This window comes from Pseudomonas sp. ANT_J12 (genome assembly GCF_008370045.1).
Lineage (GTDB): Bacteria > Pseudomonadota > Gammaproteobacteria > Pseudomonadales > Pseudomonadaceae > Aquipseudomonas.
This window is the reverse complement of sequence record NZ_VOBN01000012.1, coordinates 57,672-115,342: the sequence shown is the minus strand read 5'-3', so window position 1 is coordinate 115,342 and position 57,671 is coordinate 57,672. Positions and strand designations below refer to the sequence as shown.

The 57,671-nt window shown below is 56.8% G+C and carries 46 protein-coding genes and 4 pseudogenes (2 of these 50 cut by a window edge); 13 read left to right on the top strand and 37 right to left on the bottom strand.

Going from position 1 to position 57,671, the window contains the following annotated elements; translation table 11 throughout:
- From FQ192_RS22700 to ccoG, 3 genes are all read right to left on the bottom strand, one after another.
- A protein-coding gene (locus FQ192_RS22700; RefSeq protein ID WP_149660545.1) for a heavy metal translocating P-type ATPase crosses the window boundary here: on the bottom strand, window positions 1-1,247 show its 5' portion. Its footprint begins 1,204 nt before the window's first position; only the first 1,247 of its 2,451 coding nucleotides appear in the window; its start codon is at window positions 1,245-1,247; its stop codon lies beyond the left edge, outside the window.
- Between the two features lie 190 nt (window positions 1,248-1,437).
- Window positions 1,438-1,977, bottom strand: a complete 540-nt coding sequence (locus FQ192_RS22695; protein ID WP_123403332.1) for a FixH family protein — start codon at window positions 1,975-1,977, stop codon at window positions 1,438-1,440.
- Between the two features lie 11 nt (window positions 1,978-1,988).
- The gene (ccoG, locus tag FQ192_RS22690) at window positions 1,989-3,404 is read right to left on the bottom strand and encodes a cytochrome c oxidase accessory protein CcoG (RefSeq protein ID WP_149660544.1); all 1,416 of its coding nucleotides are present in this window, start codon (window positions 3,402-3,404) and stop codon (window positions 1,989-1,991) included.
- A 745-nt stretch (window positions 3,405-4,149) separates the two neighbouring features.
- Between ccoG and FQ192_RS22685 the strand changes: the two genes are divergently transcribed.
- Complete coding sequence (locus FQ192_RS22685; protein ID WP_149660543.1) at window positions 4,150-5,154, top strand: metallophosphoesterase; 1,005 nt, start codon at window positions 4,150-4,152, stop codon at window positions 5,152-5,154.
- A 58-nt stretch (window positions 5,155-5,212) separates the two neighbouring features.
- Here FQ192_RS22685 and ccoP (FQ192_RS22680) read toward each other — a convergent pair whose 3' ends face one another.
- From ccoP (FQ192_RS22680) to ccoN (FQ192_RS22645), 8 genes are all read right to left on the bottom strand, one after another.
- Window positions 5,213-6,196, bottom strand: coding sequence for a cytochrome-c oxidase, cbb3-type subunit III (gene ccoP / locus FQ192_RS22680; protein ID WP_149660542.1), 984 nt, complete (start codon window positions 6,194-6,196; stop codon window positions 5,213-5,215).
- Entirely contained in the window at window positions 6,193-6,378 is a 186-nt protein-coding gene (locus FQ192_RS22675; RefSeq protein WP_003175465.1) for a CcoQ/FixQ family Cbb3-type cytochrome c oxidase assembly chaperone, read from the bottom strand. Before FQ192_RS22675 ends, ccoP (FQ192_RS22680) begins: the two co-directional genes overlap by 4 nt.
- Window positions 6,379-6,383: 5 nt before the next feature.
- The gene (gene ccoO, locus FQ192_RS22670; protein WP_054054085.1) at window positions 6,384-6,992 is read right to left on the bottom strand and encodes a cytochrome-c oxidase, cbb3-type subunit II; all 609 of its coding nucleotides are present in this window, start codon (window positions 6,990-6,992) and stop codon (window positions 6,384-6,386) included.
- Window positions 6,992-8,434, bottom strand: coding sequence for a cytochrome-c oxidase, cbb3-type subunit I (ccoN, locus tag FQ192_RS22665; protein ID WP_149660541.1), 1,443 nt, complete (start codon window positions 8,432-8,434; stop codon window positions 6,992-6,994). Before ccoN (FQ192_RS22665) ends, ccoO (FQ192_RS22670) begins: the two co-directional genes overlap by 1 nt.
- Before the next feature lie 537 nt (window positions 8,435-8,971).
- Window positions 8,972-9,928, bottom strand: coding sequence for a cytochrome-c oxidase, cbb3-type subunit III (gene ccoP / locus FQ192_RS22660; protein ID WP_149660540.1), 957 nt, complete (start codon window positions 9,926-9,928; stop codon window positions 8,972-8,974).
- On the bottom strand, window positions 9,925-10,143 hold the full coding sequence (locus FQ192_RS22655; protein WP_149660539.1) for a CcoQ/FixQ family Cbb3-type cytochrome c oxidase assembly chaperone: 219 nt from the start codon (window positions 10,141-10,143) through the stop codon (window positions 9,925-9,927). The genes ccoP (FQ192_RS22660) and FQ192_RS22655 overlap by 4 nt, the downstream gene beginning before the upstream one ends.
- 3 nt (window positions 10,144-10,146) lie before the next feature.
- Window positions 10,147-10,755: a cytochrome-c oxidase, cbb3-type subunit II gene (gene ccoO / locus FQ192_RS22650; protein ID WP_149660538.1), complete on the bottom strand. Its 609-nt coding sequence runs from the start codon at window positions 10,753-10,755 to the stop codon at window positions 10,147-10,149.
- 10 nt (window positions 10,756-10,765) lie between these two features.
- Window positions 10,766-12,190, bottom strand: a complete 1,425-nt coding sequence (gene ccoN, locus FQ192_RS22645) for a cytochrome-c oxidase, cbb3-type subunit I (protein ID WP_149660537.1) — start codon at window positions 12,188-12,190, stop codon at window positions 10,766-10,768.
- Between the two features lie 96 nt (window positions 12,191-12,286).
- Here ccoN (FQ192_RS22645) and FQ192_RS22640 point away from each other — a divergent pair, with 96 nt between their 5' ends.
- Window positions 12,287-12,964, top strand: coding sequence for an alpha/beta family hydrolase (locus FQ192_RS22640; RefSeq protein WP_149660536.1), 678 nt, complete (start codon window positions 12,287-12,289; stop codon window positions 12,962-12,964).
- A gap of 255 nt (window positions 12,965-13,219) precedes the next feature.
- Here the strand turns inward: FQ192_RS22640 and FQ192_RS22630 are convergent, their stop codons facing one another.
- The 17 genes from FQ192_RS22630 to FQ192_RS22550 form a co-directional block, all read right to left on the bottom strand.
- A complete protein-coding gene (locus FQ192_RS22630; RefSeq protein WP_149660534.1) occupies window positions 13,220-13,672 on the bottom strand; it encodes a hypothetical protein in 453 nt (150 codons plus the stop codon).
- Between the two features lie 59 nt (window positions 13,673-13,731).
- Entirely contained in the window at window positions 13,732-14,154 is a 423-nt protein-coding gene (locus FQ192_RS22625) for a hypothetical protein (RefSeq protein ID WP_149660533.1), read from the bottom strand.
- Window positions 14,155-14,334: 180 nt separating this feature from the next.
- Entirely contained in the window at window positions 14,335-15,900 is a 1,566-nt protein-coding gene (locus FQ192_RS22620; RefSeq protein WP_149660532.1) for a PAS domain-containing methyl-accepting chemotaxis protein, read from the bottom strand.
- Between the two features lie 348 nt (window positions 15,901-16,248).
- Complete coding sequence (locus FQ192_RS22615; RefSeq protein ID WP_149660531.1) at window positions 16,249-18,084, bottom strand: DUF4915 domain-containing protein; 1,836 nt, start codon at window positions 18,082-18,084, stop codon at window positions 16,249-16,251.
- 115 nt (window positions 18,085-18,199) lie between these two features.
- Entirely contained in the window at window positions 18,200-18,823 is a 624-nt protein-coding gene (gene cysC, locus FQ192_RS22610; RefSeq protein ID WP_149660530.1) for an adenylyl-sulfate kinase, read from the bottom strand.
- 66 nt (window positions 18,824-18,889) lie between these two features.
- The gene (locus tag FQ192_RS22605) at window positions 18,890-20,038 is read right to left on the bottom strand and encodes a glycosyl transferase (protein ID WP_256672344.1); all 1,149 of its coding nucleotides are present in this window, start codon (window positions 20,036-20,038) and stop codon (window positions 18,890-18,892) included.
- On the bottom strand, window positions 20,035-21,144 hold the full coding sequence (gene wecB, locus FQ192_RS22600; protein WP_149660528.1) for a non-hydrolyzing UDP-N-acetylglucosamine 2-epimerase: 1,110 nt from the start codon (window positions 21,142-21,144) through the stop codon (window positions 20,035-20,037). The genes FQ192_RS22605 and wecB overlap by 4 nt, the downstream gene beginning before the upstream one ends.
- A gap of 13 nt (window positions 21,145-21,157) precedes the next feature.
- Complete coding sequence (locus FQ192_RS22595) at window positions 21,158-22,729, bottom strand: FAD-dependent oxidoreductase (RefSeq protein ID WP_149660527.1); 1,572 nt, start codon at window positions 22,727-22,729, stop codon at window positions 21,158-21,160.
- Window positions 22,719-24,002 (bottom strand): NAD(P)-dependent oxidoreductase, encoded by a 1,284-nt coding sequence (locus FQ192_RS22590; RefSeq protein ID WP_149660526.1) that lies wholly within the window; start codon window positions 24,000-24,002, stop codon window positions 22,719-22,721. The genes FQ192_RS22595 and FQ192_RS22590 overlap by 11 nt, the downstream gene beginning before the upstream one ends.
- A gap of 2 nt (window positions 24,003-24,004) precedes the next feature.
- Window positions 24,005-24,412 (bottom strand): GtrA family protein, encoded by a 408-nt coding sequence (locus FQ192_RS22585; protein ID WP_149660525.1) that lies wholly within the window; start codon window positions 24,410-24,412, stop codon window positions 24,005-24,007.
- A complete protein-coding gene (locus FQ192_RS22580) occupies window positions 24,409-25,200 on the bottom strand; it encodes a class I SAM-dependent methyltransferase (RefSeq protein ID WP_256672343.1) in 792 nt (263 codons plus the stop codon). Before FQ192_RS22580 ends, FQ192_RS22585 begins: the two co-directional genes overlap by 4 nt.
- Complete coding sequence (locus FQ192_RS22575; protein ID WP_149660524.1) at window positions 25,197-26,210, bottom strand: glycosyltransferase family 2 protein; 1,014 nt, start codon at window positions 26,208-26,210, stop codon at window positions 25,197-25,199. The genes FQ192_RS22580 and FQ192_RS22575 overlap by 4 nt, the downstream gene beginning before the upstream one ends.
- Window positions 26,211-26,222: 12 nt before the next feature.
- On the bottom strand, window positions 26,223-28,532 hold the full coding sequence (locus tag FQ192_RS22570) for a glycosyl transferase (protein WP_256672342.1): 2,310 nt from the start codon (window positions 28,530-28,532) through the stop codon (window positions 26,223-26,225).
- Between the two features lie 158 nt (window positions 28,533-28,690).
- A complete protein-coding gene (locus tag FQ192_RS22565; RefSeq protein WP_149660522.1) occupies window positions 28,691-31,141 on the bottom strand; it encodes a glycosyltransferase in 2,451 nt (816 codons plus the stop codon).
- Window positions 31,142-31,251: 110 nt separating this feature from the next.
- Window positions 31,252-32,088: a sulfotransferase gene (locus FQ192_RS22560; protein WP_149660521.1), complete on the bottom strand. Its 837-nt coding sequence runs from the start codon at window positions 32,086-32,088 to the stop codon at window positions 31,252-31,254.
- On the bottom strand, window positions 32,079-33,371 hold the full coding sequence (locus tag FQ192_RS34085; RefSeq protein ID WP_178129198.1) for an ABC transporter ATP-binding protein: 1,293 nt from the start codon (window positions 33,369-33,371) through the stop codon (window positions 32,079-32,081). The genes FQ192_RS22560 and FQ192_RS34085 overlap by 10 nt, the downstream gene beginning before the upstream one ends.
- Complete coding sequence (locus tag FQ192_RS22550) at window positions 33,361-34,179, bottom strand: ABC transporter permease (protein ID WP_149660589.1); 819 nt, start codon at window positions 34,177-34,179, stop codon at window positions 33,361-33,363. Before FQ192_RS22550 ends, FQ192_RS34085 begins: the two co-directional genes overlap by 11 nt.
- A gap of 593 nt (window positions 34,180-34,772) precedes the next feature.
- Between FQ192_RS22550 and FQ192_RS34540 the strand changes: the two are divergent.
- The 4 genes and pseudogenes from FQ192_RS34540 to FQ192_RS22535 form a co-directional block, all read left to right on the top strand.
- Window positions 34,773-36,038, top strand: a pseudogene (locus FQ192_RS34540) (ABC transporter ATP-binding protein); the annotation flags it as partial.
- Between the two features lie 36 nt (window positions 36,039-36,074).
- Window positions 36,075-37,499: a polysaccharide pyruvyl transferase family protein gene (locus tag FQ192_RS34535; RefSeq protein WP_372242357.1), complete on the top strand. Its 1,425-nt coding sequence runs from the start codon at window positions 36,075-36,077 to the stop codon at window positions 37,497-37,499.
- Window positions 37,499-38,185: a 2OG-Fe(II) oxygenase gene (locus FQ192_RS22540; RefSeq protein WP_149660519.1), complete on the top strand. Its 687-nt coding sequence runs from the start codon at window positions 37,499-37,501 to the stop codon at window positions 38,183-38,185. The genes FQ192_RS34535 and FQ192_RS22540 overlap by 1 nt, the downstream gene beginning before the upstream one ends.
- Entirely contained in the window at window positions 38,178-40,343 is a 2,166-nt protein-coding gene (locus tag FQ192_RS22535; protein WP_149660518.1) for a glycosyltransferase, read from the top strand. Before FQ192_RS22540 ends, FQ192_RS22535 begins: the two co-directional genes overlap by 8 nt.
- Before the next feature lie 71 nt (window positions 40,344-40,414).
- Here FQ192_RS22535 and FQ192_RS22530 read toward each other — a convergent pair whose 3' ends face one another.
- From FQ192_RS22530 to FQ192_RS22520, 3 genes and pseudogenes are all read right to left on the bottom strand, one after another.
- Window positions 40,415-41,233, bottom strand: a complete 819-nt coding sequence (locus tag FQ192_RS22530; protein WP_218585793.1) for an NAD(P)-dependent oxidoreductase — start codon at window positions 41,231-41,233, stop codon at window positions 40,415-40,417.
- A 34-nt stretch (window positions 41,234-41,267) separates the two neighbouring features.
- The gene (locus tag FQ192_RS22525) at window positions 41,268-42,212 is read right to left on the bottom strand and encodes a glycosyltransferase family 2 protein (RefSeq protein ID WP_256672348.1); all 945 of its coding nucleotides are present in this window, start codon (window positions 42,210-42,212) and stop codon (window positions 41,268-41,270) included.
- A gap of 371 nt (window positions 42,213-42,583) precedes the next feature.
- A pseudogene (locus FQ192_RS22520) lies at window positions 42,584-42,868 on the bottom strand (plasmid pRiA4b ORF-3 family protein); the annotation flags it as partial.
- A 24-nt stretch (window positions 42,869-42,892) separates the two neighbouring features.
- On the opposite strand from FQ192_RS22520, the gene FQ192_RS35100 reads away from it, so the two are divergent.
- Window positions 42,893-43,006, top strand: a complete 114-nt coding sequence (locus tag FQ192_RS35100; protein WP_256672340.1) for a plasmid pRiA4b ORF-3 family protein — start codon at window positions 42,893-42,895, stop codon at window positions 43,004-43,006.
- On the opposite strand, the pseudogene FQ192_RS22510 reads toward FQ192_RS35100, so the two are convergent.
- Window positions 42,978-43,760 (bottom strand): annotated as a pseudogene (locus FQ192_RS22510) (IS66 family transposase); the annotation flags it as partial. The gene FQ192_RS35100 and the pseudogene FQ192_RS22510 overlap by 29 nt on opposite strands.
- A 497-nt stretch (window positions 43,761-44,257) precedes the next feature.
- On the opposite strand from FQ192_RS22510, the gene FQ192_RS22505 reads away from it, so the two are divergent.
- Entirely contained in the window at window positions 44,258-45,688 is a 1,431-nt protein-coding gene (locus tag FQ192_RS22505; protein ID WP_149660514.1) for an FAD/NAD(P)-binding protein, read from the top strand.
- Here FQ192_RS22505 and FQ192_RS22500 read toward each other — a convergent pair.
- Entirely contained in the window at window positions 45,663-46,454 is a 792-nt protein-coding gene (locus tag FQ192_RS22500) for a CPBP family intramembrane glutamic endopeptidase (protein WP_149660513.1), read from the bottom strand. The two genes, FQ192_RS22505 and FQ192_RS22500, sit on opposite strands and share 26 nt — an antisense overlap.
- 275 nt (window positions 46,455-46,729) lie before the next feature.
- The gene (acnA, locus tag FQ192_RS22495) at window positions 46,730-49,471 is read right to left on the bottom strand and encodes an aconitate hydratase AcnA (protein WP_149660512.1); all 2,742 of its coding nucleotides are present in this window, start codon (window positions 49,469-49,471) and stop codon (window positions 46,730-46,732) included.
- A 210-nt stretch (window positions 49,472-49,681) separates the two neighbouring features.
- Here acnA and rlmM point away from each other — a divergent pair, with 210 nt between their 5' ends.
- The gene (rlmM, locus tag FQ192_RS22490; RefSeq protein ID WP_133836750.1) at window positions 49,682-50,755 is read left to right on the top strand and encodes a 23S rRNA (cytidine(2498)-2'-O)-methyltransferase RlmM; all 1,074 of its coding nucleotides are present in this window, start codon (window positions 49,682-49,684) and stop codon (window positions 50,753-50,755) included.
- Between the two features lie 200 nt (window positions 50,756-50,955).
- A complete protein-coding gene (gene tusA / locus FQ192_RS22485) occupies window positions 50,956-51,207 on the top strand; it encodes a sulfurtransferase TusA (protein ID WP_123403368.1) in 252 nt (83 codons plus the stop codon).
- Here tusA and FQ192_RS22480 read toward each other — a convergent pair.
- The gene (locus FQ192_RS22480; RefSeq protein WP_149660511.1) at window positions 51,204-52,613 is read right to left on the bottom strand and encodes an MATE family efflux transporter; all 1,410 of its coding nucleotides are present in this window, start codon (window positions 52,611-52,613) and stop codon (window positions 51,204-51,206) included. The genes tusA and FQ192_RS22480 overlap by 4 nt on opposite strands.
- Before the next feature lie 208 nt (window positions 52,614-52,821).
- Here FQ192_RS22480 and pdxB point away from each other — a divergent pair, with 208 nt between their 5' ends.
- Entirely contained in the window at window positions 52,822-53,964 is a 1,143-nt protein-coding gene (gene pdxB / locus FQ192_RS22475) for a 4-phosphoerythronate dehydrogenase PdxB (protein ID WP_149660510.1), read from the top strand.
- 124 nt (window positions 53,965-54,088) lie between these two features.
- Here pdxB and FQ192_RS22470 read toward each other — a convergent pair whose 3' ends face one another.
- Window positions 54,089-54,268 (bottom strand): PA1571 family protein, encoded by a 180-nt coding sequence (locus FQ192_RS22470; RefSeq protein WP_149660509.1) that lies wholly within the window; start codon window positions 54,266-54,268, stop codon window positions 54,089-54,091.
- Window positions 54,269-54,523: 255 nt separating this feature from the next.
- Here FQ192_RS22470 and FQ192_RS22465 point away from each other — a divergent pair, with 255 nt between their 5' ends.
- Together FQ192_RS22465 and FQ192_RS22460 are read left to right on the top strand one after the other, a co-directional pair.
- Window positions 54,524-56,311 (top strand): ABC transporter transmembrane domain-containing protein, encoded by a 1,788-nt coding sequence (locus FQ192_RS22465; RefSeq protein WP_178129196.1) that lies wholly within the window; start codon window positions 54,524-54,526, stop codon window positions 56,309-56,311.
- An 18-nt stretch (window positions 56,312-56,329) separates the two neighbouring features.
- Window positions 56,330-56,896, top strand: a pseudogene (locus FQ192_RS22460) (Fic family protein); the annotation flags it as partial.
- 161 nt (window positions 56,897-57,057) lie between these two features.
- Here the strand turns inward: FQ192_RS22460 and FQ192_RS22455 are convergent.
- Window positions 57,058-57,671: the 3' portion of a transglycosylase SLT domain-containing protein gene (locus tag FQ192_RS22455; RefSeq protein ID WP_149660507.1), read on the bottom strand. The gene runs 1,315 nt beyond the window's last position; the window shows 614 of its 1,929 coding nt (coding positions 1,316-1,929); its start codon lies beyond the right edge, outside the window; the stop codon is at window positions 57,058-57,060.

Genomic DNA, 57,671 nt, shown 5'->3' with positions numbered 1-57,671 from the left:
TCGGCCTGGGCGCGGTCGAGCAGGCGGACGATGGCGGACAGCCGCGTGTCGTGCCCCAGCGCCAGCACTTCAACGGTCAATGCGCCTTCAACGTTCAACGTGCCGGCGGTGACCGCATCGCCGAGTGTGCGCGGTTGTGGCAGGTACTCGCCGGTGAGCAGGGATTCGTCGATGCTCGACTGGCCGTCGAGGATTTTGCCGTCAGCCGGCAGGATCGCGCCGGGGTGCACCAGCACCTGATCACCGACGCGCAATTCGCTGAGCAGGATGCGCTCGCTCTGGCCATCGGGACCCAGGCGCAAACATGAGGCGGGCAATAGATTCACCAGCTGTGCGGTGGCGGCGGCGGTGCGTTCCCGGGCGCGGCGTTCCAGGTAGCGCCCGGCCAGCAGGAACAGCGCGAACATGCCGACGGCATCGAAATACAGCTCGCCAACGCCGGTGATCGACGTCCAGATCCCGGCCAGATAAGCGCTGCCGATCGCCAGCGAAACCGACACATCCATGGTCAGGTGCCGGGTGCGCAAGTCGCGCATGGCGCCCTTGAAGAACGGCGCGCAGCTGTAGAACACAATCGGCGTGGTCAGGAACAGCGCGACCCAGCGCAGGATCGTGTGCAGCTCCGGGCTTAAGTCGATGTTGAATTCCGGCCAGGTGGCCATGGTCGCCATCATCGCCTGGAACCACAGCAATCCGGCGACGCCGAGTTGGCGCAGGGCCAGACGATTTTCGCTGGCCAGTTGTTCGCTGGCGCGGTCGGCTTGATAGGGGTGGGCGGCGTAACCGATGTGGCGCAGCTCACTGAGTACCTGACTCAGCGGCAGTTGCGCGTCGGCCCAGCGTACGTGCAGGCGATGGTTGGACAGGTTCAGCCGTGCCTCGGCTACCGCCGGCAAGCCGCGCAGGTGTTTCTCGATCAGCCAGCCGCAGGCGGCGCAACTGATGCCCTCCATCAGCAGGGTGGTTTCGGCGAGCTCGCCTTCGTGACGGACGAAGGGCTGCTGGACGTCGGCGCGGTCGTACAGCGCCAGTTCATCGACCAATTGCACGGGCAAGGTTTCGGGGTTGGCCGAGGATTCGCTGCGATGCTGGTAATAACTCTCCAGCCCGCCGGCCACGATGGCTTCGGCTACCGCCTGGCAACCCGGGCAGCAAAGCTCGCGGGTTTCACCGAGGACAACGGCGGTGAAGCGGCTGCCGGCCGGGACAGGCAGGGCGCAGTGGTAGCAGGGGGTTGGGGTGGTCATGTCTGTCGCCATGGAAACAATTGTGGCTGATTCAACTCAGACCCTGTGGCGAGGGGGCTTGCCCCCGTTGGACCGCGAAGCGGTCCCAAACCCTGAGACCGCGATCTTCCGGTCGATCGAGTGCACAGGTCTTATGGCTGCTGCGCAGCCAAACGCGGGCAAGCCCGCTCGCCACAAGGGATCGCAGTAATTACTTCTTCAGGTCTTCCGCACCTTGCAACGGCTCATCGCCCAGCAGCAGGTCCTTGTCGTGGCTGACCTGTTCTTCCTCGAACATGCGCCAGGTCTTGTCGTCCTGCACCCCCAGCAATTCGACAAAACGGCGGCCTTCGACCTTGTCGCTCATCTGGCCGATATAGCGGCCCTGTTCGGTTTCGCTGCGGGTCAGGGTGATTTTGCGATCCTTCTCCGGCTGGGTCGGCGAGATCAGGTTCAGCTCAACGGTCTTGGGCTGGCTGTTGCCGCTCAGGCGCAGGTCGACTTCACCGGTCAACTCGTCCAGATGAACGTTGGCGCGCAGTTGCAGGGTCTGGGCCAGCAGTTCACGGTCCAGGGAGCGGTTGATGCCTTTGCCGGCCTCGTAGTAGTTGTCGTTGACCAGGTTGTCCGGGTTGTTCACGGCGATGGTCACCATGGACAGGGTCAGGGTCACCGAGCAGGCGAGAATCCCTATGATGATCCACGGCCAAAGATGCTTGTACCAAGGGCTTGCGGCAGTTGCTGCGGGCATGATCACTTCTCTCAACGAATTTGTGGGCCGATGAATCGGCTCTTGGCTTCAACATGGACGCTGTCATCATCGGCATCCTTGAGGGTGAATTTCACCTCGTTGGTGCTCGATGGCAATTGCTCCGGCGCGCTGGACAGCTCCACCGGCTGGCTGAAAATTTCCCCGGCGGCGACTTTTATCTCGCGCTTGCCTTGCAGCTTGAGGTCCGGCAGGCCGCTGGCTTCCAGCAGGTAGGTGTGGTCGCGCTGGTCCTTGTTCATGATCTTCAGGCTGTAGACGTTTTCGATCCGGCCTTCGGCGTTCTCGCGGTAAAGCACGCGGTCCTTGCTGACATCAAAGCCCACCAGCGAACGCATGAAGAACGCGGTCACCAGCAAGCCGATCATGGTCAACAGCACCAGCGCGTAGCCGATCAGGCGCGGGCGCAGTTTATGGGTTTTCTGCCCGGACAGGTTGTGCTCGGTGGTGTAGCTGATCAGGCCCCGCGGGTAATCCATCTTGTCCATGATGCTGTCGCAGGCATCGATGCACGCGGCGCAACCGATGCACTCGATTTGCAGGCCGTCGCGGATGTCGATGCCGGTCGGGCAGACCTGCACGCACATGGTGCAGTCGATGCAGTCGCCCAGGCCCTGGGCCTTGTAATCCACGCCTTTCTTGCGCGGGCCACGGGACTCGCCACGACGCGGGTCGTAGGAAACGATCAGGGTGTCCTTGTCGAACATCACGCTCTGGAAGCGCGCATACGGGCACATGTAGATGCACACCTGCTCGCGCAACCAGCCGGCGTTGCCGTAAGTGGCGAGGGTGAAAAAGCCGACCCAGAAGTACGACCAGCCATCGGCCTCGCCGGTGAAGAAGTCGATGGTCAGCTCGCGGATAGGCGAGAAGTAACCGACAAAAGTCATGCCGGTGACGAAGCCGATCAACAGCCACAGGCTGTGTTTGCTGAACTTGCGCAGGAATTTGTGGGCGCTCATCGGCGTCTTGTCGAGTTTGATGCGCTGGTTACGGTCGCCTTCGGTGACCTTCTCGCACCACATGAAGATCCAGGTCCAGACGCTCTGCGGGCAGGTATAGCCGCACCAGACGCGCCCGGCGTACACGGTGATGAAGAACAGGCCGAAGGCGCTGATGATCAGCAGGCCCGAGAGCAGGATGAAATCCTGGGGCCAGAAGGTTGCGCCGAAGATGAAGAACTTGCGTTCCGGCAGGTTCCACCAGACCGCCTGGTGGCCGCCCCAGTTCAGCCACACCGTACCGAAATACAGCAGGAACAACGCAGCGCCGCCCATCATCCGCAGGTTGCGGAACAGGCCGGTGAAGGCGCGGGTGTAGATCTTTTCTCGAGAGGCGTAGAGGTCGACGCTGTTGTTCGCGTTCTTGGCAGGCGGGGTAACGTCGTGTACCGGAATCTGATTGCTCATCATTGCATCCCACGGCAGTGGAAAAATGCCTCGGTCAGTACATGCCGACCGCGGTCAAAGAGGTGTTGCAGTGGCGCAATGATACGCCTGTCGCTCTAGCTCAAGGGTGCGACCTTTGGTCGCGTTGGGAGAAAAGCGCAGATGGTGTAGCGGATGTAACAAAGCATGATCCAGATCAATTGACTATAGACGATCCGCGATTTGCCTTGAGAGCAGCGCGTTGGCGCTGCCCTGTGTCAGGTGGCGCCTTCAGGGTCTGGGAAGGCGACCGCCCCCCAGGCCGTCCAGCCCGCCCGAGCCGTTTCCAGGCTCCAGCGCCGAGATGATTTCAGCGGAATGAAGATTGTTTGCAGAATGGGACATGTCATTTCTTCCTTGGTGATGACCTGTGAATGCATCTTCTGTTCTTGAACGTTTCGCTTTGGAAGGTGGGCGTTCAAGTGGTGGAAAAGCTACAGGGTCGCAAGGCAGTCGGTCGATTAAAAGTCCGTCTCAAATTATGTCGGCCACGCTGATGTTCCGGCACGGCGAATTTCATTTATGCCATGGCTTGATCAAAGCGCTGCTGGGAGAGAGTGAAAAGTCTTAAATGTTTAGTTTTTTAAATAATTGAAAAGCGGATGAAATATATTTATTTAATTGCTTTGATTTTGTTGTTTGTCGTTGGTTTTTTCTTGCGGTAAGTTATGTCGAGTGCATTAAGAACAGCAGTGCACCTATTAACTAATAACGGAAACGGATTTCTATGAGTATCAAAAAAGGCGCAAGCGTATTAGCGTGCCTGTGGTTGTTGTCACTGGCGCCTGTTGTGCATTCGATTGAAAACATGCCTCGTCATATGGTGTTTGCGTCTGACCCGCAATACCCCTGGACTGACAAGACCGACAGTCGTGAACCAGAAACGGATGCAGAGTTTAAGGTGCGTGCAAAATGGCTGGTGGAAACCCAGTTCGCCAGTATTGCCGACTTTCGTCATCAATCCGGTGGTCAGGCGAATGTGCCGTTGATGATCAATGGTGATATGACGGCGTTTGGTCATGGTTGGCAACGTTCGTACATTAATTCGACGCTGGAAAAGTACTTCAAAAAAGATTTTCTGTACGGTTTGGGTAATCACGATTATGCGAACAACGTAGATGATTGCTTCAGTAATAGTTGCGCGGCGGGCAGTATCGTTGAATATAAGGAGCATCATGAGGGTCAAGTCGAAAACTTTGACTTGAAAGTGGATGGTGGATTTTTAAATAAGCGGTACTCCGGCAGTTTGGCATATTCGAAGAACATTGGAGAGGTTCATTTGGTTCAACTCAACTATGAGCCAACGTATGAAGTCAATATTTCGCACCCCCTGAATCCAACGACATTCAACATCACCCATGCGCTGGATTGGCTTGAGAATGATCTTAGAGTGGCCCGGACTCAGGGTTACGCCATCATCATCAACCTGCATGCGCATGATCAGTGGAAGGGCACTTGGGAGCAGCAACGGCGTTTCGCGGCGATGGTTGCAAAGTACGAAGTAACGGCCATTTTTGCCGGTCATTACCATGACGAGGGCGGCTCGACGCAGTACATAGGCGGCGTGCCAACGTTCCTCAGTGGCAGCGCTTCCCAAGAGACCTACCTGATTGCCAGTTTTTCCGAGGATCGCAAGCAGTTGCACGTCAATCTGGTGGAAAAAAACCAGTGGCAAACACGGAAGCTGGTGCGCACGGTGAAGGTGAAATCGATTTTCGCCAGTCGTCCATGAAAAAGGCCCCGCCAATTCACATTGGCGGGGCCGTTTTTTATTGCATCAAGCTTAAGCCTTACTGAGCGTCCGCCGCTGGAGCCTTCTCACCATGAGACAGGCTGTAGACGTAAGCGGCCAGCAGGTGAACCTTGTCGTTGCCTTGCAGCTGCTCTTGCGCAGGCATCTGGCCCTGACGGCCGTAACGGATGGTCTGCTGCAGTTGAGCGAAGCTCGAACCGTAGATGAATGCGGCAGGGTGGGTCAGGTTCGGTGCGCCCATGGCCGGGGTACCTTTGCCTTCCGGACCGTGGCACACCGCGCAGTTGGCCGCGAACAGTTTCTGCCCGGCAACCGGGTCGGACTTGGTGCCTTCCGGCAGCTTGCGACCGTCGAGGTTGGTCAGCACGAAGCCGGCAACATCGGCAACGCCTTGTTCGCCGATCACTTCAGCCCACGCAGGCATCACCGCGTGACGGCCGCCCATGATGGTGGTCTTGATGGTTTCCGGTTCGCCGCCCCAGCGCCAGTCGGCGTCGGTCAGGTTCGGGAAGCCATAGGCGCCCTTGGCGTCGGAACCGTGGCAGACCGAGCAGTTGGAGGCGAACAGGCGGCCACCCATCTTCAGGGCTTGCGGGTCCTTGGCCACTTCTTCGATCGGCATGGACGCGAACTTGGCGAAGATCGGACCGAACTTGGCGTCCGATTTGGCCATTTCCTTTTCCCACTCGTGAACGCCGGTCCAGCCGGTCTGGCCGTTGGCGAACGCAGTCTGCTTGTCGGTATCGAGGTAGTTGTAGCCTGGCAGCAGGCCTTTCCAGTTGCCCAGGCCCGGGTACAGCACCAGGTAGCCCAGGGCGAAGATGATGGTGCCCACGAACAGCATGAACCACCATTTCGGCAGTGGGTTGTCGTACTCCTCGATCCCGTCGAAGGAGTGGCCAACCGTTTCTTCGGTGGCTTCGCTGCGCTGGCCCTTGCGGGTGGACAGCAGCAGCCAGGTCAGGGCGAAGATGGTACCCAGGCTCAGGACTGTGACGTACAGACTCCAGAACGTAGTCATTCTTTGTTACTCCTAGAAGCTTGCTCGACGTGCTTGATGGCTTCGGGATCATCCGCGAAAGGCAGCAAGGTCGCGTCTTCAAACTCCGACTTGCGCTTGGGGCTGAACACCCACAACGCCAGACCGATAAAGGCCACCATCACGACAACGGTGCCCAGGCCACGAATCATCCCGATATCCATCTAGATCACCGTTTGCTTTTGATGATGGTGCCCAGGCCTTGCAGATAGGCCACCAGCGCGTCCATTTCGGTCTTGCCCTTCACCGCATCCTTGGCACCGGCGATGTCTTCGTCGGTGTAAGGGACGCCGAGCGTGCGCAGGACTTCCAGTTTCTTGGCGGTGTCCTTGCCGTCGAGCTTGTTTTCCACGAGGAACGGGTAGGCCGGCATTTTCGACTCAGGCACCACGTTGCGCGGGTTGTACAAGTGCGCACGCTGCCAGTCATCGGAGTAACGACCGCCGACACGGGCCAGGTCCGGACCGGTACGCTTGGAACCCCACAGGAACGGGTGGTCCCAGACGCTTTCACCGGCGACCGAGTAGTGGCCGTAACGTTCGGTTTCAGCACGGAACGGGCGGATCATCTGCGAGTGGCAGCCGACACAACCGTTGGCGATGAAGACGTCGCGTCCTTCGACTTCAAGCGCAGGGCGAGGCTTCATGCCTTCGACCGGCTTGTTGGTGACGTCCTGGAAAAACAGCGGAACGATCTGGGTCAGGCCGCCGATGCTGACGGCGATAACCATGAAGAAGGCCAGCAGGCCAATGTTCTTCTCGACTGCTTCATGCTTCATCAGTGAGCTCCAACTACAGCAATCTGAGCGGCGGCTTCGGCTTCAACCGGGTTCGAGGCGCGTACGGTACGGAATACGTTGTAGGCCATGAACAGCATGCCGCTGGCAAAGAACGCACCGCCCAGGGCGCGAACGATGTAGCCAGGGTGGCTGGCTTGCAGTGCTTCAACGAACGAGTAGGTGAGGGTGCCGTCGTCGTTGATTGCACGCCACATCAGGCCCTGGGTGATGCCGTTGACCCACATCGAAGCGATGTACAGCACGGTACCGATGGTCGCGAGCCAGAAGTGCGTGTTGATCAGGCCGATGCTGTGCATCTGCACGCGACCGAACAGTTTCGGGATCATGTGGTAGATCGCGCCGATCGAAATCATCGCTACCCAGCCGAGCGCGCCGGCGTGTACGTGGCCGATGGTCCAGTCGGTGTAGTGCGAGAGCGAGTTGACGGTCTTGATCGCCATCATCGGGCCTTCGAAGGTCGACATGCCGTAGAACGCCAGCGAGACCACGAGGAAGCGCAGGATCGGGTCGGTGCGCAGCTTATGCCAGGCGCCCGACAGGGTCATCATGCCGTTGATCATGCCGCCCCAGCTTGGCGCGAGCAGGATGATCGACATCGCCATGCCCAGGGACTGCGCCCAATCCGGCAGCGCGGTGTAGTGCAAGTGGTGCGGACCGGCCCAGATGTACAGGGTGATCAGTGCCCAGAAGTGCACGATGGACAGGCGATAGGAGTAGATCGGACGTTCGGCCTGTTTCGGCACGAAGTAGTACATCATCCCCAGGAAACCGGTGGTCAGGAAGAAGCCCACCGCGTTGTGGCCGTACCACCACTGGATCATCGCATCCGTCGCACCCGAGTAGGCCGAGTAGGACTTGAACAGGCTGACCGGCAGCGACATGTGGTTGACGATGTGCAGCATCGCGGTCACGACGATGAAGGCGCCGTAGAACCAGTTACCGACATAGATGTGCTTGGTCTTGCGCTTGACGATGGTGCCAAAGAACACCAGACCGTAAACCACCCAGACGATGGCCAGCAGAATAGCCAGTGGCCATTCCAGTTCGGCGTATTCCTTGGTGGTGGTGTAACCCAGCGGCAAGGTGACGATGGCGCCGATGATCACCGCTTGCCAACCCCAGAAGTGGAAGGCCGCGAGGCTGTCGGAAATCAGTCGCGTTTGGCAGGTTCGCTGCACGACGTAATAAGAAGTGGCAAACAGTGCACAACCACCGAAGGCGAAAATCACCAGGTTGGTGTGCAACGGGCGTAAGCGTCCAAAAGTCGTCCACGGCAGACCGAAGTTCAATTCCGGCCATACGAGCTGTGAGGCGATGAAGACACCAAGCCCCATGCCAAGGATCCCCCAGACCACCGTCATGATGGCGAACTGGCGGACTACCTTATAGTTATAAGCAGTCGGACTGATTGCTGTGCTCATTCTAAGGTTCCACGGTTTGGGTGTTTTATTAGGATAAAAATCGGCCGCAAGTATGTAGAAAGCAGGGGGGCATTGCAACGCACCATGACCTGGGTCAATGCTTTCAGAAGCTGATTCTGCGGCCTTTCCATGCGCCGCGTAAGGACAAAATCGGCCCCGGACAAAATGTCGCAGCGGACGAAAAAGGCGAGGGGTTCAGGTCAGTTGTAACGGGGTGTGTTCAAACGCAAGGTTCGGGTGACAGAAGGCAATTTGCACGACAGCCGGTATCTACCAGCCTTTGCGGCCTGTCATCGAGCAGATTTGTCGAACACATCGGCTAATTTCGACCTGGAACCGGTACTTTGCCAGTCCGCATCGAGCAAGCGTAGACCCGAATCAGGGGAACCGAAAGGGAGGCGGGGAGGGGGTGTGACAAAAAGAAGCAGCCATAAGCGTCAAGCTGCAAGCTTCAAGAGGGATCTCGTTGCTTGCAGCTTTTGCTTTTGCCTGTACTTGCCGCTTGTAGCTTGAAACTTGTCGCTGATTTTTATGCCTTTACTTGCCGCTTGTAGCTTGCAACTTGCCGCTCAACTGCTCCTCACCCTTCGAAAGGCTGAAAACGTAGGCGGCGAGCAGTTGCACCTTGTCATTACCGAGCAACTCGTTCTGCGCCGGCATATGGCCCTGGCGACCATGGCGAATGGTTTGTTGCAGTTGCGCCAGGCTTGAACCATAAATGAAACCGGCCGGGTGCGTCAGGTTCGGTGCGCCCATGGCTTCAGTGCCGTGGCCATTTGCCCCATGACAGGCGACGCAGGTGGTGCTGAACAACTGCTGACCGGCTTGCACATCGGCGTTGCTGTCGGCGGGCAACGGCAGGCCGGCCAGGTCGTGACGCACATACGCGGCGACGTTTTTCACGCCAGCCTCACCGAGGATTTCACCCCAGGCCGGCATCGCCGCCATCCGGCCACCCATGATCGTGGTCTTGATCATGTCGGGATCGCCGCCCCAGCGCCAATCACGGTCCACCAGGTTGGGGAAGCCGAAGGCGCCCTTGGCGTCCGAGCCGTGGCACACCGCGCAGTTGGAGGCAAACAGGCGACCGCCCATTTTCAGCGCTTGCGGGTCTTTCGCCACTTCTGCCACCGGCATGGCGGCGAATTTGGCGAAGATCGGTCCGAACTTGGCATCTGCCTTGTCCATTTCCTTTTCCCACTCGTGGACGCCGGTCCAGCCGTCCTCGTAACCCGGCAGCACGCCTTTCCAGTTGCCCAGGCCCGGATACAGGACCAGATAACCCACGGCAAACACCAGCGTGGCGGCGAACAGCATGAACCACCACTGCGGCAGCGGGTTGTCGTACTCCTCGATGCCGTCGAAGCTGTGGCCCATAGTCTGGTCGACGCTGCCCTTGGTTTCGCCCTTGCGGGTGCCGATCAGCAGCCAGGTCAGGCCGATCAGGCTGCCGATGGTCAGTACGCAGATCCACGTACTCCAGAAGGTGGTCATGGCCGGGTACTCCTTGGTTCAGGTTCTTGGGTGGCGTCATCGGGGTTCAACTCGTCGGCGAACGGCAGCATTCGTGCTTCGGCGAATTCCGGGCTGCGCTTGCCGTTGAACACCCACAACGCCAGGCCGACGAAGGCCACAAACACCACGACCGTGCCCAGGCCGCGGATCATTCCACTGCTCATCACACTGGCTATTTCAAAGGGAATGGCCATGGCTCACCTCTTGCTCTTGATGGCAGTGCCGAGCACTTGCAGGTAGGCGACAAGTGCGTCCATTTCGGTCTTGCCCTTGAGCGAGGCGACGGCACCGCTGATGTCGTCGTCGCTGTATGGCACGCCGAGGGTGCGCATGGCCTTGATCTTGGTTTCGGTGTGGCTGCTGTCGAGCTGATTGGCCACCAGCCATGGGTAGCCAGGCATCTTCGATTCCGGGACGACGTTGCGCGGGTTGTACAAATGCGCGCGGTGCCAGTCTTCGGAGTAGCGGCCGCCGACCCGTGCCAGGTCAGGCCCGGTACGCTTGGAGCCCCACAGGAACGGGTGATCCCAGACGCTTTCCCCGGCGACCGAGTAGTGGCCGTAGCGTTCGGTCTCGGCGCGAAATGGCCGGATCATCTGCGAGTGGCAGCCTACGCAGCCTTCGCGGATGTAAATGTCGCGACCTTCCAGTTGCAGCGCGGTGTAGGGCTTCATGCCTTCCACCGGTTTATTGGTCACGTCCTGGAAGAACAGCGGGACGATCTGGGTCAGACCGCCGATGCTCACGGCCAGGATCATCAGCAACAGCAGCAGGCCGACGTTTTTCTCGATGGTTTCGTGTTTCATGGCGGACTCCTCAGGCCATCTGCGCGGCAGCGGCGGCTTCGGCAGGCTGTGAGGCCCGCACGGTGCGCCAGGTGTTGTAGGCCATCAGCAACATGCCGCTGAAGAAGATCGCACCGCCCACCAATCGCACGACGAAGCCTGGGTGGCTGGCCACCAGGGTTTCGACGAAGGAGTAGGTCAGCGTGCCGTCTTCGTTGACAGCGCGCCACATAAGGCCCTGGGCGATGCCGTTGACCCACATCGAGGCGATGTAGAGCACGGTGCCGATAGTCGCGAGCCAGAAGTGCGCGTTGATCAGGCCGATGCTGTGCATCTGTGGCCGGCCGAAGATTTTCGGGATCATGTGGTACAGCGCGCCGATGGAAATCATCGCCACCCAGCCGAGCGCGCCGGCGTGAACGTGGCCGATGGTCCAGTCGGTGTAGTGGGAGAGGGCGTTCACAGTCTTGATCGCCATCATCGGCCCCTCGAAGGTCGACATGCCGTAGAACGCCAGGGAGACCACGAGGAAGCGCAGGATCGGGTCGCTGCGCAACTTATGCCAGGCGCCAGAGAGCGTCATCATCCCGTTGATCATCCCGCCCCAGCTTGGCGCCAGCAGGATCAGCGACATCACCATGCCCAGGGACTGTGCCCAATCCGGCAACGCGGTGTAGTGCAAGTGGTGCGGACCGGCCCAGATGTACAGGGTGATCAGCGCCCAGAAGTGCACGATGGACAGGCGATAGGAGTAAACCGGACGCTCGGCCTGTTTCGGCACGAAGTAGTACATCATCCCGAGGAAGCCTGCGGTGAGGAAAAAGCCTACCGCGTTGTGGCCGTACCACCACTGCACCATGGCGTCGGTCGCGCCGCCGTACAGCGAGTAGGACTTGGTCCAGCTGACCGGGATTTCCATGTTGTTGACGATGTGCAGGATCGCCACGGTGACGATGAACGCACCGAAGAACCAGTTGCCGACATAGATGTGCTTGGTCTTGCGCTTGGCCAGCGTGCCGAAGAACACGATGGCGTAGGCGACCCAGACGATGGTGATCAGGATGTCGATCGGCCATTCCAGCTCGGCGTATTCCTTGGAACTGGTGTAGCCCAGCGGCAGGCTGACGGCCGCCAACACGATTACCAGTTGCCAGCCCCAGAAGCAGAACTGGGCGACTTTCGGTGCAAACAGTTGGGTCTGACAGGTGCGTTGCACCGAATAGAACGAACTGGCGAACAGGGCGCAGCCGCCGAAAGCGAAGATCACCGCGTTGGTGTGCAGCGGGCGCAAACGGCCGAAGCTGGTCCACGGCAAATTGAAGTTGAGTTCGGGCCAGACCAATTGAGCGGCGAGAAAAACCCCGAGCCCCATGCCGACGATGCCCCATACCACCGTCATAATGGCGAATTGGCGGACCACCTTGTAGTTGTAGGCGGTACTGATAGAAGTGTTCATGGTTCCCCATCCACGGTTCAGCCGAAGTGAATGCGCGCGCACGAGGCAAGCGCTTCCTTCGCCTGGAGTTATAGGCAGACTAAAAGCGAGGCAAGCATGGACAAAGAGCACAAAGCCAGTATTGACGGGGATCAATGGGCGCGGTGCCTGGAGGATCATGGATGGCTGTGGAATGCCGCCTCGATGCCGTCATCGACCACGCTGATCCTCGCCCACGGCGCCGGTGCACCGATGGACAGCGCCTGGATGAACGACATGGCCGCGCGCCTTGCCGCACAAGGCGTCAACGTGGTGCGCTTCGAGTTTCCCTACATGGCGCAACGACGCCTCGACGGCGGCAAACGCCCACCAAATCCGGCACCGAAACTGCTGGAATGCTGGCGTGAGGTGTATGCCCAGGTGCGACGCCATGTCACTGGGACGCTGGCCATTGGCGGCAAGTCCATGGGTGGCCGCATGGCCAGTTTGCTGGCGGATGAATTGGGCGCGGATGCGCTGGTGTGCCTGGGCTATCCGTTTTATGCCGTGGGCAAACCGGAGAAACCCAGGGTCGAGCACCTGGCCGGGCTCAAGACCCGGACTTTGATTGTGCAGGGCGAGCGGGATGCGCTGGGCAATCGGGAGGCGGTCGAGGCGTATGCGTTGTCGCCGAGTATCGAGGTGTTCTGGCTGGTGGCCGGGGATCATGATTTGAAGCCGCTGAAGGCTTCGGGGTTTAGTCATGAGCAGCATTTGGCGGCTGCGGCGCAGAAGGTGGCCGGGTTTCTTCAGTGAGGTCTTGATCGTTCCCACGCTCCGCGTGGGAATGCCTCAATGGACGCTCTGCGTCCGCTGTTGGGACGCGGAGCGTCCCGGGCTGCATTCCCACGCGGAGCGTGGGAACGATCATCACGCCCTGACAACGAAGATCAGCGGTTAAACCGCTCCACCAACGAATACTGGGTACTGGCCGTCTTCGTCAGTTCTTCACTCAGTAGCGCCGAGTGTTGCGCCTGATTTCTCCCGCTATGGTGCAGTGCTTTTTAGTGGTTAATGTCTAAACAATTCAAATGCACCTTCCGGAGCCAGGACTTTATTGTCGAAGTTGAACCTGCCCTTGAAGTCGCCTTTGACCTTGCCCTTGGGTTTAAGCCGGATAGCGAGTTCTGCATAGATGGCAGGGAATGATCTGAGCTCGATATAGTCAGGGTAGGTCACCGAATAGACATGATAAAACTCCAGTCCATCTTCAAGCGTATAAGTATGCTCCAGAAGTTCCTCTCCCATGTTAGGCACCGTCAGGTTGAAACTGAAGTAATTACCGTGCTCTTCAAGAGTTCCGGTAGTGCCAATGAAGTGCCAGTATTCATCGTGAGGCGGTTCGGTGAGATGCAAAAAGCAGTCATGAGCCTTTGTCAGATGACCATCGAGCGTCCAATGGAATGAATGGCGGAGTTTTTTGTTATTGCTCTTCCTGGGGAGGATGATATCGAAGTGTCTCATCTTGATGTCCTCTTCTTGGTTAATGAGGTTTTCCGCCATTCGGAATCATATTGCCAGGCCTACATCTTCACATTGAAGCGTCCTTTGGCGCTTACGTGCTGGGAATGGAGGGGGATTTCAATGCTGAAGCCTCCCGCAACGGTCTTTGTTCCAGCATCCAGATATACCGCCAGGCTTCCGTTATTGATTGAAGTCGATTCGTTTCCGTTACCGTATACCAAGATGAATTCTTCGTTGATGAGTTCAACGCCGGTAACCAGTGGTGGATCAATTATGTTGTAGGTGGTCGCTATTAGGAATTTATGGTCGTCCTCTTCTGCCATCCATATGTAAAGGTCTCCGCCAGAAGTCGGATCATATTCCCTGAAAAAAAATATATTTTTAGCGATTATTTCCTGGTCGCCGTTAATGACCCACGCAAACATGTTGGTCGGATCATCGTTTTTAGGTATGGGCTGAAGCCAATACTTGTCAATATTCATGTTGCATTCCTCTTGACAGGTGTGAGCAAACTGCCCAGGAATATTGCGAATTTTGTTTATGCTCGTCTACTGTCAGACCTGACAGCTTGTGGGGGAGAGTTGTTTGGGGTAGGGCATTGCTGCGGGCAATAAAAAACCCGGAGGCTTTCGCTGTCCGGGTTTTTGTCTTTCAAACATCAATCAGCGGTTAAACCGCTCCACCAACGAATACTGGGTACTGGCCGTCTTCGTCAGTTCTTCACTCAGTAGCGCCGAGTGTTGCGCCTGTTCCGATGTCTGGTCCGCCAGTTGCGAGATGTTGCTGATGTTGCGGCTGATTTCTTCGGCCACCGAGCTTTGTTCTTCAGTCGCCGCTGCAATCTGTGTGGTCATGTCGGTGATGTGCGCCACCGCTTCGCTGATGCCGATCAGTGCCTGGTCCGCTTCCAAGACCCGCGCCACGCCTTCTTCGGCCTGTCGGTGCCCGGCGTCCATGGTTTGTACGGCGGTGTTGGCGGTCTGTTGCAGCTTGGCGATCAGGGCGTGGATCTGCCCGGTGGATTCGCTGGTGCGTTGCGCCAGTTGGCGCACTTCGTCCGCGACCACCGCGAAACCACGGCCCATTTCACCGGCGCGGGCCGCTTCGATGGCGGCGTTGAGTGCCAGCAGGTTGGTCTGGTCGGCGATGCCTTTGATCACATCGACCACGCCACCGATTTCGTCGCTGTCCTTGGCCAGTTGAGTCACGGTCAGGCCGGTTTCACCCACCACTACCGACAGACGTTGAATGGCTTCGCGGGTTTCCCCGGCAATGTCACGGCCGCGACTGGTCAGGCGATTGGCTTCCTGGGTGGCATCCGCCGTGCGTTGCACATGGCTGGCGACTTCCTGGGTGGTGGCGGCCATCTGGTTGACGGCGGTGGCCACTTGCTCGGTTTCGACGCGCTGGCGTTCCAGGCCATTGGAGCTGTTGTGCGCCAGGGTGTCGGACTGCTTGGCTTGCTCGGTCAGGTGCTCGGCGGTGTCCTGCAGACGGGTCAGGCAAGTCTTCAGACGCGCTTCCTGGCTGAGGATCGACATCTCCAGGCGCGCCTGGGCGCCACGGCTGTCGGTGTACATCTGGGCGATCAGCGGGTCGGACGTGGTTTGCCCGGCCAGGACCAGCAGGCGCTTGAGGCCGCGCTGTTGCCAGCTCAAACCCATCAGGCCCAGCGGCACCGACAAACCGGCGGCCAAGGCAAAACCCCATTGGGAGTTGAGCGAGGCGCCGATCATGAAGCTGATCTGGCTGATCAGAATAAACGGCACCCAATCCTGCAGGATCGGCAGCCATTTATCGGTCGAAGGAATCGCCGACTTGCCCTGGTTGATGCGTTGGTAGAGCGCTTCGGCACGGCGGATCTGTTCGGCGGTGGGTTTGATCCGCACCGACTCGTAACCGACCACCTGATTGCCTTCGAACACCGGCGTGACATAGGCGTTAACCCAGTAGTGATCACCGGTCTTGCAGCGATTCTTGACAATGCCCATCCATGGCAAGCCTTGTTTCAATGTGCCCCACATGTGCGCGAACACCGCTGCCGGCACGTCGGGGTGACGGACCAGGTTGTGCGGCGCACGGATCAGCTCTTCACGGGAAAACCCACTGATTTCGACAAAGGCGTCGTTGCAGTAAGTGATCACGCCTTTGGCGTCGGTAGTGGAGATCAACCGTTGCTGAGCCGGGAAGGTCCGTTCGCGTTGTGTGTTGGGCTGGTTATTACGCATGGTGTTTTTTAATCCGCAAGACTTTGCAAGGCTTTGTCAGGTTGTCGGCAATGGGGGGGATTTATTGAAAATATTTTTCAATTGTGGGTGCTGTGTCTCAAAAATTCGTTCTTGGTAACATTCGGAGCTCAGTTTTAAGTGCTTTACGATTCGCCGATTTTGTTACTCAAGGCATTTTTGCGAACGTACGCTTGGTCGTGAGTTTGGTGATCATGCCGGCCCGAAGGGCAACAAGCGCCTGACAAAATGGTTGTACGAGGCGCTTTTCTGTCCTCCCAATTCGCTGACCTGTTTGATGGAGTCAAAGGCTTGGCGCCTCTGATCTGCGGTATCGGAGGCGTGCTGAATTTAAAGCCTGAGCAGGCGTCGAAGGTCTCTCAGCGGGCGCGTCCAGCGCCATGAGTGGCTCTCGAGCAGGACGCGGTTGATTTGCGTACTTGCTTCGAGCTGTTGGCTCATGACGCTCATTTGCGAATCGCGCTCTGCCAGTGAAGCCCCCAGTGCATCGAGTTGATCGTCTTTCGCCTGCGTTACATCAGCCAACGCGACGCGAGCCGCTTCCAGTTGTGTGTTCTTCTCCCTCGTTACATCAGCCAACGCGACGCGAGCCGCTTCCAGTTGTGTGTTCTTCTCCCTCGTTACATCAGCCAACGCCACGCGAGCCGCTTCCAGTTGTGCGTTCTTCTCCCTCGTTACATCAGCCAACGCCACGCGGGCCGCTTCCAGTTCCGCGTTGTTCTTCCTCGTGACATCGGCCAACAACATTTGTGCGGCCTCTAGCTGTTGCTCTTTTTCCTGAATCACATCCGTCAATAGCAGGAGCTGTTGTTTCTCGATCAGGAGTTCCTGTGTGGTCTGATCCAACTGCAGTTTGGTCTGCTGGTCCTGGGCGATGAGCTCGGCGATGTGTTCATTGTTTTTTGCCCGGGTGGCTGTCAAGTCCTGGATCTGTTGTTCCTGGATATGGATGCGAGGAAGGGTTCCCTGTAGTTGTTCTGCGATATCTTTGGAGTGCTGCTGCAGGATCAAGGACTGCTGAGCATACTCTTGAAGGTCAGCTTCGAGCGTCTGGATGTATGACTGGCTTTGCACAAGCTTGAGGCTATCGTCGGCACGGAGCGCCGTAGACTGCTCTAGCTCGTGCATCAGCGCTGCGCTTCCTTGAGCCAGATCGACAATACGGGTATCTCGTTCAGTCAAGGCGACGACGTGTTCGGTGTATTGCTTGTTTCGCGTATCGAGGTGCTCAGTCAGGGACTTTTCCATCAGCTTGAGCCGCTCGTTATTGTTCTTCAGCTCCTGGATTTGTTCGTCGCGCGTGTTTATGGCGTGTCGATAATCAACGGCTGCACGCTGGCTGATGCCAGCAAGTACAGAGGGGAGTGCGTCGATATCCTCAATGGGCAGGACCGAGTAAATTTCCGATATCGGGAGTTCTATGCGCCCCAGTTCCTCCCAGCTTTGAAGGTCCAGTGCCACCAGGTTTGCATTCACGATGGCACTGCTATCGATATTGCGTGAGCGACTCAAGCCGATGTACAGAATGTTGTCCTGAACGCAGATACCTCGGGTGTAACCGTCCAGCGTTTTGCTTCGCAACAGTTTTGCGCTGCTGTCGTATTCCCGTAACTCCCTGGTTTCGGAGTTGGCGAGTAACAGCTTGTCGCCAAACGGGACCAGGCTATGGGGTTGCGACAACGCCTCGATCAAGCGTTCTCCAGTGTGCAAATCCTGGACGAAACCGGCTTGGGTTGTATTGCCTTTGTACTCACGGTGGTCCGTGAAGTCACCAAAGGCGCTAAAGACTATGCGCTGATTCCAGAGCGCCAGGCAGTTGATATGTTTTGCGTCGTTTTCACCGGGAAAGGTCCATCGGCGCAGCGGGATTGCATTCATATCCAACTGCAGGACTTCATTAGCGTTCGTCCCTACAGCGTAGAGAGAAGAGTCCACGATGAGCACATCATGGATGTCGGGAATCGACGTCCCTGAGTCCTCTGAAGTTTGGTTTTCCTGGTAAAAAACCAGCCCCTCAGGCTGAAAACCCCTCAAAAATTTGTCACCACTCAGGCTGATGCCGGTGGTGTTGATGTCGTCCAGACGAAATACCAGGCCATTGTGGATAAGGAGCAGCCCCCCTCCATTGGGCGAGGAAACCAGCAGATTTTCGAATGCATTGGGCATGCTTGGCGTGTTCCTGAGGCAGGCAGGGAAGGGTAAAAAGATGAGGCTGTAAACGAGGCCATGATAGAAGTAGTCGCTTCGTTGATGCGAACTATCAGCTGTACGTTATCAGCAGCTATGAGGGTTTTTGAATCCTGAGGGGGTAGTTGGGATCAATGATGGCGAGCAGTTGATTGACCGACTCGTCCAGCGTCGAAATATTAGTGTCGATTCTCAGGTCAGGCTGCTCAGGTGCTTCATAAGGCGAGGAGATGCCAGTGAATTCCGCCAGGGTTCCCGCTCTCGCCTTGCTATACAACCCTTTTGGATCGCGAGACTCGCAAACGGCCAGAGAAGTGCTGACGTGTACTTCCCGAAAGTTGGCAGCGCCTATGATTTCGTGTGCCTGTTGGCGGTCATAATTAAAGGGAGAGATGAAGGCCGCGATGACGATCATGCCGGCGGAGTTCATCAGTTTCGCTACTTCCGCGACTCTGCGGATGTTTTCCGCCCGATCCTCCGGGCTGAATCCAATATTGTTGTTGAGTCCATGACGGACGTTGTCGCCATCAAGCACGAAGCACATGCGTCCCATGTCCATCAAGGACCGTTCGAGAGCGTAGGCGAGGGTAGACTTGCCCGAAGCGCTAAGTCCCGTGAGCCAAAGCGTTACAGGCTTCTGGCCCAACAGTTGACGTCGTTCCTCTGCGGTGACCTGGCTGCCATGCCATACCAGAAGGTTAGGTTGTTTATGTGCCATGAAATGACTCAATCCAATCGTAATGTTGAGGCGGGTTTAGGGGAGCGCGATGACGTCAAAACAGCGCTACGCCGGGTTTTGCTGTGTGCGTAGGTCGAACTCGGTTCGAGCGGCGTATACCTGTGTTTGCATGTGCGTCGCAGCGAAACGGTTCGCCCATAGATTGTTCTGGCGAAATTGATGAATAGTTGAATGATCGCTGTGACTGGCGAGCGCCTCAAGGGTGGTTTTACGCAAATCAGTTCCTTCATCCACTATCCAAACGCCAGGCTCTTGGCCACGTTGCGCCATTTCACCGAAACGGGTGGATATAACGGGCAAGCCGAGGGCGCGGTATTCATAGTATTTGATCGGGTCAACCGAAGCGGTCAGCCGGCTGAGTCTGAAAGGAATCAATCCTACCGAAAACGTTGCCATGGCTGCTATTGCACTGGCGTGGGAGCGCTCGGGGAGCAGTTCGATATTGGCAGGCAATACGCAAGGCGCCGGAGAGAATATGGGGCCGATCAGCCGAATTTTATTTTCAGGATTGGCTCGTGCTAGCGCAATGACCAGATCCCAATCGAACCACCGGCCCACCGTGCCGACGTAGCCGAGTACCTGTTGTTTTGCGCCCAGGTCAAGACTCTCGATCGGCACCAGTTCCTGCACGTCACATGCATTGAGGGCCAGTTCTACCTTGTCCGTCACGCTCAAGTGCTTGTCGCGAAGGGCCGTGGAGGACACCAGCACGTTAGATACCCGACGAATGAGGTGTTCCTGGCGACGTTCCATGGACCACCGTGACAGGCCCTGATAAAAGGCCGGAAAGTCATCCATGGCATCGTAGACGGCATAGCTTTCAGGCATGCGCGACAGCAACTGCAGAGCCAGTTCGGAGGGTTTTCCGACACAAATCATGCACGGTCCTCCCGCAGAAAACGCCGCGGTTTTTTTGAAAATGTTGCGCCAGAGTTGCTTTAGTACCATCGTCGAGCCCGGAATGGGCTCGATCGGTAAGGTCTGGAGTTTGCAGACCTGCAGCCAGGGCGGAACGCTGACGCTTTGCTGATCGGCAACAGGCAGCTTGCGTCTGAAATCATTCAGCGATGGCAAGCGTGTCGGGTACGGATCGATCCAGAACACGGACTCCCCGGTCTGGTTGTGATACCAGTTGACGAAATGATGCGAGCGCTGGCTGAAGCTGGCCCACGGCACCGGGGATAAGTAGATCATTCGCATTGTTGGAAGTGCTGCCTTAAAACGCCGACTATGCGCGCTGCGGCCTTGCCGTCGCCATAGGGGGAAACCCCACGTGCCATGCTCCGATAAGCCAGAGGGTCATCAAGCAAACGTTGTGCTTGTTCGATAATGGTGTCTCGGTTGGCACCTACCAGCTTGACCACGCCAAGGTCGACCGCTTCCGGGCGTTCGGTTTCCTCCCGGAGTACCAGAACGGGTTTACCGAGGGCTGGTGCTTCTTCCTGCACGCCGCCGGAGTCGCTGATGATAAGGTACGAGCGTTTCATCGCGGCAATGAACGGTGCGTAATCCAGTGGCGCACACAGAATGATGTTCGGTGTATGGCCGAGCAACTGATATGCGACATCCTTGACGTTCGGATTGGGGTGTACGGGGTAAAGAATCTGGATGTCCGGGTTCCGTTCTGCCAGGCTCTTGAGTGCCTGGCAGATATTCTGGAACGGTTCACCGAAGTTTTCTCTACGGTGGGAAGTCACCAGCACCAGACGTTTGCTCGGATCCAGCTCGATATCGAGTGGCAGCGTTCGCGCAGCAGTCATCAGCAACGCATCAATGACGGTATTGCCGGTCATGGTGATATTCGCTGGGGCTACGCCTTCGCGCAGTAGATTGTCCATGGAACCCTGAGTCGGTGCGAAATGCCAGCGGGCCAGTTTACCGGCGATCACTCGGTTGGCTTCTTCGGGGAATGGGTTGTAGATATCCCCGGTGCGCAGGCCTGCTTCGATATGACCGAAAGGAATCCGCAAATAGAAGCACGCCAGCGCAGCGCTCATCACGGTGGTCGTGTCACCTTGAGCCAGCACTACATCCGGTTTCTCGGACTGCAGGACGCCATCCAGATCCAGTAGCAAACGTGCGGTCAGCGTCGTCAATGACTGATTGGGGCGCATGATGTCCAGGTCCAGATCGGGAGTAATTCCGAAGAACTCAAGCACTTGGTCAAGCATGCCTCGGTGCTGGGCGGTGGCCAGAACCCGACAATCGATATTTTTTTCTGCCTGCAGAGCCTTGATCACAGGTGCCATTTTGATGGCTTCCGGACGTGTGCCGACGATGCAGAGTACCTTACGGATCATTCCTTTTGATTTCCTATCGTTGTGTTGCAAGTGAACGCCCTATCCGGTCCGCGTTGGCCATGATAGTCAGGGTGTGCGATTTCTCGGTAAGGCTGGGCAAGCAAGCCCCGTCGACAATATGTATGCCGGGAAGTCCCGCCACTTCGCCAAAGATATCGGTCTGCCCGATCTTGGGCATCGAGTGCATGGGGAGTGTTCCCGCATAGTGGATATCCGCCCCTGGCTTTCCGACGGTGAAACTCATGGGCATCAACAGCGCGCCCATTTTCCAATAGATTCGACGCAGCTTTGCCTCGGCAGTTTTCATGAGCGCCGGTATCTCTGGTTGCAGATCGCCGTTGATGCTCAACGAACCATCGGGGCGCAACGCTGCCGTATTGTTGGACAGGTGGCCAGGAAGGAAGATATTTCCGACAAGGCAAGAGCTGAGCAGGTTTTTCAGCAGTTCGATGCTATAGCGTTTGCTCATCGGAACCCGGCTGACAAACTCGCTCATCGGCAATCCTGTGGTGCTGAACGTCGAGCCGAAAGCCGTAGCATCAGAAGTCAGCTCCAGGGCGAACGATAGCTGGCCCAGACCAAACGCCGAAACTCTTGGGGTGCCGAGCATTTTCGGCAGCCATAGCAGGAAGGCTGCAGTTGGCGACGATAACAGTGGTAATGGAGCTGAATAATTCAGGTGCTTAAGGGCGAGTCTGGTCGACGCGAGAGTTCCTGCCGCCAGCAGTAGGCGCGTACCAGAGAACCGTCGGGAGGAGCGATGGTCGGTGATTGCCCACGAACCGTCCTGTTTCAAGAGGTCATCCACCAGGAAGTCTTGAACGTGCTGGAATCCCGGGTATTGCTTGAGTTTCGGAAGCTCTTGCGATGCGCAATACAGCGCCTGATTCTGACATCCCCACAAGCAGTTTCCAGACAGATCGCAGGCTTTGCGTTCTTCCAGAGGCTGACTCAAGACTGCCACCCTGGAGCGGCCAAGACGAAACCCCGAATCGGGTAACGACTGTCGGCGTCGAGTGTAGTTATCAAGTAGTCGTTGATGCAATTTGTCCAGTGGCAAAGGCGGTTGCGACCACTCATCGAGGCCGAAGTAGCTTGAAAGATCGTCGTCGATCTGACCACTGATACCGATCCGGCGAGAGACCGTTTCGTAGGACTTCTCCAGCTCGGAGTAGTCGATGGGCAGATCGGAAAAATCGCTGGCGGGGAGACGCGCAACGCCGCAGCCCCAGGCATTCGACAGGCCACCGGTTGCCAATGATCCTATGCCGATAAAGTTGTTGGCTTCGATGCGATTGCTTGCGCTGAACCCCTGAAAGACATGGGCATGGGTCGGCGTCTTCAGTTTGGGTGATACCGCATCCAGTTGATTCAACGCGTGGAAGTTTTCGCCGATCATCCATTTCCACTGAAGCTCGTCGTTTGTCCTGCTGGTGAGGAACGGACGGGTCGGCGCCGCCGCTGAGCCAGCATCGACCTGGGCATCCACCATGAGTACTTTCAGGCCGGCTTTAACCAGTGGATAGGCGGCCGAAGTCCCGGCAGGGCCGCTACCGACAATGATTACATCAAATTCAGTCTTCACGCTGGGCTTCCCTTCCAAGAAACAGCTGGCGGGCAAAGGGTCGGCACAACAGGGTTGATATCCGCCACACAAGCTCTTTGACCGAGGTCAATCCCAGCGCTATCAGCGTGGTGACAAGGTTGCGCTGCTGCAGGGTGCCGAGAAACGTCTTCGCTCCCTGGGGGCTGGCTTCGGCAATACTGAGTGCAACCTGAAGCCGCCAGGAGAGATCCTGAGCGCAGGGCTCCTTCAGGACGCGGTGATTGTCGAGGAGTGTCAGGAGTATCGGCCAGCGCATCAACAGGCGTGAGCTGATGACCGGTCGGGTTTTGCCTGCGCGCTCCAGCGCTCTTGCGTACCGACTGATCAGGCTTCTTTGCGGCGGGTTTTTGAGCAGGTAGTTCAAGAGTGCGGCGGCCTCTTGAAGGAGTTGCCGGCGTTGGCCACGGCCAGAGCGGTGCATGCCATGAGCGAGGGGGCGCAGCTTGACACCCAGCTTTTGCAGGGAGCGCTCGCTGTCCATGTGCGGGAGATTGATGAGTGAAAAAATCCGCTCCAAGCCCAGTTTCGTGCTCAGCGATTGCCCGAGTGACAGGCTGAGCAATTTGAGCAGTGCCACCGGCAGGGGGACTGGCAGGCGAACGGCATGGACTCGGTGTACTGCGATCGACATGAGAAAGCGGCCAAACGAAATCGGCTGCACCGCGCCCAGATTCAAAATCTCGGCGCGAATGTCTTCCTGCTCGACCACGGCCAATATTGAGGCTGCAAGGTCGTCGACATGGATGGGCTGCACGCAAGGCGCAGGCATTAATATCGGAATGATGGGCAGTCGGCGAACCAGTCTTGATAACACACCAAACAGCCCGCGTTCGGGGCCGCCATACACTTGTCCGGGGCGGATCACGACTCCTCCGGCGGCAAGCACCTCCTGCTCGATACGCCATTTTGTCCGGCCGTAAGCACTAGGAGCCGTGGCCTCGGCAGTCTGGCTGGAGATGAAGATGAACCTGGCCGAGCATTGATGGGCGCAACGGATTAGCGCTTGAGCTGCCCTTACTTCGTTGTCCGCGCCAGTGTGAGCGCCTGTCGATGTATCGGCAGCCAAATGGATAAGCGCCTGAATTCCTGTCGGGCAATCAGGGGGCGGCCCCTGCAGGTCGTAAGCGAGCCAGGTATAGGCTGCGGGACACGGTTGGCGCGTGGCGCAAATGACCTCGTGTCCGCCCGCTGCCGCGAGAGATGTCAGCCGTTGTCCGATGTAGCCCGTCGCACCGGTAATGAGCAGCTTCATCGTCATACACCTTTAGTGCGGTCGGACGCGGCAGACGTGTGCGCATCGGAACTAAACACGAACAGTTTGCTGATCCAGTAAGTCACGACTACACAGGCCACGTCGGAGACAAACTTCACCGGGGTAGGGCTATTGACGAAATACAGACCCGCGCTGAACAAGGCCGAAGCAACCGGGATATTAATGGCGAGCAATGAGAAGTAGCTGAGTGCTTGAGCTTTGCCGCTGCCACGGGTCGACTGGAACGTAAAGTACCGATGCAAAAAGAAAGCGAACACACCGGCGACCCCTTTGCCGGCGATATTGGCCAGGACCGGTTGATCCTTGAATAAAGAGATCAAAAGCAAAAAGGTTCCCATGTCCAACGCATAGGCTAGGAGCTGGATAGCGCCATACCTGATAAAGGTCAAGACTTCCTCCTGATGACCACGATGTGATGGAGTGCGAGCACACGCCGCAAGGGGTAAAGCAGTTTTTCAACGACTTTAATCAAGGGGATCAGCGAATCAGGGAGCAACTGGCGAAAGTTTAATCCGCCCGAAATCAGGTAGCGGGGATAATTACAGCAAATTTCCTGATGGACGATCTCCAGACCAGGGTGCTTGAGCTCGAATGCGTTCCTGTCCCGAACGAAGACGATATAGCTGAGGGCCTGATTGGCGCCGTTCATGGGGCCGGTCGACGGTGTTTCCCACGACTCGAAGTGCATGTCGAATCCCTCGGACTTGAACAGACGCTTATAGAGAAAAGCGGCAAATGGTCCGTGAAAGGGTTCTATTAAAATGGCCCCGCCACCTGGTTTGAGCGTCCTCTCCAGCTCTGTGAAAAACCGATCGGGATGAGGAAAATGGTGAAAGCAGTTTTGGCCATAAAATGCTTTGACCGAGTGGTCGTCCAGGCTCATTGATTCAGCATTCAGTGCCATGTCTAGTTGCTCGGTGGAGACAATGTCCGTGGCCAATACTTCAGGGTACGAATTGCGCATGGGCGCGATGCCCGCACCCAGCTCCACCTCAAGACCTTTGACCTTGAAATACCGGTCGGCCAGGCGATGAAACGAATGATGGAATTCGATGAATACTTCCCGGAGCATTCGCTTGCGCTCAAGAACTCTCTCATGAAGTTCAAGGCGCTCGACGCCATCGACGTCCAATGCCTTGAGCGATGGATCGGACAGAAAATCTCTCAGTGCCTTCATAGGTTTTTTTCTCGCAATGGCATTGCCTTACGGCGCCTGGAATGCCTTGGCCTGCTTGGTACGGAGGCGATGTCATGGCCGAGGAATGCCATGATCAACTGCAACCCAAAGAGCATAGGCAGAGCGCTGAGCATCACGGTCCCGGCTGGCGTCGCGACGGCATTCTGAGCGGATTCAAGCCAGTGATAGCTGCCGAAGAGGGTCCCGAACAAGAACATGAGAATCCCGATCGGTAATTCGATCGAGGCCAAAGACATGTCTCGCAGGTAGTAGTTGTAGAACACTCGTTTGGTAAAGTTTCGCAGGTGTTTGAATAGAAACTCGCCAATGATTTTCGAGATTTTAAGATTGCTGACTTCGTCGCCGTATCTGGCTTCCATTGGGATATCGACAACCACGGCGCGCACGGTGTTCAAGCGGAACAGAATGTCGGTCTCGAAAAAGTAGCGTTGACTGACCTTGTCGAGGGGCAATAGCTTGGCGACGTCACGATGAATCGCGGTATACCCGTTAGTGGGGTCAAACAGATCCCAATACCCCGTCGACAGTTTGGCCATCAGCGACAATATGGCATTGCCGAAGAGGCGAACCCGCGGCATCGATTGAACTTCTTCCAGATCGAAAAAGCGATTGCCTTTTGTATAGTCGGCTTCTCCCGCAAGGATCGGCTCAATAAAAAGCGGGATCAGACCCGGATCCATCTGACCATCGCCATCGACTTTAACGATGATGCTCGCACCATCCTCAATGGCTGCTCGATAGCCGGTCATTACTGCACCGCCCACCCCTTTGTTGACGTCGTGGGGCAGCACCTTGACTCTCGGGTCGGTACAGGAAGTCAGCACATGCCCACCTGAACCATCTGGGCAGGCATCGTCAATGACATAGATACGCCACACTTCCGGCCCTATGGCTTCAATGACACCTGCGATGTGCGCAGTTACCCGGTAGCTTGGGATGACTACCGCAACTCGTTGTTCTTCCGTGAAAAGCTCTGTTTTTGAGTTCATCGATATCGCTGACTATTGTCTGAATGAAAGTGACTTGAACTCCAGAGGAGTATCGGTATGGCCGGACGCATAGATGATTACGGACGAGGCATTCAGAGGTGCGACTACGTTCATCTCGTGTGTCTCCCATTCCGTCGTGCAGTCAAACGTCTCGATGTCGGTAGTAATGAAGGCGTCTTGGGCATCCATCCAGTTGGCCTGGATTCTTCCGGGAGTGGGCGTCGTTGCGCAGCGTGCAAAGACGCTGTTTATGTAAGGTTGTCCCGGCGTCACTTCGACACGCTGTGTTGCCGGTGTCTTTACATTGACGGTCAGGATTTTTCGAGACGCGTCATAGGTCGATGGCGAACTCAGACTCCAGCCTTCGAGGTTGGATAGTTCGGGGTTGAGCAACCGTTCGGAGTAAGTGTTATTAAGTTTGCGCAGGTCCAGATCACCTTTTTTTGCATACGAAGTGGACACATTGAGCAGTAGCTCGAGTTGAGCCTTGGGAGTGTTCTTGAGGTCGATAATCAGCCAGTCCACCTGACGGCGGCGTAATAGCTGCGTAAGTTTTGGTTGCGAGGTCGCCGCGTCGAATTCGGCTTTCCATTTCACGTTGTACCACGACGTGTAAAGGGCATCGCTGCTCAAGCCCGCCATCAAGGGGGACGCAAAGACCGCCACGGGATGATGTTCGGTATTTAAAGCGTTGACTGCGTCGACCATTTTTCTGATAGGCAAACGCTCTGATAGATAGGCATCTCGACCGGCCGCACTGAACAGCGAAGATGGATTTATTTGACCGTAGTAAGTCGCCGTCTGAATGAATCGGGTATTGGTCAGGACCAACAGGACACCGGCAATGATTGCGAGGGGCCGCGGGAAGACCTTACTGTCGGAGAAGGGCAGGGCGAGAATCACTGAAAACAGAGCGAAAGAGGGGAATATATAACGCAAATACGCCGTTGAGTGGAACGTCATGATCATCGCGCCGACGGCGAAAAAGAGGATGCACAACGCTTTTTTGTTTCCGCTCAATACAAGGGCGGCGGCAGTCGTGGGCAGCAGTAGCCATTGGAAACCTGCCGCGCCAACTTGTCCTTCAATGAACTGATTCGACTTGAAGACCATTCGATAGAGGGTATCCCAGGTAACCCCTGTGCCGAAGATTGCCGGTGGTTCGAAGTTTTTGTTCGGCCATAGCGGCGATTGGAAAATGGCATTGAAAAACGGGAATACGGGATTGCCCGTCAGATACCAGGCAGAGACGTAAGGTGTAACCCCCGCTAGTATCAAGCAGATGCAGCCCAGGATGAGCGTCCTGACTATCCCTTGGAGGGCCCAGGCTTTGTATTGCAATAAGAGAAAAACCAGGAGGACCGGTAGGATATTCAGTGTCACGGCCTTGGCCGCCATGGCGAAGCCCAGCATTGTCCCTGCCAGGAGCAGGTGCGACATACGCTCTTTGGCATCAGGTGTGAAACTTGAGACTTTTAATATCGCGAGTGATCCGCCCATTATGAAAGCGGTCCACGCCGACTCTATATGCAGGCTGCTGCTTTCAGCGAATGCGAGGGGAGTCGACAGGAAGATAAGGGCTGCCCACCGGGAGCTTGTGGCAGTTCCTCCGGCCCAAATTGTCATGTTCCGAACTTGCCACGCCAGCAACAAAGTAAATGCGGAGTTGGTCAGGCGCGATGCTGTCTCACCGGCCAGCATATAGGTAATACTGTAGATCCAGTCGACCAGCATGGGCATGACAGCCCACACATAAGTGTTTGCGTCGAACTTCCACTGATGTAGCTGTGCCAGATGTGAAGGAACGAAGAGGTGCATAGCCAGCGCGTCGTGCCCTACCTCCGGCATGAAGGCTACCAATACGTAAAGGCATGCGAAGCTACAAATCAGTACGTCAAGTACAGTCTGGGTTGTTGTTTTCGGGCGGTGGACGGCTCGAATTCGCGTCAGAAGTTCACGACATATCGACGTGGTGTGTTTGTGCCCCAATAAAAGCGGCAATAACAGCAGCGCTGAATACAGCCAAGGGTAGTTGATCGGGAAGTACGCCGCCAGGCCTGTAAACGTGCCAAACGTACCCGCTCCGATCAGGAAGTGGACGGTCCAGTCGGCGGATATTCTTTGCCCCAGCATCCATCTGCCGAATACGGTTGAAGACAGCGCGAACACAGCGAGGACAATCATTGGCCAAGCCTGTCCGAAGGCAATGGACAGGCATGCAATCAAACCGAAGCCCAGAACTATCGGTGACTGGCGGGTGATGACAGTGAGGGCGGTCAGACCTGCCACCGACAGCAATAGCGTCCGGATGTCGCTGTTCATACTCGGAAGTTCAAGCGTCGAAAAACCGTACAGGCTGATAGCCGTACTTGCTAATAAAACGGACAGTACCACTGCGTATTTCAGGCTATCTCTATGCAAAATATCGTCTCTGGTGTTCAACACATCAGTGTCGTGCAAAGGGGCGCATAACGGGCTGCTTATACGTCTCGATACGTGTGCGGGACCCAAGGTCCCCACTTGCGCTCGTAAATCGCTTTGTTTTTTTCGAAAAGTGCCTGTTTTTTCTCTGCGCCTAATTTGTTGAACGAGGCGGATAAGTGGTGGTGAACGAAGACATCTTCGGCACAGGCAGCACGCATGCCGCTGTGCTGCACGCGGCGACAGTAATCGTCATCTTCGAAGAACCCCAGACCATACTCTTCGCACAGTCCACCTATTTGCTCATAGGTCGAGCGCGGGAACATTACGCAGAAAAAGGCCAGGGTATTGATTTCGAACCACTCACCCATATGGGCGCGGGTCATTTCTGAAGACTCGGTGTGCATGTCTTCTATCCGGCAATAACGGGTGCTGACTTTTGCTTCATTGCCGATGTTGTTAGTGATCGGGCCGATGATCCCGATGTCTTTGTTGTCCTGTAGGTGACGGATCAAGCCTTTGATCCAGCCGGCGGTGACCACTGTGTCATTGTTCAGGACAACCATATAATCGCCGCTGGCCGCTGCGAGACCCACGTTATTGCCCGCTGCGAATCCCTTGTTGTCAGGGTTGAGGATGACGATCCGGTCTGGATGTCCATCTGCCCAGGCGGTGAGGAATGCAGGGGTGTGGTCGCTGGAGTTGTTATCGACGACTATAATCTCAAGGTTCGCGTAGTGACTCTGGGTCAACAGGCTGTCGAGGCAGGCCTTGGTGAGCTCCAGATTGTTATAGGTCAACACCACGACGCTGACTTTAGGCAGGGGCAAGGTGTCGATGGCCTGACGCAAGCTTGCGGCCCGATGCTGCCAGGTCTGACCCTGTGCGAATGATTGGCGCGCTTGCAGCGTGGAGTCGGCCTCTGGCAGTGTTTCCAGAATATTGTGTATTGCCGAGATGAAGTCAGTCGGGTTTTTAGCCGTCCAGACCAGTTCCCCGAACTGGCTCAGCTCCGGTAGTTTCACCGACACCACGGGTTTCCCCGCGCTCAAGTATTCATAGACCTTTACCGGATTGGTGGCCAGGGTCAACGGAATGACTTTGAACGGAAGCAGGCAAACGTCTATGGCATGGAGATAGTGCGGTAGTGAGGCATACGGAACTTCGCCTTCCATGACCACATTCGGACAGGCCTTGAGGTGTTTTTTCGCCTGCACCGTATCATTGCCAATCAGCAGTATCAGGTGCTGCGGGAAGGATTGGGCTACTTGCTTGACGAGGTCCAGATCGAACCATTCGGCAATGGCGCCGTAATAACCGATGATTTTTCTATTTTCAGGATCCCGGTAGACGTTGTCGGGACGTTGGCTGAAGAAGTTGTACTCAGCGGCATTGCGGATCACTTCTACGTTGCGGTTTTCTCGCTTGGCGTGCTGTTCAATCCAGTCGGACGTCGCTACCAGCAGGTCCGCTCTGCGCATCAAGGCGATTTCAAGGTCGAGCAATTCCTGCGCAACGTTGCCAAAGCCTTCATGATGATCCATGCAGTCATAGATCAGCGTGGAATTTGGGATACGTCTTGCCAGCGGGAACCAGTAGGCATGCTGGACGATGCAATCCACAGTATCGACTTTCGCCCATTGCAGGAGCATGGCGATACTCTGGCACAGCTGGCTGATCGCGGCAGTTGAGGGCGGAGCATGATAAATAGCCGGTGCGCCGAGGACCTTAAGGCGGATCTGGAATAGTCCGCTGGACTCATCCAGTGGTTCTACTTCGAAGCCGGGTGCCTCGTCGTCGATAAAATGATTCGAGATATAAAATGTCGTCTGTCCTGCTCTGGCCAACTCTTTGGCCAGGTTTTGCGGGCGCTGAATGCGGAAGTGCCAGTCAATGACTCCGAACATCAGGACCGTGGGATGCGCAGTGGAGGACTGTACTTCAATGTTTGCTTGAGGTGGCGGGAGCGGCAACGATGTAACGCCTGACGATGTCAGTGATTTGCCCGACGTTGCCTTGCGTGGTTTTAGCCAGCTGCGAACACGACGCGCCAGCCTGCTTTTTTGGTTTGCGGTGAGCGGCAGGTGCGCGTAGATGCTGCGCGATAATTTAAACAGTAGTTTGCGTATCGAATAATGCAGCGGTGCGCGCTCGATGGCGCTGCTCCAGTCAGAGAGTTTGAGCAGCTCTGCTTGCTTTGCAGCCAGTCGAGTGCGCAAATCCACCGCCCAATCGGAAATGGCGACAGCCTCGCGTTCTTTTGCCTGGAGTAACACACCGGCATCTTTCAGATACTGTTCAGTCGCCTGCAACTGCTCGTGCAGCAGTTCGATCTCGCGTTCCTGAAGCGATACGCGAGTCCGAAGTTCTTTTGAATCAAGGCGTAGTTGATCGATAAGCCTATCTCGATTCTCGATTTCCTTGACGAGCTGCAAGGCTTCGACGGATCTGGATTCTGCTGAACGAGTCAGTTGGTCGATGCAATCAACAAGACGATTGATCTGTTCCATGCGATTTTCTGGTCCTATGGTAAATGCGGTCAACTCAGGCGCGGCATCTACCGTTCGCGAGTCGCACGTTTTAAAACAAATTTTGAGCCGCGAGGTGTTGTCTTGCTCGGTTACTGCTGACTATTCGACGCAAGCTCATAGTCGAACTCCAGCAGTGCCTCACTGGCTCTTGCAACCCACGGGAAGCTGGCCGCGTCGCCGAGATTTTTCCAGGCGTAGCAACGGTTGTTCAGTGGTGGTTGGCCGAGATTTTTGTGATGGGGCAAATGCCGCAAATCCTTGCCGAGGCTCTGCCAATCCAGCATTCGATCATCGAACGCCACGTCAAGGAAATCGCACAAGGGCTGGAGTACCGACTCAGGGCCCGCCACGAGGTCCTCATAACGGACGAAAAAGTAATTCTCCGGTTTTTGAGTGGCGAACCGTCGGAGGTTGAGGTTGGTGTTGTTCCAGATGCCCGGGAATGTCTTCTCAATGTTTTGAGGTGCCCAAGCGGTACTTTGCAGGGACAGTACGACGTCACGTACATCCCGCACGATATGGATCACCTTGATGTTCGAGTTGAATACCTGGGTATTGCGCAGGATTCCGAATGAGCCCAAATCATTGGGGGATTTATCCCCGGCAATGGAAGCTCCTGTTTTCTCGGCGACCAGTGCGTACAGGCTTTCGAGTATGGCAGGCACGTTGTAATCAGCGCTATAGACGCAATTTTCGACTTCGCTCGGGGCAAGGTAGCAGCCAATACTGGCGGCAAAGTCTTTGGTCGAAACAATCATTTCAGCAGCGAGTCTGCGACCGATTTGTTCATCGCGTATGCGGTCGATCAAAAACGCGAGAGGAACGATGAAGTCGGTTTCGTGAGGAATGACGATTGCCGGGTTCTGGTTCAGCGATTCTCTGAGGAACGTCGTACCCGAACGTGGGCTACCAAAGATTATGAACATTGCGGCGCTCGCTGAAGGCTGAACTCGGTATCGAAACAGGTCATGGTGCTGATTTTCTTGTGGCAACTTACGCTGAAGACGATCGCGTTGATAATTCGGTCGGCTACTATCAGTTGCAGCTCGCCGTCCTGTTCATAGGAGGTGCCGACGCTGATCGAGTAGTGCCCTGGATGTAGCAGAGGAATGTGGATTCGCGCTTCGACCGTAATGCGCTCGCCGAGGGTCGTGAATCGTTCCGCGGCCATGCCTTCGAGCCGCGTGTTGGTCGCCGCGATTTCCTCGCCTCTGAAGTTCCTGACGATGTAGCCGAATACCAGTGAATGTTCATGGGGCAAGCTGACGTTTGTCGCGGTGAATCTGAGGATGACATCAGAACCACCTTGTACCTCGTCGGTCGGGTTTCTGTCTTTATCGTACAGACGTGCACCAATTATCTGGCAGCGCTGATCGCCCAGGCGCCTGTCGATATTTGCAATGTGTTCTTCGTCGTTGCCCGCCTGCAAGCGGGTCGCTGGCTCAAGGCTCTTTGTTTCACTGGCGACGGGCATTTGAAAGAGCCACGCCAGGTAGTCATCAACCACGCCGTTGGCTGCGCCGATGCTTTGCACTTTGCCTTGATGCAGCCATATCGCGCGATCACAGAAGCGTTTGACCAGCATGCTGTCGTGGGTCACGAGCAGGATGGAAGTTCCTCGTTCCTGGAGTTGATGCAGGCGGTCCATGCAGCGATGGACGAAATGGGCATCACCGACCGCGAGCGCTTCGTCGACAATCAGGATTTCAGGGTCGATGTTGGCTTGAATTGCAAACGCCAGGCGGACGTACATGCCGCTGGAATAGCTCTTGACCGGTTGTTCAATGTATTCGCCAATTTCAGCGAAGGTTTCGATGGCGGCATAGCGCTCGTTGATCTCTGCAGTGCTGAGGCCCAGCATCGCACCGTTGAGATAGATGTTCTCACGCCCCGTGAACTCAGGATTGAATCCAGACCCAAGCTCCAGCAATGCAGCGATACGACCGTGGGTGGTGACCTGGCCGCTGCTTGGGTTCAGCGTGCCGCAGATCATCTGCAGCAACGTTGACTTGCCGCTGCCATTGCGGCCGATGATGCCCACCGTTTCGCCTTTTTTTATCTCGAAGCTCACGTCGTTCAGTACAGGGAAAACCTTGAAGTACTGCTTGCGCTGCCTTGAAAACATCTGCAGCAGGCGGTGAACGGGTTTTTCATAGACGTGATAGCGTTTGCTGAGCTGTTCAACACGGATAACAATTTCAGATGACATCGGCAAAGCCTTTGCGTGTTTTCTGGAACCAGGTAAAGCCTGACCAGGCAATGAATACAGACACTGCCGAATAAGCGGCCAGGCTGCCCCATTGCGGCGTCTTGCCCCAGAAAAGTACATCGCGAGCCATTTCTACTGGAAGGGTTAGAGGGTTTGCCTGCAAGACGGTTTGATAGCTTTCCGGAAGCGTCGAAAGCGGATAGAAAATCGGTGAAAGAAATAGCATCGCCGTGGTGAGAATGCCGATGAGTTGGCCAATGTCACGCAGGTAAACGCTGATCGAGGCGAGAAACCAGGAGATACCCAGCGTTAGCAATACCAAGGGAAAAAGCACCAGCGGTAGTAGAAGAATGGTTACCGGTGGGATTCCGAACAGTACGACATAGAAAACCAGCCAGGCCAGGAGGCTGACAGTCGTGTGGAACAGGGCTGCACCGAGCGACACGAGGGGCAGTATTTCAAGTGGGAACACAATTTTCTTGACGTAATTGGTATTCGCCAATACCAATCCCGGCGCACGATTCACGCATTCGGAAAACAGGTTGAATACCAGCAGGCCAGCGAACAGTACCAGGGCGAATTCACTCTTGGAGTCACCGCCACCAGCCCAGCGGGCCTTGAATACAACACTGAATACAAACGTGTAGACCACCAGCATGAACGCGGGCGTGAAGAACGACCAGAAAATGCCGAGCATCGAGCCTTTATAGCGACCGATCACTTCTCTGCGGATCAAGACATGGATCAAGTTTCGATTGATCAGAACACTCTTGATCATGGCGGCGGGGGAAGTGCTGAACGGCTGCATCGGTTGCTTGATCCTTAAGGCGATGTCGATCACATGCTCCCTGAGCGACGTCCTCATGGAGTGGTAGGCCAGATGTAAATCTATTCGGTGTAGTGGCGAATTCGACGTGAAGCGACGAACTAATATTATTCAATGTTAACTGTCGAGCCACTCAAAACGAATCAACCTCCGTGTACCTGTTCGTTTGTAGCACTGCATGCTGACTTGCTGTGCTATCAGGCTGGTCCCCTGCCGATGCTGTCGACTTCCTTTTTCGATACTACTGATTCCGTTAGTAGAGGGGGCGAGATATTACGCGTGCTGAACTTTTCCTACAATCAAAACTCGTTTTTCTGCAGAGCCTTTTTTGAGGGTTGGGCGATCAGGTGTGCCGAGTATTAGTCAGTTAACTGACGCCAGCGATAGGTGCGCTAGTTCATTGTGCCGGATCATTTTGGGATCGTTCTTTAGGTGTAAGTGGCAAACTGAAGAGGAGGCTGGGCGAAGATCGTGTTTTCATCGCGTCTGTGCTCAACTAGTTCGCAGCGCCCTGCTCAGTACTATTTTCAGGGGCCGTCGAAATAACGGTAGTGACGCACAGAAGGGTTTAGCCGATGTCGTTTGAAATGGCCATCAGCGCCGAAAACCTGAGCAAGTGCTATCAAATTTATGATGCGCCCAAGGACCGCCTGCTGCAGATGTTGGTGCGTGGCAGGAAGCGTTTTTATCGCGAGTTTTGGGCCCTGGACGATGTTTCCCTGACGGTCGGAAAGGGTGAGACAGTCGGTATCATCGGTCGTAATGGCAGTGGCAAATCTACGTTGTTGCAACTGATTTGCGGGACGTTGATGCCAACCCGTGGCAGTGTCCGGGGGCATGGCCGGATTGCTGCGTTGCTTGAGTTGGGGGCTGGTTTCAATCCAGAGTTCACCGGCAGGGAAAACGTCTATATGAATGCGGCGGTGCTGGGCTTGAAACGCTCGGAAATCGACGCTCGCTTTGATGAAATCATCGCCTTCGCCAATATCGGCGACTTTATCGATCAGCCCATTAAAATCTACTCCAGTGGAATGCTGGTACGGTTGGCCTTCGCTGTTTCGGTCTGTGTAGAGCCCGATATCCTGATCGTCGATGAGGCCCTCTCTGTCGGCGATGCATCCTTCCAGTTCAAATGCCTGAATCGACTGGAAGAGCTGACCACGAAAGGCACGACGCTGTTGTTCGTCTCTCATGACATGAGCATGGTTAAACGTTTCTGCCATCGGGTCATTTATTTGCGCGAAGGCCGGGTAGTAGCCAGCGGCGCGCCCGATGAAATGGCGGAGTTGTACTTGCTCGATATGCGCGACGAGCAACGCCGATGGGCAAGTGGTGGTGTCATACCGGTTACGCGCAAATCATTCATGGGTGGCCAGGACGGCATTGCTTTCGGTACCGAAGAGGGACACATCAGCTCTGCCTGTTTCACCAACACTCAGGAGCTTTCATCAAGTTACATGTATGGCGACGACATTGAGATTCGTGTTGAGGCGTTGCTTCATCAGTCGATCAGTCAACCCAACATCAGTTTCACCATCCAGGAGGCAAGGCTGCTGGTGATTGGTGGGGCGAATTTTGCGCTGCAGGCTGGCCCCGTCGAAAATGGTTGGCGGCGTACAGCGATCACCGTGCGCTTCCCGGCCAACCTCGCGGCGGGTCGCTACCACGTCACCCTGAAGCTCCTGCACGGAGTGACTGAAGACACCTCGCAATTGATCGAGAAGCAGGTAGCGCCGTTGGCGTTCGATATGTTGCCGAACCAAAGAGACTTTCTGGGCATGGTTAATCTGGGCCTGCAGAGTGTCAGCCCTCGGCCGAGTGAAAAGCTACTCAATGTCGATCGACTTCCCGAGGGCGGACTCAAGGAGAGTGAGGTTTTGGCAGAGCACATAAACGAGCCCGCGTGGCAGGTTGCTATATTCGGTACCTTTGACGTAGAAAACTACGGCGATCTGTTGTTTCCGATCATTGCCGAAGCGGAGCTGGCTCAGCGTCTGGGCTCAGTTAACCTGCATCGTTTTTCCTACAATGCGAAAACCCAACCTGAATGGCCGTATACGGTGACGTCACTGACGGAACTGCCGAGTATTGCCGGTAGCCTGGATGGCGTTCTGATCGGCGGTGGTTTTCTCATCCGCTTCGATAAAGTCGTTGCCCATGGCTATGGCCCGACAACCCGCGACATCCATCACCCTACGGGCTATTGGCTTACACCTGCGCTAATCGCCTTACAGCATGCGGTCCCGGTAATGTGGAATTCCCCCGGGATGCATTGCAACAGTATTCCCACCTGGGCCAGGCCGCTATTGACGATGGCCCTTGAGCAAAGCCAGTACGTGCGAGTACGCGACGCTTTGTCACGTGATGCCCTTGGCGCGCTCACTCACCAGGCCGAGATCGAAGTATTGCCTGATACCGCGTTTGGCTTGCCCCGCTTGATCGATGAGCAGCAACCCTCCAGTGAATTCACTCGCCTGCGTGAGCAAACAGGGCTGACCGGGCCATATATCGTGATTCACGCCATTCACGTGGTGGAATCCTTTGTACAGCTGTTCGAAGACTACCCTGAGGCGTTCCAGCACTATCGGTTTCTGGTTATTCCGATTGGCCCCGTTCTGGGTGACGATCCATCAATCATTGCCAAGCGCCTACCCCATGCCATCACCTTGTCGTTTTGGCCGCAGCCTTTGCTGATGGCTGAAATTCTCAGTCAGGCGCAAGCCGTGATCGGACATAGCTACCATCTGGCGATAACCGCACTGGCGTTTGGCGTCCCGGTGTTTTGCTCGGCGGATCTGACAACGGGCAAATACACGGCGCTGGCTGAATTCGACTCACTCCATGCGTTGCCGGACGTGGTGACCGTCGACCCTCAATGGTTTATTTCGCGTGTGGGGAAAACCAGTCCATCGCCCGCGGCTCGCGCAGCGGCGGATAAGTTGGTTGAGCACTGGGATCGGGTCGCTGCGATCATTCGCCAGGGCAAAACCTCGTCCCAGCCAGTGTTGGGCGCATTTTTGCAAAATCTGCCGAATCTGCTCGAAGCAGCAGTCGAGGGCAGTGATGCATCGCAAGCTGAATGTCCGGTACACCCCGTCGTACCTGAGATCATCAATCCAGCGCAAAACCTGCCAATACAAGAGCTGGCTCAGCAACAACGGATTTTTCAGCTCAGTCAGCAGCTAGTACTAAGTGATGCTAGGGTTCTTGAATTGCAAAATTCCAGTTCATTCCGAATGACCGCACCACTGCGCTCCATCGCGCGTGGCATCAGAAACCTGGCAGCGAATAAGAAAAAATAATGTTAGATCTCTCTCGTCTCAAGCCCGCCGCTCTAAAGGCTCACCCTTTCTCATGGGCTGAAATCGGTAGTCTGTATTCAGTCAAGGATGCCGCAGCGTTGGCACAGTCTTTTCCCCATGATCACTTCAAGACAGTGAGTGGTTACGGGGGCGAAAAAAATTATGACTATGAGGCTCGTGCCTTGGTGGGCATGGGGACTAATACCATTGCTTTTCCCGAAGAGCTGAGCGAAGCGTGGCTGAGTCTGGCGCAAGATCTTGGTTCGGCTGACTATCGGGACGCCATGTCGCGACTGACGGGGATCGATCTGCGCAATGTGCCGATGGAGGTCAACGTGTTTCATTACGGACCTGGCGCCAGCCTGGGAGCCCATCCGGATCTGCCAGACAAATTGGTCACCCATATCCTGTATTTCAATGAGTCATGGAACCGCAACGACGGCGGTTGCCTGAATATTTTACACAGCAATGATCCCGCCTCTGTCGCTGCCGAGATTGAACCCCTGGTTGGCAACTCGGCGATCCTGGTGCGCTCGGATAACTCCTGGCATGCCGTCTCGCAGGTGGTGGGCGGCTGCAGTTCCTCACGCCGCAGCTTGACTGCAACGTTCTATCGCCCTGGCTCCGTCAGCTCCATGTGGTCGCAGGGCGACACTACTCTGTTGCATGGGTACCCACATGGCTGAGCTCGATAGCATCTTGATCGACCGCGACGCGGCCTTGGCCCAGCGAGATTCAGCCATCAATGAACGCGATACCGCGCTGGCAAAGATCGACTTTCTGCAAAATACTCGCTCGTGGCGCATCACCCGACCACTGCGCTCTCTTGTCCGGCTGATGCGTTATGGTTTTACAACTAGGCAAAATCTGCCCGAGACGGTGGGCGCAATCGTGTACCCCGCAGCACCAGAGCCGTTACTGATGCCTGAGGTGGCCCCGGATTTCGTAACGGCAGGGCGCCTGGATATTCTCTGCTTCGCCAATATCGATTGGGCCGCACGATTCCAGCGACCACAGCAGTTGATGAGTCAATTTGCGCACAATGGTTATCGGGTGTTTTATGTCGTCCCATCCAGTGTGCCTGAACAAGGACAGCTCTATAGGTTGACGTCCGTAGCACCGAATATTTTTGAGGTGGCACTGCAGCGCGATGTCCAAGAGGAGTATTACGAAAAAATAGTGACGCCTGAGAATAACCGGATTTACCTGCGAGCCGTTGCTGCGCTAGTAGCCGACATGCAGATAAAAAGCGCTCTCTTGATGATTCACATTGCTTACTGGAGCCCGTTGGCACTCAGTCTGCGATCCGCGCATGGCTGGCGAATCCACTATGACTGTATGGATGACTGGGACGGCTTTCCGAACATCGGCGAACAGCTACTGAGTGAGGAGAAGATCCTGGTTGCCCAGGCTGATCTGGTGACCGTTTCTGCCGCCTCGCTTTATCAGAAGTGGTGCGCCTGTAACGCGCGATGCTTGCTGGTCAGAAATGCAGTAGATTTCGCTTTTTTCCAGCAACACTGTTTTGCCAATGAAGTGCTGAGTGGACTTACCGGGCCTGTGATTGGCTACTATGGTGCCTTGGCGCAATGGCTGGATTATCCATTGTTGGCGGCGTTGGCGGACAGGCGACCAGAGTGGAATTTCATTCTGGTGGGGGATATTTTCGTCGAAGATCTGGCGGGCCTTGAGCACAAGCCCAATGTGCAGTTGCTGGGCAGGAAGCCTTACTCGCAAATGCCACTTTATCTGGACCATTTCGATGCCTGCCTGATCCCCTTCCGGCTCTACAACGTGACGCACGCGGTCGATCCGGTGAAGTTTTATGAGTACATCAGTGCGGGCAAGCCGGTGGTATCCACTCCGCTCAAAGAAATTAGCGTCTATAAGGATCTGCTGTACTTCGCAACCGGGGTCGATGAGTTCATCGAACAGATAGAGTGCGCTTTGGCTGAGTGCGATCTTGCCATGTACAAAAGGCGAGTTGAGCTCGCCCGTGCCAATGACTGGAAGGATCGATTCAATAGCATGCAACTTGCCATCGTCGATCTGTACGAAAAAGTCTCCGTCGTGGTCATTACGTACAACAATTTCAATCTGACGGTTCAATGTGTAAACAGTATTCTGCGTAATACGACGTGGCCCAACTACCAGCTCATTGTTGTCGACAATGGCTCTGACGATGGCACGTGTGACTATCTTGAGCGCCTGCGTCAAGAAGTGCCGTCGGTTAAGATCATCCTGAACCCGGAAAACCGGGGGTTTGCTGCCGCCAACAATCAAGGCTTGCGAGAAGCCAATGGCGACATTCTGCTGCTGCTCAATAATGACACTGTGGTTCCTAAAGGATGGCTGGACCCGTTAGTCCATCATTTAAGAGACTCAAGTATTGGCTTGGTCGGACCGGTCACAAACGCTGTAGGAAACGAAGCGAAAATCAAAGTTTCCTACACCGATATTCAACAGATGCAAGACTTTGCAGATGGTTACACCGAAGCTCACAAGGGACGGCTGTTCGATATTTCGATGCTCGCCATGTTTTGTGTTGCCTTTCGCAGGGATGTCCTGGATGAGGTCGGTTTTCTGGATGAGGCATTCGGTATCGGTATGTTCGAGGATGACGACTACAGTCGTCGCGTGCAGGCTAGTGGCTACCGAACGGTCTGTGCCGAAGATGCGTTTATCCATCATTACGGGCAGGCATCGTTCAGGAAGCTGATCGCCAGTGGCGAATATCAAGCACTCTGGGACAAAAACCAGGCGTACTTCGAAAGCAAATGGGGAGCCTGGCAAGCCCACGTTCATCGCGACGAGCTTGTTCCGGAAAAGACTGGGAGGGGGTAAACCACACCTTGATCAGATGTTCCAGGGGCTGAGTCAGGCAGAGACCGGAAGGCCCGTTGCTAAATGTGATTTCAATGTCCTGGCAAGTCTTCGAGTGTCAAATGAAACGGTCTGGGAGAAAAGCCAAGCCGATCACTGGCGTCCGTATGGTCAAATACCAAATTCTGGTTCATGCGCTCCACCAGCGCGCTTGAAAGATGCCGGTAGCGTGGCAGGCACCGCATGATCGAAACAACCATGCTCAATGTCTTCGCGGAGAGGGCCAGTGTTCGCTCCGGACGTCCCTGAGCCTGGAATATTCGTCTCACCATTGCGTGATAAGGCAAGATTTCTCCCCCTGAAAGGTTGTAACCGCCACTTTGCAGGTCAGGAATTCCAATGGCTGACAGACACGCCTGAACCACGTCATCACTATGTACCGGCTGGCGCAATCCGGTACTGCCACCGATCAGCGGGAAGAATCCGAAACGTTGAATGAAGCGTGCTACTTCAGTAATGTTTTTGTCGCGCCCATGTCCGTAGATCATTGTCGGTCGCAGGATCACCCATTCGATTTGTCGTTCGATCGCCCATTTCTCGAGATGCTCTTCTGCACTTATCAAGCGCTGCGCCAAGACCCTTTCTTGGGCGTCAGGCGATGCTTCTTTGGTAAAGCGACTCGTGGATGACAAGACGATAACGCGCTTGACGTTTGTGCTGGCGAGGCGCCCAAGGTAGTCCGGTAAAACCCAGAGGGGAGCAAATGACAGGAAGGTGTCCAGTTCCAGCCCGTGCCAGTGGTCAGCATTTTTCCAGGTAGCTCCGGGGCAGGAAGCTTTGGGTAGCCCCCGAGTAAAGGCGGTTACCTGAATGCCAGCTTGTGCCAGCAATGGCAGTGCGCGTTCACCCAAGAGGCTGGAACCACCTAATATTCCTATCCGCAACTCAGGTCTCTTTCTGTAGGTTCAATACATTGAAAAGCTGGATAACAGCATGGCGAATGACCATCAGGCTGAATCGAAACCAGACCCCGATAACCACGCTGATCCACAAGAGGACAGAGTATTTGCGGCGGAAAAATTTGCTGTAGAAACGCAGGATCCCATGGTGCTTGTGCCACTCGACGAAATAGGGGCGATTACGACTGCAGCCACCGAATACATGAGTTATCTGAGCATCCGGCACGAATAGAACGCTCCAGCCTGCCTGACGGAAACGCATGCACCAATCGAGGTCCTCGCAGTGGAGAAAATAGTGTTCATCCCACAGTCCGACGCTTTCGATAGCTTCGCGCTTGACCAGCATGCAAGCCCCGGAAATGGCTTCAACGACAATTGGGGCGGCAGGTAGAGGCTCCTTATGCAGTAAAAAGTCGGAAAACGCAGATGGGAAAACCGTGGCGAGTCGCGAAAGCCCGAAAGCCCGCATGAAAGCGCGTCTGGGTGTCGGAAACACTCGGCGCCCGCCGGCTTGTTCACTGCCGTCTGGGTTGCACAGAAATCCTCCGACCATACCGATCTCTGGCGACTTGTGCAGAGCCAGTAGCATACGGTCTATGGCATTTACGGCGAGTACGCTGTCCGGATTCAAAAACAATACATTGGGGGCCGCTGACCGGAGGGCGCCTTGGTTGCACGCCACGGCGAAGCCGAGGTTGGTTGCATTGCGTACGATTTGAAGCGAGTCGTCGGTAGTATGGGTTCGCTCCAGCGTCCTCAAACTATCATCGTGGGAGCTGTTATCCACCACAATGATCCTTGAAGCACCGGCGGCAAATGCTGACCCTACACAAGCAACCAATAGTTCACCTGCGTTGTAATTGACGATGATCACATCACACTCGCCATGTAGAGGCGACTTGACCAGTTCATCAATGGTGGGCAGTTCCACTGCTTTCAACTTCATCACTCCATTGGTCAGGCTTGGATGCATATTGGGTTGCAAGTACTTTCAGGTAAATGGCGACTGACTGGAGGCCGACAGGTCTTGGATCTGTAAGATCTGCAAAGGGTACCATCGTATCAGTGGCATTACGCCACTTGTTGTGAAATAAAGCTGGCTACTGAATCGGTAGTCGAAAATCGTACCTTTAGTCAAGTGGTTAGCGACTCTATTGGCCATGATGAAATACAACCTTATCAGGCGGTTGAGGAATACGTAAGGAATGGGCTGTACTCTCAGTTGATTGCTCATTTTTTGTCTTTGTTTGATAGAGATAAAATTCATTTGCAAAGTGCGATGATTTGTAAGCGTCCGAATTACGCATAACCTGGCGCACCGCCGATATCTTCCGGCGGGCAAGTATTGGCGCCGTCGATGCAGTACGGCACTTGAGGACACGCCCCAGCGGGCAGTTTCTTTTCGACTTTGATCCGATGATCCCAGCCGTCGCCAAAGTCGTAGAGATAGCTAAACTTCTTTATCCCGTACAACGCTTTGATCAGGGTCTTGCGGGTTTCCGAGTTGACGGGTGGCCCCCATCCATCGGGGTCGGGGATGCCGTAGTTTTCACCGGCTATTTCAAACTCGTGCATATGTCCTCCCTCCCGATTGAGGGCTAATACATTGAATTGAAATGGATCGACCCTGCCATTTGGCGCCGCGTGGCGGTATCCGAGAACATCACGTTGGGCAAATTGCACGCCTACGCCGATTTTTCGACAGTTGAGTCAGCGTCTGGCTGAGCCACGCGTTTAATTGGTCAAGCAGTGGGCTTGTCCGGCTTTGTCGAACGGTTCTTCGTTGATCGGGTGGGTGCCCGCGAATCCCGCTTTCGATGGCATACAGGGCCGCTATCCGTTGCGCCGCCTCGGCGGCAAGTCGTGAAGCCTGGTCTTTATAGACATCGTAAAACTAGCCGCGGGCGTGAGCCCAGCATGCGGCTTCCTGAATGGAGCCCCTGGCACACAGCTGAGCAAAACCGGCGTAGCCGTCAGTCTACAAGATCCCGCTGAAGCTCTTGAGATGAGCACAGGGATGTTGCCCCTTGCGATCCGTCGAGTAGGCAAACCATACCGCCGCCGGCGCCGTGTAACCGGCAGGTCGGTCGTCACGCACGTATGTCCACAAGCGAGCCGTTTTGGTTTTGCCGTTGCCCGGCGCGAGTACGCCAATCGGCGTGCCGTCGGCATGGACTTTATGGCTGCTCATGACGTGACGCTCAAGGGCGTTGATCAGTGGTCGCAGTAACTGACTGCTCTGGCCGACCCAGTCGGCGAGGTTTGAGCGCTCCAGATCCACGCCCTCGCGGGCGTAGATCTCGGACTGGCGATACAAGGGAAGATGATTGACAAATTTGGAGACCAGTACATGGGCCAGTAACCCCGGGCCAGCGAGGCCTCGGGCTATCGGGCGACTCGGTGCTGGCACTTGGGCGATGCGCTCGCAGCAGCCGCAAACCAACTTCGGGCAGACATGGCAGATCACTTTGAAACGTGCCTGACTTGATTACTCTTAAGGACTTATTTAGAGCAGATATTGAAAAAAATATGGAGTTGGCTGGGCTGGAGTTTTCGGATTGGTTTTAAGATGAAAGTGGTTCGTTGACATAAATTGGCGTGATTTTTAATTGGTTTTTTTTTTAGCTTTATTCAGGTTGAAAAAGTTGCGCTATTGTTTTCGGTTGCAGTTCTAGCCGCATTAACTGGTTGTGGGGTTGAAGAGCTGCGTATCCCACACCACGGGCGCGCCCAATCCAAGAAGATCAGGGCTTAACATGGACAGTTTCCCTTGTCGCAATACGCAATTTATGTGGGTGAATATGAAAAAACACTATTTAAATCATTTGGCTTGATTGTTTTTTGTATTAAATCACAATCTGCGACAGATTTTCTTTGGAATGCTTCCACATGACAGCTCTACGTCAGGATGATTAACGGTGCCTTCACACTGGCAAGTGCCTTAACTGGTTTTGCCCACACGGATGTCCAATACCTATGACCGCCTTTACCTCTCCTGCATGCTGCATCGCCATCGTCGGCGCAGGTTTCAGTGGAACCCTCACGGCCATCAACACGCTTAGAGCCAACCCGGCAATGGGGCTGCGCATTCTGTTAATCGAGAAAACCAGTCAGATCTCTCGTGGTCTTGCCTATCGCTACGATGACGATAATCTCCTGCTCAATGTTCCGGCAGGCAACATGAGCGCCATTGCTGATGAACCCAACGATTTCGTCGCGTTTTGCGAAGAGCTGGATCCAGCCTTCAACGCCAAGTCATTCATTTCGCGCCGGCTGTATGGCGAGTATCTGGAGCAGAAGTTAAAGGACGCCATGGATCAGTACCCCGGTGTCATTTCAATCGTGAATGCGCAAGTGAATGCCGTACATCTTTCTACTGACTGCAAACCTTACCGGCTGCAACTGGAAAACGCTGAAGACGTGATGGCTGATAAGGTTGTGCTGGCGCTAGGTCATTTTTCCCCGAAACTGCCCGCTGGAATTCCAGTCGCAATGAGCAGCCAGGTGGTCAGTGCCCTGGACTTCGCCGCCATCGACGTCCTTGACCGAGATGCACCAGTGGCTGTCCTCGGGATGGGTCATACCGCTATCGATGCGGTGTTCAGGCTGACCAGCTGTAACCCGGGCCGCAAGGTCTACATGATTTCCCGCCGTGGTCTTTTGCCTTTTGGTCACCGCTTCAATCCCCAGCCGCCACGCACCAGCGGATTCCCGTCCTGGCTTGCTTCCCTCCCCATGACCATACGCGCCTATACCCGTGCTGCGCGGAAAGAAGCAAAGGCTCGTGAAGCGGACGGCGGCGACTGGCGGGATATGTTTAATGAGCTTCGCCCTCACACAGCTACCCTATGGAAAAACCTTTCAGACACAGAGAGGGGCAAATTCCTGCAGAGGGTCGTGCCGTACTGGGATATCCACCGCCACCGCCTGGCACCAGCCTCCGAGCGCCGCATTAAGCAGCTGATCGAATCGGGGCAGGTTGTTCAACTGGCTGGCAGGGTAAGGGGGGTAGAGAAATTCTGTTCGGGCCTTCGGATCGATGTAGCGCTCAGAGGTCATCAAGGCGTAAGTAGCATCGAGGTCGGCGCTCTGATTAATGGAACCGGCCCCAGCTACGATATCGCAGCTGTGGATCAGCCTATTCTCAATCAATTGCTACGTGATGGCTTGATCAAACAGGATCGACAGAAAATCGGACTTGAGGTGGATGAGCATTACCAGCTCATTACGGCGGGCAGTAATTCGTTGCGCGGGCTGCACTACATCGGCCCGATGCTCAAAGCAAAGTATTGGGAGGCAATAGCAGTCCCGGAGCTTCGCATCCACGCGCAACAGCTTGGCCAAGGGTTGGCGAGCCAGCCCTTCACGAGGATATGTGTTGTTACCCAGCCAGCATCGGATAGGTAAACAGCCCAAAGTGCAGCAGGTTCAAGCCGAAATGGGTGGCGATGGCCGCACCCAACCCGCCAAATCGGTAGGCCAGACCATAGCCGACCCCTGCCAGCCCCGCCAGTAACACCCATTGCCAGCCCGCGCCCAAGTGAGCGAGGCCAAATAGCAGCGAGGCGAGCAGCAGCGCGAGGTTTTCGCCGTAGGGCAGGTGTTTGAAATGCCGGCTCAAACCGCCCTGGATGTAGCCGCGAAACAGCGCTTCTTCCACCAGGGTGACCAGCAGCAGGTTGTTCAAGACCCACAGCCAGGCTTGGTCCGGCCATTTTGGCGCCCAACTGATCACACCCAACAAAAAGGCGCCGCCGAGGGCGAGCACGACACTCAAGGTCAGGGCGAGGGCGGTGGCGTAAATCGACAGCCGCAGTGAGCGCCGACCGACAATCCACGGGCAGACCAGCAACAACCAGAAACCTATTAGCGGCTTGTCCTGGTTCAAATACATGGAAAACGGCACGGCATTGTCGGTGAACCGTTGCGGGTCGATGCCGCGACCGTTGTAGAAACCCGGCAGCCAATGCATCGCCAGCGCCAGGGCCAGGACGATGAACAAACCATGGCCGATGTAGCGACCGGCCTGGATCTTTTGCTGGCGTACGGCGAAACCGGCTAACAACAGCAATGCGACGGAAATCGCGGCGAGCCAGCCGAGATGGCCGTAGGTCAGCGCGATTGCATAGCCGATGGAGAGGAGTGCCAGGTGGAGCCATGGCAGAGCGAGCATAAAGAGTCCTTAAGGCTGAAAGCTTCTGTGGCGAGGGGGCTTGCCTGTGGCTAGGGGGCTTGCCTGTGGCGAGGGGGCTTGCCCCCGTTGGGCCGCGCAGCGGCCCCCCGCTTTTCCTCAATACACCCTCGTCCGAATTACGACTGCTGCGCAGCCGAACGGGGGCAAGCCCCCCCGCCACAGGGTGCAGGTGCTTTGAAGGGCGCGATTATAAGGATGTAAACCGCACAAACAAAAACACCGCCCGAAGGCGGTGTCTCTGTCAGCAACGATGCCTATGAGGCAATCAACTGCCGCAACACGTAATGCAAAATCCCCCCGGCCTTGAAGTACTCCACTTCATTGAGCGTATCGATCCGGCACAACACCTCGATCTTCTCGCTGCTTCCGTCTTCACGGGTGATGACCAGCGTCAGGTTCATGCGCGGCGTTACTTCAACGCCGGTCAGACCCAGAATATCCACAGTCTCCTTGCCGGTCAGGTTCAGGCTCTTGCGGTTCTGATCCAGTTTGAACTGCAACGGCAACACGCCCATGCCCACCAGGTTGGAACGGTGAATCCGCTCGAAGCTCTCGGCGATCACCGCCTTCACCCCCAGCAGATTGGTGCCCTTGGCGGCCCAGTCGCGGCTCGACCCGGTACCGTATTCTTGCCCGGCGATCACCACCAACGGCGTGCCCGACGCTTGATAACGCATGGCGGCGTCGTAGATCGGCAGGCGCTCGCCCGTCGGAATGTAAATGGTGTTGCCACCTTCTTCGCCACCAAGCATTTCGTTACGGATGCGGATGTTGGCGAAGGTGCCGCGCATCATCACTTCATGGTTGCCGCGACGCGAGCCATAAGAGTTGAAGTCCCTTGGTTCCACGCCTTTCTCGCGCAGGTAATGCCCGGCCGGGCTGTCGGCCTTGATGTTGCCGGCGGGGGAGATGTGGTCGGTGGTCACCGAATCGCCGAGCAGCGCCAGCACGTTGGCTTTCTTCACGTCCTGGATCACCGGCAACGGCCCGCCGATGTCATCAAAGAACGGCGGATGCTGGATGTAGGTCGAATCCTCCTGCCACACATAAGTCGCCGCCTGCGGCACTTCGATCGCCTGCCACTGTTCGTCTCCGGCAAACACCTCGGCGTATTCCTTGTGGAACATCGCGGTGTTGACCTGGTTCACCGCGTCGGCAATCTCTTTGGTGCTCGGCCAGATGTCGCGCAGATAAACCGGGTTGCCGTTCTGGTCATTGCCCAGGGGTTCGCTGCTGATATCGATGCGCACCGTGCCGGCCAGCGCATAAGCGACAACCAGGGGCGGGGAGGCCAGCCAGTTGGTTTTCACCAGCGGATGCACCCGGCCTTCAAAGTTGCGGTTACCGGACAGCACCGAGGCCACGGCCAGATCGGCTTTCTGAATCGCTTTCTCGATCGGTTCCGGCAGCGGCCCGGAGTTGCCGATACAAGTGGTGCAGCCGTAGCCGACCAGGGCAAAACCCAGTTCATCGAGGTATTGGGTCAGGCCCGCCGCCTTGTAGTAGTCGGTGACCACTTTCGAACCCGGCGCCAGGGAACTCTTGACCCACGGTTTGCGTTTCAGGCCTTTCTCGATGGCTTTCTTCGCCACCAGTCCGGCCGCCATCATCACACTCGGGTTGGAGGTGTTGGTGCAGGAGGTGATCGCGGCGATCACCACCGCACCGTTCTTCAGGCGATAGGTGTGGCCTTCAGACTCGTAGTCCGCCTCGCCGATCAGGTCGGCGTTGCCCACCGCGACGCCACCGCCGCCTTCACTTTCCAGGCGACCTTCTTCCTTGCTGGTGGGTTTGATCTGCAGGCCGAGGAAATCGCTGAAGGCCTGGGCGACGTTCGGCAGCGAGACGCGATCCTGCGGGCGTTTGGGCCCGGCGAGGCTGGCTTCGACGCTGGCCATGTCCAGTTCCAGGCTGTCGGTAAAGATCGGTTCCTTGCCCGGCAGGCGCCACAGGCCCTGGGCCTTGGTGTAGGCCTCGACCAGTTTGACCACTTCGGGTGGGCGGCCGGACAGGCGCAGGTAGTCCAGTGTCACGTCGTCCACCGGGAAGAAGCCGCAGGTGGCGCCGTATTCCGGGGCCATGTTGGCGATGGTCGCGCGGTCGGCCAACGGCAGATCGGCGAGGCCGTCACCGTAGAACTCGACGAATTTGCCGACCACGCCTTTCTTGCGCAGCATCTGCGTAACCGTCAGCACCAGGTCGGTGGCGGTGATGCCTTCCTTGAGCTTGCCGGTGAGTTTGAAGCCAATCACTTCCGGGATCAGCATCGACACCGGTTGGCCGAGCATCGCTGCTTCCGCTTCGATCCCGCCCACGCCCCAGCCGAGCACGCCGAGGCCGTTGATCATGGTGGTGTGGGAGTCGGTGCCGACCAGGGTGTCGGGGAACGCGTAAGTGCGGCCGTCCTCGTCCTTGGTCCAGACCGTGCGCCCGAGGTATTCCAGGTTGACCTGGTGACAGATCCCGGTGCCCGGCGGCACCACGCTGAAGTTGTCGAAGGCACTCTGGCCCCAGCGCAGGAAGGCGTAACGCTCGCCGTTGCGCTGCATTTCGATGTCGACGTTCTGTTCGAAGGCGCTGGAACTGGCGAATTTGTCGACCATTACGGAGTGGTCGATCACCAGATCTACCGGGGACAGCGGGTTGATCCGCTGTGGATCGCCGCCAGCCTTGGCCATGGCGGCGCGCATGGCGGCCAGATCGACCACGGCGGGCACGCCGGTGAAGTCCTGCATTAATACCCGGGCCGGGCGGTATTGGATTTCGCGGTCGGAGCGGCGCTCCTTGAGCCACGCGGCAATCGCCTTGAGGTCGGCGCCGGTGACGGTTTTTTCGTCCTCCCAGCGCAGCAGGTTTTCCAGCAGCACTTTCAACGACATTGGCAGCTTGTCGAGATCACCGAGGCTCTTGGCAGCGTCGGGCAGACTGAAATAGTGGTAGGTCTTGTCGTCGACTTGCAGGGTTTTAAGGGTTTTCAGGCTATCGAGGGACGGCATTTGAAATGACTCCTTTGGGTCCGCACGGCTACGGACTGACGGGACAAACAGAGCCTTTAACCTAGCCCTGTTTTAAGTAGCTGGCTAATAACTGGACTCTATCGACAAGTCCAAGGTTCCGAACTCGGCTATCATGCGCCGGTTTTCGTGACAGGCTTTGCTACAGGGCAAGTTTGCGCATCGATCATTGCCGATTGCCCAGGAGATTCAATGAACACCCTCTTTATGCACTGCCGGCCGGGCTTCGAAGGCGAAGTCTGTTCCGAGATTTCCGAACACGCCGCACGGCTGAACGTGGCCGGTTATGCCAAGGCCAAGACCGCCAGCGCCTGCGCCGAATTCATCTGCACCGAAGAAGACGGTGCCGCGCGCCTGATGCGTGGCCAGCGTTTCGCCGAGCTGATCTTCCCGCGCCAATGGGCGCGCGGGATGTTCATTGACCTGCCGGAAACCGACCGCATCAGCGTGATCCTCGCGCACATCGTCGACTTCCCGGTATGTGGCAGCCTGTGGCTGGAAATGGTCGACACCAACGATGGCAAGGAACTGTCGAACTTCTGCAAGAAGTTCGAAGGCCACCTGCGCAAGGCGCTGATGGCCGCCGGCAAACTGGTGGAAGACGCCAGCAAGCCGCGTCTGTTGCTGACCTTCAAGAGTGGCCGCGAAGTGTTTGTCGGCCTGGCCGAGTCGAATAATTCGGCGATGTGGCCGATGGGCATTCCGCGCCTCAAGTTCCCGCGTGACGCGCCAAGCCGTTCGACCCTGAAGCTGGAAGAGGCCTGGCACCATTTCATCCCTCGCGACCAGTGGGACGAGCGCCTGCACAGTGACATGACCGGCGTCGACCTCGGCGCCGCGCCGGGCGGCTGGACCTGGCAGTTGGTCAACCGTGGCATGCTGGTGACCGCCATCGACAACGGCCCGATGGCCGAAAGCCTGATGGACACCGGCCTGGTGCAGCACTTGATGGCCGACGGTTTCACCTTCAAGCCGCGCCAACCGGTGGACTGGATGGTGTGCGACATCGTCGAGAAACCGGCGCGCAACGCCGCGATGCTCGAAGAGTGGATCGGCGAAGGGCATTGCCGCGAAGCGGTGGTCAACCTCAAGCTGCCGATGAAACAGCGTTACGCGGAAGTGAAGCGTTTGCTCGAGCGCATCGCCGAGGGGTTCAAGGAGCGCGGGATCAAGGTTGAGATCGGCTGTAAGCAGCTGTACCACGACCGTGAAGAAGTGACCTGCCATTTGCGCCGGATTGATGTAAAGAAACCCAAGTCCCGCTGATTCGTACGCCGATCGTTCCCACGCTCTGCGTGGGAATGCATCCCGTGACGCTCTGCGTCACTTGCAAGGCGGAACGCGGAGCGTCCCAGGCGGCATTCCCACGCGGAGCGTGGGAACGATCAGGCGAGGGCGGTGTTATGAGAAAGATGACCGAACACCCGGCAATGCGCGACAATGCCGGCCAGTTTCAGGAGTGAATCATGAGTGAAATGATTGATACGCCGGTAGACGGCACCCTCGACGCCACCGGCCTCAACTGCCCGGAGCCGGTGATGATGCTGCACCAACACATCCGTGACCTGGCGCCCGGCGGCTTGCTGAAGGTGATCGCCACCGACCCGTCGACCCGTCGCGATATCCCCAAGTTTTGCGTGTTCCTCGACCATGAACTGGTCGGCCAGCACGAAGAGGCAGGCACCTACCTCTACTGGATCCGCAAGAAACTCGCTTAACCCATCGACTTGCTGATGCGGATCCGCTTGCGTGCACTGCGCGCCAGGCGGATCGACAGCATCAGCGCCGCGCAACTCAAGCCCACGATCAAACCCTGCCACAGCCCGCTCGGGCCACTCGGCGCGCCGAGCCAGTCAGTCAGGCCCAGGGCGTAGCCCACCGGCAAACCAATCCCCCAATAGGCGAACAAGGTCAGGATCATCGTCACCCGCGTGTCCTGATAGCCGCGCAACGCACCCGCTGCCGTGACCTGGATCGCATCGGAAAACTGAAACAGCGCCGAATACACAATCAACATCGCCGCGACATGAATCACCGTCGGGTCTGTCGTGTAGATGGTTGCAATGTGTTCGCGCAGCAAAAACATCATGCTCGCCGACAGGCAGGCATAGGCCAACGCGCTGCCCATGCCGACACCGGCGGCGAAGCGTGCCTCCCGTGGTTCATTGCGACCGAGTGCCTGGCCGACGCGCACGGTGACGGCCATGCCCAGCGAGTAAGGAATCATGAACACCAGGGAGCTGACGTTCAGCGCAATCTGGTGCCCGGCGACGACGGTCGCGCCAAGGCTGCCGATCAGCAGGGCGATCACCGCGAAGATGCTCGATTCGGCAAACACCGCGATGCCGATAGGCAGGCCGATGCCCAGCAGGCGTTTGATCACCGACCACTGTGGCCAGTCGAAGCGGCTGAACAGTTCACTTTTCTGGTAGGCGGGGGCCCAGTGGGTATAGGCCACCATGCCGAGGGCCATGAACCACATGACAATCCCCGTCGCCCAGCCACAACCGGCGCCGCCCATGGCGGGCACCCCTAAGTGACCATAAATGAACACGTAATTGAGCGGGATGTTCAGCGCCAGGGCACACAGACCGAGGATCATCGCCGGGCGCGTGCGGCCCATGCCGTCGCTGAAGCAGCGCAACACGTGATAGAACGCGACCGCAGGCAAACCGGCGGCAATGCCGTGCAGGTATTGCATGCACGGGCCGATCAGTTCCGGATCGACTTTCATCAGGTGCAGGATCGGTTCGGCAGCGATGAGCATGACAGTCGCCATCAAACCCACCACCAGCGCCAGCCACAGAGCCTGGCGCACAATCGGGCCGATTTCGCTGTGGGTGCCGGCGCCGAAGCGCTGGGCGACTTTCGGTGTGGTCGCCAGCAGCGTGCCGGTCATCAACAGAAACACCGGCACCCAGATCGAGTTGCCCAGCGCCACGGCCGCCAGGTCTCGCGGCCCGACCCGACCAGCCATCACCGCATCGACGAAGCCCATGGCGGTGGTCGCCAGTTGCGCGATCATGATCGGCAGCGCCAGGGCGAACAGGGTTTTCAGCTCCAGACGAATCCGGGCAGGGCGGGTGAGGGCGGTTGCAGCGGGGCGATCAGTCACGGAATTCAAGGGCGAAGCGTCCAGGGGTATTTGATGCGCGAGGGCGGCGCATTCTACCTGCTGACGCGCCAGTCAGGAAAAGAGCTGTGTTAGGGATTTGTAATCCGTTTCGACGTTTCGCCATACCTCGCCACACAGGCATGCGGCGATCCTGAATACTCGCTGGCCGATCCCACCTTCTGCGCCTAAACTGCCGATCCGCCAAAGGAGCCTCGCCATGCTGATTGTTGCCGATGAAAATATCCCGCTGCTTGATGCCTTCTTCGAAGGTTTCGGCGAAATTCGCCGGGTGCCGGGGCGTTCCATTGACCGTGCGACGGTTGAACAGGCCGATGTGCTGCTGGTGCGTTCGGTGACCAACGTCAACCGCGCCTTGCTCGAAGGCAGCAACGTGAAGTTTGTCGGCACGTGCACCATCGGCACCGATCACCTGGACCTGGATTACTTCCAGCAGGCCGGCATCACCTGGTCCAGCGCCCCCGGCTGCAATGCCCGGGGCGTGGTCGACTATGTGCTCGGCAGCCTGCTGACCCTCGCCGAAATCGAAGGCGCCGACCTGAATCAGCGCACCTACGGTGTCGTCGGTGCCGGTGAAGTGGGCGGGCGGTTGGTCAAGGTCTTGCAAGGCCTGGGCTGGAACGTGCTAGTCTGCGATCCGCCACGGCAAGCGGCGGAGGGCGGCGAATTTGTCAGCCTCGAACAGATCATCGAGCAGTGCGACGTCATCAGCCTGCACACCCCGTTGAAGAAGCACGGCGCGCAATCGACCTGGCACCTGTTCGACAAACCCCGGTTGAACCGACTCAAACCCGGCACCTGGCTGATCAACGCCAGCCGTGGGCCGGTGGTGGATAACGCCGCCCTGCGCCAGGTGTTGCTGCAACGTGAAGACCTGCAAGCGGTGCTGGACGTCTGGGAAGGCGAACCCGAGGTCGACGTGGCGCTGGCTGACCTCTGTGTGCTGGCGACCCCGCACATCGCCGGTTACAGCCTCGACGGCAAACAGCGCGGCACGGCGCAGATCTATCAGGCGTATTGCGATTTTCTTGGTCAGCCAGCCCAGGTCAGCCTCAGCGATTTACTGCCGGCGCCGTGGTTGTCCCACGTGACCTTGCACGCGGACAGTGACCCGGCCTGGGCGCTGGCAATGGTGTGCCGCGGCGTGTACGACCCGCGCCGCGACGATGCCGATTTTCGCCGCAGCCTTGTCGGTAATGTGAACGAGCAGCGCGCGGCGTTCGATGCGCTGCGCAAGCATTATCCGGCGCGCCGGGAGATTGATGGGTTGCAGGTGCGGATTGAAGGGGATTCGCCGGTGTTGCGCCAGATCGTGGCGGCGTTGGGCGCGACGGCTGTCTAGGGACCGCATTGGCCCTTTCGCGGGCAAGCCTCGCTCCTGCAGCGAAGGCCGCGCCGCAATCTCCTGACGAACACCCATAAAAAACCCGGCCAACCTGGGCCGGGTCAAGAAGACGGTGGCTATATCACTTTTGTTCGGCAGGCTTGACCAATCGCTGTTCCAGTTCACGGCACGCGTCCTGGATCATGTCTTCAGTGATCGGAACTTCGCGCCCATCCTTATCGATAATCGAGCAACCCAGAGACTGGTCGGGCTGTGTGCGGATCACTTGAATCTTGTCTTCGCTGCTGTTTTGCAAGGACATGGCCTGTCTCCTCATCAGGTTGTGTGCTTACTCTGAATCCGCCATGTGACCGGGCTGTGACAACTCCCTGCGATCTTCCGGACGGCAATACCAGTCCATCAGAAATGCTTGAACCTTGCCACCCGGACATTAGACCAATAGCGTCTAGCCGCTAGTCTTGGCGAGCATAATTAACCTGACTCATTGTGATTTACAGAGTTCCACCCCATTGAGTGTGTAGGCTGGCCCTATCCATCGCTTGGGCTGCGAACCTGGATGAACCCGATGCTCTCTTCCCGTCACCGCCGTGCCCTGCGCCTGACCCGTCATTTTCTTGCGCCGTATCGCTGGCCGGCGCTGGGTGCCTTGCTCGCGTTGATCGTCACGGCAGGCATTACCTTGTCCATGGGGCAGGGTATTCGCCTGTTGGTGGATCAGGGCTTCATGACGCAGTCGGCACACCTGCTTAACCAGACGATTGGCTTGTTCATGTTGCTGGTGCTCGGTCTGGCCGTCGGCACTTTCGCGCGTTTTTATCTGGTGTCGTGGATCGGCGAGCGGGTTGTCGCGGATATTCGCCGGCAGGTGTTCAATCATCTGGTTTACCTGCATCCGGGGTTCTATGAAGACAATCGCAGCTCCGAGATCCAATCGCGCCTGACGGCCGACACCACGCTGTTGCAATCGGTGATTGGCTCGTCGCTGTCGCTGTTTTTGCGCAATCTGCTGATGGTGATCGGCGGGATCGTGCTGCTGTTTATCACCAATCCCAAGCTCACCAGCATTGTGGTGATTGCCTTGCCCTTGGTGGTCGCACCGATCCTGATCTTCGGTCGCCGGGTACGCAGCCTGTCACGCCTGAGCCAGGACCGGATTGCCGACATCGGCAGCTACGTCGCCGAAACTCTCGGCCAGATCAAAACCGTGCAGGCCTATAACCATCAAGTCCAAGACGAGCGACGTTTCGCGGTGACCGTAGAAGAGGCGTTCAACACCGCGCGCAAGCGCATCTTCCAGCGGGCCTGGCTGATAACCCTGGTGATCGTGCTGGTGCTCGGGGCGGTCGGGGTGATGTTGTGGGTAGGCGGCATGGACGTAATTGCCGGGCGGATTTCTGCGGGTGAACTGGCGGCATTTGTCTTCTACAGCCTGATCGTCGGTAGCGCTTTCGGCACCTTGAGCGAAGTGATCGGCGAGTTGCAGCGCGCGGCCGGTGCGGCGGAGCGGATAGCCGAATTGTTGCGCTCGGAAAACATCATCCAGCCGCCGACCACGGGATTGGTGACCTTGCCCGAGCGGGTCAAGGGCAATCTGGAATTGCAGGGTGTGCGCTTTTCCTACCCGTCGCGTCCCGAAAGCTTTGCTGTCGATGGCTTGAATCTGACGATCAACGCGGGGGAAACCCTGGCGCTGGTCGGGCCATCCGGCGCGGGCAAGTCCACCGTGTATGACTTGCTGCTGCGGTTTTATGATCCTGCCGACGGGCGCATCCTGCTCGACGGTGTGCCGCTGACTCAGCTCGATCCGCTGGACTTGCGCCGCTGCTTCGCCCTGGTCTCGCAAACCCCGGCGCTGTTCTTCGGCAGCATCGAAGAAAACATCCGCTACGGCAATCCCACCGCGACCTTGGCCCAGGTCCAGGAAGCCGCCAAAATCGCCTACGCCCACGACTTTATCGAACAAATGCCCGACGGCTACCAGACCCACCTCGGCGACGGCGGCCTCGGTCTGTCCGGCGGCCAGCGCCAACGCCTGGCCATCGCCCGGGCGTTGCTGGTGGACGCGCCGATCCTGCTGCTGGACGAAGCCACCAGCGCCCTCGACGCCCAAAGCGAACACCTGATCCAGCAAGCCCTGCCCAGCCTGATGAAAAACCGCACCACCCTGGTCATCGCCCACCGCCTGGCCACGGTGAAAAACGCGGATCGGATTGCGGTGATGGACCAAGGGAAACTGGTGGCAGTGGGCACGCACCAGGAACTGGTGGCGAGTAACGCGTTGTATGCGCGGCTGGCGGCGTTGCAGTTCAACGACGGCAAGGCCGAATTCGATCTTCACGCGTAGGCGCTGTGTAGGCGCGACTCTGACTGGCATCCGCTGATCATCAGCTGTGTGTTTCATTACGAATTCGAATTTATCCATCCCTTTGCCGATGGCAATGGACGGATGGGGCGGCTCTGGCAGACTTTGATCCTCAGTCAGTGGCGACCCGTGTTGGCGTATTTGCCGGTTGAAGCGGTGATTCGTGAGCAGCAGGATGCCTATTACGCTGCGCTGTCGGCGGCCGACCAGATGGCCGAGTCGACGCCTTTTGTTGAATTCATGCTCCAGGCATTGAGTCTCGCGCTCGCCGAAGCAGCGCGGAGCGAACCGATGACCGACCAAGTAACCGACCAAGTAACCGACCAAGTAACCGACCATGTAGCAAAATTGCTTCGGGTGCTCCATGACGGCAGCTCACTCAAGGTCAATGAGTTGATGGCAGAGGTCGGACTGGCTCACAAGGCGACCTTTCGAGCTAACTACCTCAAGCCCGCATTAGCCGCCGGTTTGATCGAAATGACTGATCCCGACTCACCTAAGAGTCCAGCTCAACGGTACCGCCTGACCAAAACCGGCAAGACGTTCGTACGAGCAGGATCGGCGTAGGCGCGGTGTAGGAGCTGTCGAGTGAAACGAGGCTGCGATCTTTTGATCTTCGCTTCTAACGCGCTATAAAAATGCCCGCATCAATCGATGCGGGCATTTTTTTTAGGAGCAGATCAAAAGATCGCAGCCTTCGGCAGCTCCTGCGTGACCGGCATTACCGGTCACTGATCATCAAAATACCGCTCATGCCAATCCACCAGCGGTTGCGGCGAATTCAGCTTCTGGCCGTAGATCACCGAGTACGACAGCACGTTTTGCACGTACTGGCGGGTTTCGTCGAACGGGATGCTTTCCACCCACACGTCGAAGCTCAGGTGATCAGCGCCACGCAGCCACTGGCGCACGCGGCCGGGGCCGGCGTTGTAGGCGGCGGAGGCGAGGACGCGGTTGCCGTTGAACTGGCTGTGGACCTGACTCAGGTAGGCGGCGCCGAGTTGGATGTTCTTGTCCGGGTCGAGCACTTGCTGCGGCGAAGCCAGGGGGATGCTGAACTTGCGCGCGGTTTCCTTGGCGGTGCCGGGCATCAGTTGCATCAGGCCGCTGGCGCCGACGCCGGAACGGGCGTCGTCCATGAAGGCACTTTCCTGGCGAGTGATGGCGAACACCCAGCTCGAATGCAGGCCACGGACCTTGGCTTCACGCACCAGGGTTTCGCGGTGGGCCATCGGGAAGCGGATGTCCAGGTCGTCCCAGTACTGCGCCTGGCTGATGGTGCGGATCGCCGGGAAGTACCATTTCAGGTCATAGGCCAGCTTGGCCTGGGCGACCATCTCGT

Bases quoted from the DNA above. Each gene is read 5' to 3' on its own strand.
- FQ192_RS22695 (WP_123403332.1), bottom strand. From the start codon at position 1,977: ATGCCCGCAGCAACTGCCGCAAGCCCTTGGTACAAGCATCTTTGGCCG.
- ccoG (WP_149660544.1), bottom strand. From the start codon at position 3,404: ATGAGCAATCAGATTCCGGTACACGACGTTACCCCGCCTGCCAAGAAC.
- FQ192_RS22685 (WP_149660543.1), top strand. From the start codon at position 4,150: ATGAGTATCAAAAAAGGCGCAAGCGTATTAGCGTGCCTGTGGTTGTTG.
- ccoP (WP_149660542.1), bottom strand. From the start codon at position 6,196: ATGACTACGTTCTGGAGTCTGTACGTCACAGTCCTGAGCCTGGGTACC.
- FQ192_RS22675 (WP_003175465.1), bottom strand. From the start codon at position 6,378: ATGGATATCGGGATGATTCGTGGCCTGGGCACCGTTGTCGTGATGGTG.
- ccoO (WP_054054085.1), bottom strand. From the start codon at position 6,992: ATGAAGCATGAAGCAGTCGAGAAGAACATTGGCCTGCTGGCCTTCTTC.
- ccoN (WP_149660541.1), bottom strand. From the start codon at position 8,434: ATGAGCACAGCAATCAGTCCGACTGCTTATAACTATAAGGTAGTCCGC.
- ccoP (WP_149660540.1), bottom strand. From the start codon at position 9,928: ATGACCACCTTCTGGAGTACGTGGATCTGCGTACTGACCATCGGCAGC.
- FQ192_RS22655 (WP_149660539.1), bottom strand. From the start codon at position 10,143: ATGGCCATTCCCTTTGAAATAGCCAGTGTGATGAGCAGTGGAATGATC.
- ccoO (WP_149660538.1), bottom strand. From the start codon at position 10,755: ATGAAACACGAAACCATCGAGAAAAACGTCGGCCTGCTGCTGTTGCTG.
- ccoN (WP_149660537.1), bottom strand. From the start codon at position 12,190: ATGAACACTTCTATCAGTACCGCCTACAACTACAAGGTGGTCCGCCAA.
- FQ192_RS22640 (WP_149660536.1), top strand. From the start codon at position 12,287: ATGGACAAAGAGCACAAAGCCAGTATTGACGGGGATCAATGGGCGCGG.
- FQ192_RS22630 (WP_149660534.1), bottom strand. From the start codon at position 13,672: ATGAGACACTTCGATATCATCCTCCCCAGGAAGAGCAATAACAAAAAA.
- FQ192_RS22625 (WP_149660533.1), bottom strand. From the start codon at position 14,154: ATGAATATTGACAAGTATTGGCTTCAGCCCATACCTAAAAACGATGAT.
- FQ192_RS22620 (WP_149660532.1), bottom strand. From the start codon at position 15,900: ATGCGTAATAACCAGCCCAACACACAACGCGAACGGACCTTCCCGGCT.
- FQ192_RS22615 (WP_149660531.1), bottom strand. From the start codon at position 18,084: ATGCCCAATGCATTCGAAAATCTGCTGGTTTCCTCGCCCAATGGAGGG.
- cysC (WP_149660530.1), bottom strand. From the start codon at position 18,823: ATGGCACATAAACAACCTAACCTTCTGGTATGGCATGGCAGCCAGGTC.
- FQ192_RS22605 (WP_256672344.1), bottom strand. From the start codon at position 20,038: ATGATCTACTTATCCCCGGTGCCGTGGGCCAGCTTCAGCCAGCGCTCG.
- wecB (WP_149660528.1), bottom strand. From the start codon at position 21,144: ATGATCCGTAAGGTACTCTGCATCGTCGGCACACGTCCGGAAGCCATC.
- FQ192_RS22590 (WP_149660526.1), bottom strand. From the start codon at position 24,002: ATGAAGCTGCTCATTACCGGTGCGACGGGCTACATCGGACAACGGCTG.
- FQ192_RS22580 (WP_256672343.1), bottom strand. From the start codon at position 25,200: ATGAAGGCACTGAGAGATTTTCTGTCCGATCCATCGCTCAAGGCATTG.
- FQ192_RS22575 (WP_149660524.1), bottom strand. From the start codon at position 26,210: ATGAACTCAAAAACAGAGCTTTTCACGGAAGAACAACGAGTTGCGGTA.
- FQ192_RS22570 (WP_256672342.1), bottom strand. From the start codon at position 28,532: ATGAACAGCGACATCCGGACGCTATTGCTGTCGGTGGCAGGTCTGACC.
- FQ192_RS22565 (WP_149660522.1), bottom strand. From the start codon at position 31,141: ATGGAACAGATCAATCGTCTTGTTGATTGCATCGACCAACTGACTCGT.
- FQ192_RS22560 (WP_149660521.1), bottom strand. From the start codon at position 32,088: ATGTTCATAATCTTTGGTAGCCCACGTTCGGGTACGACGTTCCTCAGA.
- FQ192_RS34085 (WP_178129198.1), bottom strand. From the start codon at position 33,371: ATGTCATCTGAAATTGTTATCCGTGTTGAACAGCTCAGCAAACGCTAT.
- FQ192_RS22550 (WP_149660589.1), bottom strand. From the start codon at position 34,179: ATGCAGCCGTTCAGCACTTCCCCCGCCGCCATGATCAAGAGTGTTCTG.
- FQ192_RS22540 (WP_149660519.1), top strand. From the start codon at position 37,499: ATGTTAGATCTCTCTCGTCTCAAGCCCGCCGCTCTAAAGGCTCACCCT.
- FQ192_RS22535 (WP_149660518.1), top strand. From the start codon at position 38,178: ATGGCTGAGCTCGATAGCATCTTGATCGACCGCGACGCGGCCTTGGCC.
- FQ192_RS22505 (WP_149660514.1), top strand. From the start codon at position 44,258: ATGACCGCCTTTACCTCTCCTGCATGCTGCATCGCCATCGTCGGCGCA.
- FQ192_RS22500 (WP_149660513.1), bottom strand. From the start codon at position 46,454: ATGCTCGCTCTGCCATGGCTCCACCTGGCACTCCTCTCCATCGGCTAT.
- acnA (WP_149660512.1), bottom strand. From the start codon at position 49,471: ATGCCGTCCCTCGATAGCCTGAAAACCCTTAAAACCCTGCAAGTCGAC.
- rlmM (WP_133836750.1), top strand. From the start codon at position 49,682: ATGAACACCCTCTTTATGCACTGCCGGCCGGGCTTCGAAGGCGAAGTC.
- tusA (WP_123403368.1), top strand. From the start codon at position 50,956: ATGAGTGAAATGATTGATACGCCGGTAGACGGCACCCTCGACGCCACC.
- pdxB (WP_149660510.1), top strand. From the start codon at position 52,822: ATGCTGATTGTTGCCGATGAAAATATCCCGCTGCTTGATGCCTTCTTC.
- FQ192_RS22470 (WP_149660509.1), bottom strand. From the start codon at position 54,268: ATGTCCTTGCAAAACAGCAGCGAAGACAAGATTCAAGTGATCCGCACA.
- FQ192_RS22465 (WP_178129196.1), top strand. From the start codon at position 54,524: ATGAACCCGATGCTCTCTTCCCGTCACCGCCGTGCCCTGCGCCTGACC.